Origin of the sequence: Shinella sp. BE166 (assembly GCF_051201095.1) — a bacterium.
Classification (GTDB): Bacteria; Pseudomonadota; Alphaproteobacteria; order Rhizobiales; family Rhizobiaceae; genus Shinella; species Shinella lacus.
In genome coordinates, this window is the sequence record NZ_JBPEHL010000015.1 from 1 (window position 1) to 55,331 (window position 55,331).

54 protein-coding genes, 3 pseudogenes and 1 other annotated feature (1 of these 58 running past the window's edge) are annotated in these 55,331 nt (G+C 61.7%); of the genes and pseudogenes, 23 read left to right on the forward strand and 34 right to left on the reverse strand.

Translation table 11 applies throughout. From position 1 onward, the window contains the following. Positions 1-41: 41 nt before the first annotated feature. The 6 genes and pseudogenes from istB to J2Y63_RS27240 all read right to left on the reverse strand — a co-directional run bounded on the left by istB (position 42) and on the right by J2Y63_RS27240 (position 5,281). Entirely contained in the window at positions 42-854 is an 813-nt protein-coding gene (gene istB, locus J2Y63_RS27215; protein WP_435268647.1) for an IS21-like element helper ATPase IstB, read from the reverse strand. Further along, a pseudogene (gene istA / locus J2Y63_RS27220) lies at positions 844-2,369 on the reverse strand (IS21 family transposase). The gene istB and the pseudogene istA overlap by 11 nt, the downstream one beginning before the upstream one ends. A gap of 92 nt (positions 2,370-2,461) precedes the next feature. Beyond that, positions 2,462-2,632 (reverse strand): annotated as a pseudogene (locus tag J2Y63_RS27225) (transcriptional regulator); the annotation flags it as partial. A 108-nt stretch (positions 2,633-2,740) separates the two neighbouring features. Beyond that, positions 2,741-4,228, reverse strand: a complete 1,488-nt coding sequence (locus tag J2Y63_RS27230; RefSeq protein ID WP_435268648.1) for a SulP family inorganic anion transporter — start codon at positions 4,226-4,228, stop codon at positions 2,741-2,743. A 69-nt stretch (positions 4,229-4,297) separates the two neighbouring features. Then, positions 4,298-4,353 (reverse strand) — a sequence feature (sul1 is cis-regulatory element that is thought to sense ions involved in sulfur or methionine metabolism; They are found in Alphaproteobacteria). Positions 4,354-4,441: 88 nt separating this feature from the next. Continuing rightward, positions 4,442-4,976: pseudogene (gene dnaE2, locus J2Y63_RS27235) on the reverse strand (error-prone DNA polymerase); the annotation flags it as partial. Positions 4,977-5,041: 65 nt separating this feature from the next. Further along, entirely contained in the window at positions 5,042-5,281 is a 240-nt protein-coding gene (locus J2Y63_RS27240; RefSeq protein WP_435268649.1) for a hypothetical protein, read from the reverse strand. A 263-nt stretch (positions 5,282-5,544) separates the two neighbouring features. Here J2Y63_RS27240 and J2Y63_RS27245 point away from each other — a divergent pair, with 263 nt between their 5' ends. Next, positions 5,545-5,862 (forward strand): hypothetical protein, encoded by a 318-nt coding sequence (locus J2Y63_RS27245; protein ID WP_435268650.1) that lies wholly within the window; start codon positions 5,545-5,547, stop codon positions 5,860-5,862. A gap of 23 nt (positions 5,863-5,885) precedes the next feature. Here the strand turns inward: J2Y63_RS27245 and J2Y63_RS27250 are convergent, their stop codons facing one another. Next, complete coding sequence (locus tag J2Y63_RS27250; RefSeq protein ID WP_435268651.1) at positions 5,886-6,182, reverse strand: hypothetical protein; 297 nt, start codon at positions 6,180-6,182, stop codon at positions 5,886-5,888. Positions 6,183-6,803: 621 nt separating this feature from the next. Between J2Y63_RS27250 and J2Y63_RS27255 the strand changes: the two genes are divergently transcribed. Next, positions 6,804-6,932 carry a hypothetical protein gene (locus J2Y63_RS27255; RefSeq protein ID WP_435268652.1) on the forward strand — a complete coding sequence of 43 codons (129 nt, stop codon included), beginning with the start codon at positions 6,804-6,806 and terminating at the stop codon, positions 6,930-6,932. A gap of 23 nt (positions 6,933-6,955) precedes the next feature. Then, positions 6,956-7,411 carry a DUF1810 domain-containing protein gene (locus J2Y63_RS27260; protein WP_435268653.1) on the forward strand — a complete coding sequence of 152 codons (456 nt, stop codon included), beginning with the start codon at positions 6,956-6,958 and terminating at the stop codon, positions 7,409-7,411. A gap of 9 nt (positions 7,412-7,420) precedes the next feature. On the opposite strand, the gene J2Y63_RS27265 is transcribed toward J2Y63_RS27260, so the two are convergent. Beyond that, complete coding sequence (locus tag J2Y63_RS27265; protein ID WP_112803963.1) at positions 7,421-7,624, reverse strand: cold-shock protein; 204 nt, start codon at positions 7,622-7,624, stop codon at positions 7,421-7,423. Positions 7,625-7,802: 178 nt separating this feature from the next. Between J2Y63_RS27265 and ligD (J2Y63_RS27270) the strand changes: the two genes are divergently transcribed. Then, on the forward strand, positions 7,803-10,445 hold the full coding sequence (gene ligD, locus J2Y63_RS27270; RefSeq protein WP_435268654.1) for a DNA ligase D: 2,643 nt from the start codon (positions 7,803-7,805) through the stop codon (positions 10,443-10,445). Next, entirely contained in the window at positions 10,442-10,858 is a 417-nt protein-coding gene (locus tag J2Y63_RS27275; protein WP_435268655.1) for a DUF4112 domain-containing protein, read from the forward strand. Before ligD (J2Y63_RS27270) ends, J2Y63_RS27275 begins: the two co-directional genes overlap by 4 nt. Here the strand turns inward: J2Y63_RS27275 and ligD (J2Y63_RS27280) are convergent, their stop codons facing one another. From ligD (J2Y63_RS27280) to J2Y63_RS27290, 3 genes are read right to left on the reverse strand one after another with little or no spacing between them, the layout of a single operon-like run. Continuing rightward, complete coding sequence (ligD, locus tag J2Y63_RS27280) at positions 10,859-11,917, reverse strand: non-homologous end-joining DNA ligase (protein ID WP_435268656.1); 1,059 nt, start codon at positions 11,915-11,917, stop codon at positions 10,859-10,861. It abuts the gene before it with no gap. A 52-nt stretch (positions 11,918-11,969) separates the two neighbouring features. Beyond that, positions 11,970-12,782 carry a Ku protein gene (locus J2Y63_RS27285; protein WP_435268657.1) on the reverse strand — a complete coding sequence of 271 codons (813 nt, stop codon included), beginning with the start codon at positions 12,780-12,782 and terminating at the stop codon, positions 11,970-11,972. Between the two features lie 11 nt (positions 12,783-12,793). Next, entirely contained in the window at positions 12,794-13,699 is a 906-nt protein-coding gene (locus J2Y63_RS27290; protein WP_435268658.1) for a Ku protein, read from the reverse strand. A 203-nt stretch (positions 13,700-13,902) separates the two neighbouring features. Between J2Y63_RS27290 and J2Y63_RS27295 the strand changes: the two genes are divergently transcribed. Beyond that, on the forward strand, positions 13,903-14,085 hold the full coding sequence (locus J2Y63_RS27295) for a hypothetical protein (protein WP_435268659.1): 183 nt from the start codon (positions 13,903-13,905) through the stop codon (positions 14,083-14,085). 25 nt (positions 14,086-14,110) lie between these two features. Then, complete coding sequence (locus tag J2Y63_RS27300; RefSeq protein WP_435268660.1) at positions 14,111-14,995, forward strand: hypothetical protein; 885 nt, start codon at positions 14,111-14,113, stop codon at positions 14,993-14,995. Here J2Y63_RS27300 and xth read toward each other — a convergent pair. From xth to J2Y63_RS27325, 5 genes are all read right to left on the reverse strand, one after another. Then, positions 14,992-15,780: an exodeoxyribonuclease III gene (gene xth / locus J2Y63_RS27305; protein ID WP_435268661.1), complete on the reverse strand. Its 789-nt coding sequence runs from the start codon at positions 15,778-15,780 to the stop codon at positions 14,992-14,994. The two genes, J2Y63_RS27300 and xth, sit on opposite strands and share 4 nt — an antisense overlap. Before the next feature lie 43 nt (positions 15,781-15,823). Further along, entirely contained in the window at positions 15,824-16,081 is a 258-nt protein-coding gene (locus J2Y63_RS27310; protein WP_435268662.1) for a hypothetical protein, read from the reverse strand. 167 nt (positions 16,082-16,248) lie between these two features. Beyond that, a complete protein-coding gene (locus J2Y63_RS27315; RefSeq protein ID WP_435268663.1) occupies positions 16,249-16,839 on the reverse strand; it encodes an SOS response-associated peptidase in 591 nt (196 codons plus the stop codon). 98 nt (positions 16,840-16,937) lie between these two features. After that, positions 16,938-18,026, reverse strand: coding sequence for a DNA polymerase IV (gene dinB, locus J2Y63_RS27320; RefSeq protein WP_435268664.1), 1,089 nt, complete (start codon positions 18,024-18,026; stop codon positions 16,938-16,940). A 1-nt stretch (position 18,027) separates the two neighbouring features. Then, positions 18,028-20,094 carry an ATP-dependent helicase gene (locus tag J2Y63_RS27325; protein ID WP_435268665.1) on the reverse strand — a complete coding sequence of 689 codons (2,067 nt, stop codon included), beginning with the start codon at positions 20,092-20,094 and terminating at the stop codon, positions 18,028-18,030. 207 nt (positions 20,095-20,301) lie between these two features. Between J2Y63_RS27325 and J2Y63_RS27330 the strand changes: the two genes are divergently transcribed. Genes J2Y63_RS27330 through J2Y63_RS27340 form a run of 3 tightly spaced genes read left to right on the forward strand, consistent with a single transcriptional unit; the run spans position 20,302 to position 25,752 of the window. Continuing rightward, positions 20,302-21,060 carry an ImuA family protein gene (locus J2Y63_RS27330; RefSeq protein WP_435268666.1) on the forward strand — a complete coding sequence of 253 codons (759 nt, stop codon included), beginning with the start codon at positions 20,302-20,304 and terminating at the stop codon, positions 21,058-21,060. Further along, positions 20,978-22,492: a Y-family DNA polymerase gene (locus J2Y63_RS27335; RefSeq protein WP_435268667.1), complete on the forward strand. Its 1,515-nt coding sequence runs from the start codon at positions 20,978-20,980 to the stop codon at positions 22,490-22,492. The genes J2Y63_RS27330 and J2Y63_RS27335 overlap by 83 nt, the downstream gene beginning before the upstream one ends. Further along, positions 22,489-25,752, forward strand: coding sequence for an error-prone DNA polymerase (locus tag J2Y63_RS27340; protein WP_435268668.1), 3,264 nt, complete (start codon positions 22,489-22,491; stop codon positions 25,750-25,752). Before J2Y63_RS27335 ends, J2Y63_RS27340 begins: the two co-directional genes overlap by 4 nt. A gap of 65 nt (positions 25,753-25,817) precedes the next feature. Here the strand turns inward: J2Y63_RS27340 and J2Y63_RS27345 are convergent, their stop codons facing one another. Continuing rightward, positions 25,818-26,819, reverse strand: a complete 1,002-nt coding sequence (locus J2Y63_RS27345; protein ID WP_435268669.1) for an RcgR family putative quorum lactone hydrolase — start codon at positions 26,817-26,819, stop codon at positions 25,818-25,820. Further along, positions 26,809-28,425, reverse strand: a complete 1,617-nt coding sequence (locus J2Y63_RS27350) for an RcgA family putative transporter (protein WP_435268670.1) — start codon at positions 28,423-28,425, stop codon at positions 26,809-26,811. The genes J2Y63_RS27345 and J2Y63_RS27350 overlap by 11 nt, the downstream gene beginning before the upstream one ends. A 239-nt stretch (positions 28,426-28,664) precedes the next feature. On the opposite strand from J2Y63_RS27350, the gene J2Y63_RS27355 reads away from it, so the two are divergent. Next, positions 28,665-29,438 (forward strand): SDR family NAD(P)-dependent oxidoreductase, encoded by a 774-nt coding sequence (locus tag J2Y63_RS27355; protein WP_435268671.1) that lies wholly within the window; start codon positions 28,665-28,667, stop codon positions 29,436-29,438. An 82-nt stretch (positions 29,439-29,520) separates the two neighbouring features. Here the strand turns inward: J2Y63_RS27355 and J2Y63_RS27360 are convergent, their stop codons facing one another. From J2Y63_RS27360 to J2Y63_RS27430, 15 genes are all read right to left on the reverse strand, one after another. Continuing rightward, positions 29,521-31,536, reverse strand: coding sequence for a type IV secretory system conjugative DNA transfer family protein (locus J2Y63_RS27360; protein ID WP_435268672.1), 2,016 nt, complete (start codon positions 31,534-31,536; stop codon positions 29,521-29,523). A gap of 107 nt (positions 31,537-31,643) precedes the next feature. Continuing rightward, complete coding sequence (gene virB11 / locus J2Y63_RS27365; protein WP_435268673.1) at positions 31,644-32,642, reverse strand: P-type DNA transfer ATPase VirB11; 999 nt, start codon at positions 32,640-32,642, stop codon at positions 31,644-31,646. Beyond that, positions 32,639-34,057 (reverse strand): type IV secretion system protein VirB10, encoded by a 1,419-nt coding sequence (gene virB10, locus J2Y63_RS27370; protein WP_435268674.1) that lies wholly within the window; start codon positions 34,055-34,057, stop codon positions 32,639-32,641. Before virB10 ends, virB11 begins: the two co-directional genes overlap by 4 nt. Then, positions 34,054-34,839 carry a TrbG/VirB9 family P-type conjugative transfer protein gene (locus J2Y63_RS27375; RefSeq protein WP_435268675.1) on the reverse strand — a complete coding sequence of 262 codons (786 nt, stop codon included), beginning with the start codon at positions 34,837-34,839 and terminating at the stop codon, positions 34,054-34,056. Before J2Y63_RS27375 ends, virB10 begins: the two co-directional genes overlap by 4 nt. Further along, on the reverse strand, positions 34,836-35,570 hold the full coding sequence (locus J2Y63_RS27380; RefSeq protein ID WP_435268676.1) for a virB8 family protein: 735 nt from the start codon (positions 35,568-35,570) through the stop codon (positions 34,836-34,838). Before J2Y63_RS27380 ends, J2Y63_RS27375 begins: the two co-directional genes overlap by 4 nt. Positions 35,571-35,723: 153 nt before the next feature. Continuing rightward, complete coding sequence (locus tag J2Y63_RS27385; RefSeq protein ID WP_435268677.1) at positions 35,724-36,095, reverse strand: hypothetical protein; 372 nt, start codon at positions 36,093-36,095, stop codon at positions 35,724-35,726. A gap of 16 nt (positions 36,096-36,111) precedes the next feature. Beyond that, positions 36,112-36,345: a hypothetical protein gene (locus tag J2Y63_RS27390; RefSeq protein WP_435268678.1), complete on the reverse strand. Its 234-nt coding sequence runs from the start codon at positions 36,343-36,345 to the stop codon at positions 36,112-36,114. Between the two features lie 54 nt (positions 36,346-36,399). Then, positions 36,400-37,419, reverse strand: a complete 1,020-nt coding sequence (locus J2Y63_RS27395; RefSeq protein WP_226622997.1) for a type IV secretion system protein — start codon at positions 37,417-37,419, stop codon at positions 36,400-36,402. A 4-nt stretch (positions 37,420-37,423) separates the two neighbouring features. Continuing rightward, positions 37,424-37,597, reverse strand: coding sequence for a hypothetical protein (locus J2Y63_RS27400; protein ID WP_435268679.1), 174 nt, complete (start codon positions 37,595-37,597; stop codon positions 37,424-37,426). A 6-nt stretch (positions 37,598-37,603) separates the two neighbouring features. Beyond that, positions 37,604-38,320 (reverse strand): type IV secretion system protein, encoded by a 717-nt coding sequence (locus tag J2Y63_RS27405; protein WP_435268680.1) that lies wholly within the window; start codon positions 38,318-38,320, stop codon positions 37,604-37,606. Positions 38,321-38,331: 11 nt separating this feature from the next. Further along, on the reverse strand, positions 38,332-39,495 hold the full coding sequence (locus tag J2Y63_RS27410) for a transglycosylase SLT domain-containing protein (RefSeq protein ID WP_435268681.1): 1,164 nt from the start codon (positions 39,493-39,495) through the stop codon (positions 38,332-38,334). After that, on the reverse strand, positions 39,488-41,899 hold the full coding sequence (locus tag J2Y63_RS27415; RefSeq protein WP_435268682.1) for a VirB4 family type IV secretion/conjugal transfer ATPase: 2,412 nt from the start codon (positions 41,897-41,899) through the stop codon (positions 39,488-39,490). Before J2Y63_RS27415 ends, J2Y63_RS27410 begins: the two co-directional genes overlap by 8 nt. After that, positions 41,896-42,186, reverse strand: a complete 291-nt coding sequence (locus J2Y63_RS27420; protein ID WP_435268683.1) for a type IV secretion system protein VirB3 — start codon at positions 42,184-42,186, stop codon at positions 41,896-41,898. The genes J2Y63_RS27415 and J2Y63_RS27420 overlap by 4 nt, the downstream gene beginning before the upstream one ends. 1 nt (position 42,187) lies before the next feature. Continuing rightward, entirely contained in the window at positions 42,188-42,511 is a 324-nt protein-coding gene (locus tag J2Y63_RS27425; RefSeq protein WP_203320554.1) for a TrbC/VirB2 family protein, read from the reverse strand. A 43-nt stretch (positions 42,512-42,554) separates the two neighbouring features. Further along, positions 42,555-43,115 carry a lytic transglycosylase domain-containing protein gene (locus J2Y63_RS27430; protein ID WP_435268684.1) on the reverse strand — a complete coding sequence of 187 codons (561 nt, stop codon included), beginning with the start codon at positions 43,113-43,115 and terminating at the stop codon, positions 42,555-42,557. A gap of 89 nt (positions 43,116-43,204) precedes the next feature. Between J2Y63_RS27430 and J2Y63_RS27435 the strand changes: the two genes are divergently transcribed. From J2Y63_RS27435 to J2Y63_RS27480, 10 genes are all read left to right on the forward strand, one after another. Then, the gene (locus J2Y63_RS27435) at positions 43,205-43,822 is read left to right on the forward strand and encodes a hypothetical protein (protein WP_435268685.1); all 618 of its coding nucleotides are present in this window, start codon (positions 43,205-43,207) and stop codon (positions 43,820-43,822) included. Next, on the forward strand, positions 43,812-44,318 hold the full coding sequence (locus J2Y63_RS27440) for a thermonuclease family protein (protein ID WP_435268686.1): 507 nt from the start codon (positions 43,812-43,814) through the stop codon (positions 44,316-44,318). The genes J2Y63_RS27435 and J2Y63_RS27440 overlap by 11 nt, the downstream gene beginning before the upstream one ends. Positions 44,319-44,979: 661 nt before the next feature. Further along, positions 44,980-45,759: a hypothetical protein gene (locus J2Y63_RS27445; protein ID WP_435268687.1), complete on the forward strand. Its 780-nt coding sequence runs from the start codon at positions 44,980-44,982 to the stop codon at positions 45,757-45,759. Between the two features lie 332 nt (positions 45,760-46,091). Beyond that, complete coding sequence (locus tag J2Y63_RS27450; RefSeq protein ID WP_435268688.1) at positions 46,092-46,460, forward strand: hypothetical protein; 369 nt, start codon at positions 46,092-46,094, stop codon at positions 46,458-46,460. A 107-nt stretch (positions 46,461-46,567) separates the two neighbouring features. Beyond that, positions 46,568-46,969, forward strand: coding sequence for a FixH family protein (locus J2Y63_RS27455; RefSeq protein ID WP_435268689.1), 402 nt, complete (start codon positions 46,568-46,570; stop codon positions 46,967-46,969). Between the two features lie 2 nt (positions 46,970-46,971). Beyond that, entirely contained in the window at positions 46,972-48,384 is a 1,413-nt protein-coding gene (locus J2Y63_RS27460; protein WP_435268690.1) for an efflux RND transporter periplasmic adaptor subunit, read from the forward strand. Then, a complete protein-coding gene (locus J2Y63_RS27465) occupies positions 48,381-51,554 on the forward strand; it encodes an efflux RND transporter permease subunit (RefSeq protein ID WP_435268691.1) in 3,174 nt (1,057 codons plus the stop codon). Before J2Y63_RS27460 ends, J2Y63_RS27465 begins: the two co-directional genes overlap by 4 nt. Before the next feature lie 2 nt (positions 51,555-51,556). After that, positions 51,557-52,012 carry a DUF411 domain-containing protein gene (locus J2Y63_RS27470; RefSeq protein ID WP_435268692.1) on the forward strand — a complete coding sequence of 152 codons (456 nt, stop codon included), beginning with the start codon at positions 51,557-51,559 and terminating at the stop codon, positions 52,010-52,012. A gap of 98 nt (positions 52,013-52,110) precedes the next feature. Next, on the forward strand, positions 52,111-52,752 hold the full coding sequence (locus J2Y63_RS27475; protein WP_435268693.1) for a DUF1326 domain-containing protein: 642 nt from the start codon (positions 52,111-52,113) through the stop codon (positions 52,750-52,752). A 9-nt stretch (positions 52,753-52,761) separates the two neighbouring features. Further along, entirely contained in the window at positions 52,762-53,571 is an 810-nt protein-coding gene (locus tag J2Y63_RS27480; RefSeq protein ID WP_435268694.1) for a DUF2182 domain-containing protein, read from the forward strand. A gap of 5 nt (positions 53,572-53,576) precedes the next feature. On the opposite strand, the gene J2Y63_RS27485 is transcribed toward J2Y63_RS27480, so the two are convergent. After that, a complete protein-coding gene (locus J2Y63_RS27485) occupies positions 53,577-54,095 on the reverse strand; it encodes a DUF6428 family protein (RefSeq protein ID WP_435268695.1) in 519 nt (172 codons plus the stop codon). Between the two features lie 43 nt (positions 54,096-54,138). Between J2Y63_RS27485 and J2Y63_RS27490 the strand changes: the two genes are divergently transcribed. Both J2Y63_RS27490 and arsK read left to right on the forward strand, forming a co-directional pair. After that, positions 54,139-54,507, forward strand: coding sequence for an ArsR/SmtB family transcription factor (locus J2Y63_RS27490; protein ID WP_435268696.1), 369 nt, complete (start codon positions 54,139-54,141; stop codon positions 54,505-54,507). After that, positions 54,476-55,331, forward strand: the 5' portion of a protein-coding gene (gene arsK, locus J2Y63_RS27495; RefSeq protein ID WP_435268779.1) for an arsenite efflux MFS transporter ArsK. 374 nt of this gene lie beyond the right edge of the window; the window shows 856 of its 1,230 coding nt (coding positions 1-856); its start codon is at positions 54,476-54,478; the stop codon falls past the right edge of the window. The genes J2Y63_RS27490 and arsK overlap by 32 nt, the downstream gene beginning before the upstream one ends.

The window sequence follows — 55,331 nt, forward strand, 5'->3', positions numbered from 1 at the left end:
CTGAGAGCTGACCCGGGATTTGCGCCGAGAAGTGACCCGCCTTAGGTATCGTCCGTCGTGGTTGGGGTGGTCAAGTTCCTGCGTTTCTCCTTCGTTGCTTTGGGCTCATGGGCCGAACTGTTTTTGAAGCGGAAGCTGTCGTTTCCGGTTTCGAGGATGTGGCAATGATGCGTGAGGCGATCCAGCAGCGCGGTGGTCATCTTGGCATCGCCAAAAACGCTGGCCCATTCGCTGAAGCTCAGGTTGGTGGTGATGATGACGCTGGTGTGCTCGTAGAGCTTGCTCAGCAGATGGAACAGCAGCGCACCGCCTGAAGCACTGAACGGCAGGTAGCCCAGCTCGTCGAGAATGACGAGATCGGAGTGTGCCAGGCGGTTGGCGATCTGGCCTGGGCGACCTTGGGACTTCTCCTGCTCGAGCGCGTTGACCAGTTCCACGGTCGAGAAGAACCGAACCCGCTTGTGATGATGTTCGATGGCCTGGACACCGATGGCCGTAGCGATATGCGTCTTGCCCGTGCCGGGACCGCCGACCAGGACGATGTTGTTGGCCTCGTCGAGGAAGTCGCAGCGATGAAGCTGACGGACCAGCGCCTCGTTGACCTCACTACTGGTGAAGTCGAAGCCGTTCAGATCACGATAGGCTGGAAAGCGGGCCGTCTTAAGCTGGTAGGCCGTCGATCGCACTTCACGTTCCGCGGTCTCGGCCTTGGGGAGCTGCGACAGGATCGGGATGGCGGCCTCAAACGCCGGCGATCCCTGTTCGGTGAGCTCGCCAACGGCCTGGGCCATGCCGTGCATCTTCAGTTGCCGTAACATGATGACGATAGCGCCGCTTGCCGGATTATGACGCATGGCGAACCTCCGTCTTTCTGAGCGCGTCGTAGCGTTCGACATTGGCCTTGGGCTCGTTGGTGAGCGTCAGGGCCTGCGGCGCGTCGATGGTGGGCGGTGTGAAGGATTTGCCGTCGACGAGGCGATGCAGCAGGTTCAGCACGTGGGTCTTCGTGGGGACGCCGGACTTCAGCGCCATGTCGACCGCCGATAGCACGGCCTGTTCGTCGTGCTGGAGGACCAGCGCCAGGATATCGACCATCTCGCGGTCGCCACCCGGCTTCTTCAGGAGATATTGCTGCAAGGTCCGGAATGCGTCCGGTAGCTCGACGAACGGTGCACCGTTGCGTAGAGCGCCTGGTTTGCGTTGCACGACCGCCAAATAGTGCCGCCAGTCGTAGATCGTCTGTCCCGGTCGATCATGGGAGCGATCGATGACGCGACGATGCTCGCAGACGATCTGGCCCTCCGCAGCGACCACGACACGATCCGGATAGACCCGCAGGCTCACCGGTCGATTGGCGAAGGATGCCGGGACGCTGTAGCGATTGCGCTCCAGATGGACGAGGCAGGTTGGCGTGACCCGCTTCGTATATTCGACGAAGCCGTCGAACGGTCGGGTAACCGGCATCAATGCCAAGGCCTCCTCGGCCCAGATGTCGGCGATGGTGCCGCGCATCTGTCCGTGTGGGGTCTTTGCCCAGAACTCCTTGCACCGAAGCTCCAGCCAGTCATTCAGGGCATCCAATGATGGAAAGCGCGGAACAGGTTGGAAGAAGCGGTGACGCGCATCCTGAACATTCTTCTCGACCTGCCCTTTCTCCCAACCGGACGCGGATTGCAGAACTCTGGCTCGAACACATAGTGGCTGGCCATCGCCAGGAAACGGACATTGACGTCGCGCTCCTTGCCACGGCCGACCTTGTCGATCGCGGTCCGCATGTTGTCGTAGATACCGCGGCCGGGAATGCCGCCAAACACGCGGAATGCATGATTATGGGCATCGAACAGCATCTCATGCGTCTGGAGGAGATAGGCTCGAACAATGAAAGCGCGGCTGTAGCTCAGCTTCGTATGCGCCACCTGCAGCTTGGTGCGCTCATTGCCGATGATGGCCCAGTCTTCCGACCAGTCGAACTGGAACGCTTCGCCCGGTTCGAAGGCCAGAGGCACGAACGTTCCGCGCCCTGTCGTCTGGAATTCTCTCTGCCGGTCTGCCTTCCATTCACGGGCAAAGGCTGCAACGCGGCAATAGGAACCGTCATAGCCAAGGCTAACCAGGTCGGCATGGAGTTGCTTCAGGGTGCGCTTCTGCTTGCGGCCCTTCTTGGATTCCGTCTTCAGCCAGGCCGACAGCCGATCCGCAAATGGATCAAGCTTGCTCGGCCGCTCCGGGACCTTGAACTTCGGCTCCACGCCGTTCAGGCGCAGGTATTTGCGGACAGTGTTCCGGGAAAGGCCGGTCCTGCGGCAAATCTCCCGGATCGATAGATGCTCTCGAAAATGCCAGCGCCGGATTACGCTCAGTAACGCCATGTCGATCACTCCAGAGCCCCCGCTGAAACCTCGCGAGGGATGATTGAAACATGGGTCAAATCTCAGTGATAATTTCCCGCAATCCCGGGTCAGCTCTCAGTGCAAATCAACACCGACATGGTGTTTTGCGGCACGTCGATGAGGCGGGCCAACTCGCCGGCCGGTATGCCATCAGGCTCGTACCGGACAAGGAGGCGGAAGGTCTCCAGTCGTGTGGTCTGTGCCAAGGCGCCGAGCGCCGCTATTGCTGAATCCCTATCCATATATCCAGAATAACGGATATTATCCAATTGTCAATTCGTGTAGCTCCAGAGCGCAGTTGCCGGTTTCATACCGTGTGATCCGGCCCGGTATCGCCGGGCCGTTGCTGATCAGTGCCCAGCTGAGGCCGAGAACGCAGCATGGTCCTTGTCGTGAAGGGCGAAGCGGTCGAGCATATGGGCGCTCGCCTCGTTGACGCCGATGACGGCGACCTCGACGCCCTGGCGACGATATTTGAGGACGATCTTGTCGAGTGCACCGACGGCCGTGATATCCCAGAGATGTGCCTCCGTGACGTTGATCGTCACCTTGCGGACCGTCTCGGTGAAGTCGAAGGCCGCGATAAAACTCTCCGCCGAGGCGAAGAAGATCTGGCCGTCGACATGATAGGTGCGCTCCGAACCATCCGCACTCAGCACTGACCGGACGTGGAAAAGCTTGGCGACCTTGCCGGCGAAGAACACACCGGAGAGCAGCACGCCAACGAGCACACCCTTGGCGAGGTCGTGCGTGCCGACGACGGTCGCGACCGTCGCCAGCATGACGACGGAAGAGGAGAGCGGATTGCGGCGCAGGTCGAGGATGGAGCGCCAGGAGAACGTGCCAATCGAGACCATGATCATGACGGCGACCAGGGCGGCCATCGGAATGATGCGCACGAGATCGTCCAGCACGAGAATGAGAAACAGCAGGAAGGCGCCGGCAACGAAGGTCGAGAGGCGCCCACGGCCACCGGAGGTGACGTTGATCACCGACTGGCCGATCATGGCGCAACCGCCCATGCCGCCGATGAGGCTGGAGGCGATGTTGCTCGCCCCTTGTCCGATGCATTCCTGGCTCTTGGAACTCGCCGTATCCGTCATGTCGTCGACGATCTGTGCCGTCAGCAGCGATTCCAGCAGGCCGACCGCGGCAAGCGCGATGGAATAGGGGAAGATGATCTGCAACGTTTCGAAGGTCACCGGTACCTGTGGGAGCGCGAAGATCGGCAACGCGGAGGGCAGTTCGCCGAGATCGCCGACCGTGCGCAGGTCCAGGCCGCCCCAATAGGCGACGCCGGTCAGCAAGAGGATCGCGACCAGCGGCGACGGGATTGCCTTGGTAACATAGGGGAAGAGATAGATGATCGCGAGTCCCGCCGCGATCATCGCATAGGTCAGCCCAGGCACGCCGATGAGTTCCGGCAGTTGCGCCATGAAGATCAGGATCGCCAGCGCGTTGACGAAGCCGGTGATGACGGAGCGCGAGACGAAGCGCATGACGCGGCCAAGCTTGAGGAAGCCGGCACATATCTGGATCACGCCCATCAAAAGCGTGGCGGCGAAGAGATATTGCAGCCCGTGCTCCTTCACGAGTGTCACCATCAGCACGGCGGTCGCCGCCGTTGCGGCGGAGATCATGCCCGGCCGGCCGCCGACGAAGGCGGAGACGCAGGCGATGGCGAAAGAGGCGAAGAGCCCGACTTTCGGATCGACGCCGGCAATGACGGAAAAGCCGATGGCTTCGGGAATGAGGGCAAGCGCGACAACGATGCCGGAGAGAATGTCGGCGCGAATGTTCGAGAACCACTCGCGTTTGTAGGTCGTCAGATTAAACATGGAAAAGTCCGCAAAGAAGCGCATCCAGACCGGACGGAGTCCGGCCTCGTGAACAGGTTTGATGCTTTGCGTTGTCTGGCGGATCGGCGGCCAGAAGAGCCACCCGGAGTTTCACCGGGTCCGGGGCGAATGATGCCGTTATAGAAAATGGTGCACGGCGGTCAACACCGTTCCACCTTCCTATCGTATGGATGGCGGGTAGCCAGCCATTGCTCAGTGAAAATTCCGGGCCTTAACCTTTAGCGCATCGATATGGAAATCTTTCACGAACAGGTCCCGAGGCCGCACGGCCGACGCCTAGCTGTCACGCGGGTCCGGCCCGCCGCCATGGGCGAACTCGTCGCCGCGCCCGGCTGGAAGCCGGAATTCGGTGTCGCGTTCCCACAGGCTCGACAGGTCGACGGATAGGTAGAACACCTACTGGCCAATGAGATGCACGACCTAGCCTTCGCGCTGGATCCTGCTGTGGATCGCCTTGATGGATGAACCGAGCACGACGCGCCGGCGCCGCTCGAACAGCTTTGGCCAGACGACGACATTCGCGGGCCTGTCTCATCCTCGATGGCGATGAACATCACTCCCTTGGCACTGCCCAGCTTTTGCCGGATCTGTAGACCTACGGTCGTCAGCCACCGCCCGTCGCGCGCCGATATCACCTTCCGGCGCGCCGCTCGGAAGGGTCGTGGCGAAGGAGCATCAGCGGGCGCTCGCGTAGCGTGAATCCGGTGTGGTTGTAGTCATTGTTGTGGTCGATCTCGTCGAGCGTCCCCTTGGCCGTCTACTGAGGCATCGGGATCAGCCATCGATCATCATTTATACTTTGTCCGGCTCTTCGAGCGCGTAGAACATGCGCGCGGAAGCCTCGATGACCGAGCGATGCCGTTTTGCATTGAATTCTTCGCGTGGATAAGTCGCGAAGAGATATTTTGCGAAATCTTCGCGTGTGTCAGGGCATCGGGGGAACCAGGGCTGCGACGTGATCTCGTCAAAAATTGCCTTCAACGATCTCAGCTCGTCAGGCTGGAAAGCCCCTTTCAAGGGTTGGCTGTTCATTGCCGCCCCCTTTCTACCTGGGGCGGAAGCTCAATGGCTTTCAGAGATGGAGCCCTTATCAATTGCCATCCCTACGCCGAGTATACCCCAATTCCGCGTTTTGGCCAATGAGCTGCCCCTGGCGCAAACCGGTGAGAATTTTAGGAAAGCTGATCCGATGATCTGCTGGTCGTTCGCATATCGTCGGGCTTGTTTTGCTCACGTTGAGCGTCACCTCATTGATGAAAAATTTGCGCGTTGTGCACCGCGCATCGAGGTGGCGGGTGAAAAGCATTGCGGACGTAGTTGGCGAGCTGACGAAGGCGGCCGCCGGCTTGAAGACCTTCTCCGAGGGCGAGCGGTTTCGCCTCCTCAGCCGAGCCTACATCACCATCAAGGAGGGTGGCGGCTTGCTTGGCGAGCCGACATGGCTTCGGGAATCCGCCGAGGCGATGGATATCGTTCATGCCGGCGGAATGCCGGTTCACCTCCAGGACGATGAGATGAAAGCTATCCTGCTCGAAGCGGTAAAGGTGATCAGGCAGATTGACGCGTCAACGAAGACCAGGCGCCCCGAGGAGCCCGAGATCGAGCAGCGATGACGCGCCGTGGCTGTTTTCGATCCTCACTCTGCTTCGTCTACCACAGCGTCGGTGGCCCGTGTGGCGCGTAGGTCGTCTTCGGTGAGATGAAGCAGGCCTTCGGTCGCACCGTCTCGATCGTATTTCTCGCTCGCGATGGTCTCGAGCAAGGCCCTGTGGCGTTTCAGAAGTCCGACCGGACCAACGGGGTCGGTGTCGAACGTCTGCAATGCGCTGGCGAAGACGAAGATGTCGATTGTCGTTCCGTCGAGGGTTTGCATTGACCAGAACAACCCGAGTTCCTTCGGCGCAGATGCGCCGTTTTTCCTGATGAGAGGCATTTCGTTTCCTGTGTTGATGGGAGGTCCACCGCAGCGCGGCTGTCAACACTCCCCTGGTCCGCCCGCTTGAGATGGACGGTGCTGACGTGGGGCAGGGCGGCAGGAAGTCAATGATTGGCAGCTTTGGGCCGACGAAATGACGAAGGGCGCTCGACCCTTGCGGGGAGCGCCCTTCGGACCCGGAGAGCTACGAACGCGCGACAGAGAACCATCGCTGCAGGTAGTCATCGATTACGGGTGGTGAGCGATAGGTGGGGGGAGACTCGTCGGAAAATCAAGCCCATCCGGATCGTCGATCGCCCGAGCGGGCAAACCCAGGCATGCATCGCAAATGCCGCAACCGTCATCATCCATCGGCTGGTCCGACCGATCGCAACAGAGGCAACCGGGAGAGCATCGGGAGCCAGTTGCCCTTTTTTCCGGAGCGATGATCTCGATCCCGTGGTTCGACGCGATATTCTCGAAAACCTGACGCATTGCGCTTCTCCGCTGTCCCCCACGCTAAAGATGGGAGCGGCCGGCCGCTTTGCAATGGCGAGCGTTCACAACGTGGGCTCTCCGTGCTCCACGGATGGACTCCGCGCGTCGCCCATGCTTTCTATTGGGCCGGAGGGACTTGGTATGGCCTATGAATGGGATTCCCGGCGCGCGCGGCGCGCCCGCATCATGAGGCTCGCGACGGCGTTGGCGATCAGTGCGTCGGCTATCACTGTGCCGGTCGCGGTGCTGCTGTCGGCCGCACCCATCTGAGGTCGACATCGAGGTGACGAGCGATGACAGAGAACGACCCATTTGGTCTTTCCCGTTTTGTCGCGGCCCAGGATCTCGTCTTCGATACCGTCCTCGCAGAGCTGAGGGCCGCGCGGAAGGAAACCCATTGGATGTGGTTTGTCTTTCCGCAGTTGCGTGCGCTCGGCCGATCTCGGACTGCGAACTTCTACGGGATCGGCTCCATCGACGAGGCGCGGGCCTATCTCAGCCATCCCTTGCTCGCGGAACGATTGGCGCGCGCGGTCGATGCGGTGCTGGGGGTCTCCCGGCCGGCTCAAGAGATATTCGGTTCGCCAGACGATCTCAAATTCCGCTCCTCGATGACCTTGTTCAGTGAGGTGGCAGGCGGGGAGGATGGCGAACGGTTTCGGCGCGCCCTTCAGCGCTTCTTCGCCGGCGAGCCGGATTCGCGGACTCTTGACTTGCTCAGCGGCGGCATCGATAGCCGCCGCTTTTGACCGCACCAATCAGATCGCGCGAACGTTCTCCGCCTTCGACTTGCCGGTCTTGCGGTCCTGGCCGAGGTCATAGCTCACCTTCGAGCCATCGCGCAGCGGTCCGCCGGAGATCACGCCCGAGACATGGACAAAGACATCCTGCCCGCCGTCGTCGGGTGTGATGAACCCGAAACCCTTGTCCTGATTGAAGAATTTTACAGTACCCGTCGCCATGAACATCCTCGTCAGCTGAGCGGCATTGCGCCGATGGGTGACCCTATTCGTGACGCGCGTCGGCCGCAACCGGATAACCGTGCCGAAGAGGGAACAACAATCCTTTGCGCGGGGTTTTCGTCTCGACGCTGCGGGCCTTCAACCGGCGTCGGCAATGCGGGATAGATCGAGGTCGAAGATGGCGGCTGACAAGCTCTCAACGTACAAGCAAAAGCGGGATTTCAAGAAGACGCAGGAACCGAGCGGATCGACAGAGGTCAAGGCGTCGAACCGACTGCGCTTCGTCATCCAGAAACATGATGCGACCCGGCTCCATTACGACCTCCGCCTCGAACTCGACGGCGTGTTCAAGAGCTGGGCGGTGACGAAGGGGCCGTCGCTCGATCCGGGAGACAAGCGGCTCGCGGTCGAGGTGGAAGACCACCCGCTCGACTATGGCGATTTCGAAGGCACGATCCCGAAAGGCCAATATGGCGGCGGCACGGTGATGCTGTGGGACCGCGGCTATTGGGAGCCGGAGGGCAACAAATCGCCGGAAGAGGCGCTTAAGAAGGGCGACTTCAAATTCGTGCTGCACGGCAAGCGCCTGCAGGGCAGTTATGTGCTCGTGCGCATGCGCCACGACCGCGATGGCGGCAAGCGCACAAACTGGTTGTTAATCAAGCACCATGACGACCATTCGGTGGAGGAGAACGGCGCGGCCATCCTCGACGAGAACATGACCTCCGTCGCATCCGGCCGCACGATGGACCAGATCGCCGCCGGCAAGGGTCGAAAACCGAAGCCATTCATGACGGAAAAGGCCGGGGTCGAGGCCGATGCTGTATGGGATAGCAAGTCCGGCCTTGCCGCCGACGAGCCCAAGAAAAATCGGTCCAGCAACAAGGTGGCGACGTCGACGGCTGCGGACCTTCCAGATTTCATCGCGCCGCAGCTGTGCGAGACACTCGACCGCCCGCCGGCAGGTGAACACTGGCTCCACGAGATCAAGTTCGACGGCTATCGCATCCAGTTGCGGGTGGCCGACGGGAGGGTGACGCTGAAGACCCGCAAGGGCTTGGATTGGACGGCCAAATATCCAGAGATTGCGGATGCTGCGTCGTCGCTGCCAGATTGCATCGTTGACGGCGAGATTTGCGCGCTCGACGACAACGGCGCCCCTGACTTCGCCGCGCTACAGGCGGCGCTGTCGGAGAAGAACACCGGTAACCTCGTTTATTTCGCCTTCGACTTGCTGTTCGACGGTGGCGAGGATCTGCGGGAGAAACCGCTGACCGAGCGGAAGTCGCGGCTGCAGGATCTCCTGGGCGACGCGACCGACGACCCGCATCTGCGCTTCGTCGAGCATTTCGAAACCGGCGGCGACGCGGTCCTACGCTCAGCGTGCAAGCTCTCCCTCGAGGGTATCGTATCGAAACAGGCAGATGCGCCTTATCGATCCGGCCGTACCGAGACCTGGGCGAAATCCAAATGTCGCGCCGGCCATGAGGTTGTGATCGGCGGCTACGCCAAGACGAACGGTAAGTTTCGCTCGCTGCTGGTAGGCGTCAACCGCGGTGACCACTTCGTCTATGTCGGCCGCGTCGGCACTGGCTACGGCGCCAAGAAGGTCGAGACGTTGTTGCCGAAGCTGAAAGCGGTCGAAACGGAAAAGTCTCCCTTCACCGCGATCGGCGCGCCGAAGAAGGAGAGAGAGGTCGTTTGGCTGAAGCCTGAGCTCGTCGCCGAGATCGAGTTCGCGGGCTGGACCGCGGACGGCCTTGTGCGTCAGGCCGCGTTCAAGGGGCTGCGGGAGGATAAGCCGGCGGCCGAGGTCGAGGCCGAGAAGCCGGCTTCGCCCGCCAAGACCGAGACGCCGGAGCCCGCGGCCGCCGCGGAGGCAAAACCCAGCCGCCGCAAGGGCGCGAAAGCCGAGGTCATGGGCGTGCTCATCTCCAATCCCGACAAGCCGCTCTGGCCGGACGCCGGCGATGGCGAGCCGGTCACCAAGGAGGATCTCGCCCGCTATCACGAGGCGGTCGGTTCCTGGCTCATCGACCATGTTAAGGGCCGGCCGTGTTCGATTATCCGCGCGCCCGACGGTATCGGTGGCGAACAATTCTTCCAGCGGCATGCCATGCCCGGCACGTCGAACCTGCTGGAGCTGGTCAAGGTCTTCGGAGACAAGAAGCCTTACCTGCAGGTTGATCGCGTCGAGGGATTGATCGCCATCGCTCAGATCGGCGGGATCGAGCTTCACCCTTGGAACTGCGAACCCGGCCAGCCGGAAGTGCCGGGGCGCCTCGTCTTCGACCTTGATCCTGGCCCTGATGTCGAATTCTCCACGGTGGTTGCCGCCGCGCGCGAGATGCGCGACCGGCTGGACGATCTCGGCCTGATCAGCTTCTGCAAAACGACTGGCGGCAAGGGGCTGCATGTCGTGACGCCCCTTACCGTCAACAAGCGCAAGCCACTGTCCTGGGCCGAGGCCAAGGGCTTTGCCCATGACGTCTGCCAGGAGATGGCCCGTGACAATCCGGACCTCTACCTGATCAAGATGACCAAGAGCCTGCGGGAAGGGCGGATCTTCCTCGACTACCTGCGCAACGATCGCATGGCGACCGCCGTGGCGCCGCTGTCGCCCCGCGCGCGGCCCGGCGCCACCGTGTCGATGCCGCTCACCTGGACGCAGGTCAAGTCCGACCTCGACCCGAAGCGCTTTACGATCCGCACAGTGCCGTCGCTTTTGAAGAAAACGAGCGCCTGGGAGGACTATTGTGACGGGCAGCGTCCGCTTGAGCAGGCTATCAAGCGGCTGGGCAAGCAGAAGGCTGCGGCATGAGCGCGAGACAGGGTAGGGGACCGCGAGCGGGTGCGAAGCATGACATTCCGATCGAGCACTTGATGCGTCTTCGCCGGATGCGCGGCCTGGCCAGGTTGATGGACACGGCCTTACGAATTCCGGGCGCGGGCGTCTCGCTTGGCGCCGACTCCGTTCTTGGCCTTATTCCCGGCATCGGCGACTTTGGTGCCGCAGCAGTCAGCCTCTTCATCGTCAACGAGGCGCGCCGCCTCGGTGTGCCGAAAGAACTGCTTTTCAAGATGTTGGTCAATGTCGGCTTCGATACGGTCGCGGGAAGCGTGCCGGTGCTCGGCGACGTCTTCGATGTCCATTTCAAATCCAACCGCCGCAATCTGCAGCTCGTCCTCGATCACTTCGGTCTCGACCATTCCGATCTCGATCGCAGGGCGTGATCAACGGTTGCCGGAAATCTTGGCCATATCGAACACCGCGGCATTGTCCTGGATTTCGCGAAGCCCCTTGTAGGAGGCATGGCGCAGGTTGCCGTCGTCCGTCCAGCCTCTAAACTCGATCTCGGCGATGAGCGTCGGCTGGGCGAAGACGTAGTTCTTTCCCTTCAGCGGCACGGCCGGTTTGTTCGTCTTGAGCTTGTCGAGCGTCTTGCGCAGATATTCGGCGTCGGCGGCCTTGAATCCTGTCCCGACCGAGCCGACCGACACCCAGCCGTCGCCATTGCGCGCCGCCAGCAGCAGGCTTCCGATGCCGCCGCGCGCGGATTCCGAAAACTCATAGCCGACGATCATGAAGCTCTCGCCCTGGATGCACTTGATCTTGATCCAGTCGCCGGTGCGGCCAGATCGATAGGGACGATCGCGATGCTTGGCGATGATGCCTTCGAGGCCCATGCGGCAGGCATTTGCCAGAAGCTCCGTTCCCTCGCCATGGGCTTCCTCGGACAACTGCACCGCGCCGACGGCGCCGTCGAGAAAGTCCTCGAGCAGATGCCGGCGAACGGCAAGCTCGGTCTTGGTCAGATCATGCCCGTCGAAATAGAGGAGGTCGAAGGCGAAGAACATGGCCTCCGTCGAGGCGCGCTTGCCGCCGCGTCCGCCCAGCGAGCGCTGAAGCGCCCCGAAATCCGAGTGTCCCTGATTATTGAGGACCACGGCCTCGCCATCAATAATGGCGGTCCCCACCCCGAGTTTGCTGGCGGCATCAGCAATTTTGGGAAAGCGATGGGTCCAGTCATGCCCGCCGCGGGTGATGATCCGCACGCCCTTCGGCTCGATATGGATCGCCAGGCGATAGCCGTCCCATTTGAGTTCGTAGAGCCAGTCCGGGCCTTCCGGCGGCGTCGGCCGGAGCAGGGCAAGACAGGGCTCGACGCGGTCAGGCATCGGATCGAACGGCAGGCTCGGCTGTTCGGGATCGCGTTTGCGGATCGGACGGGACTGCAAGGTCTCGCGCGACTCGTCATACAGAGGAATGGCAGATTGGCGCTTTCGTTTCATCGGTGTCCATCACACGCGGAGAGTCCGAACATAGGTGCCTTGCGCGAAGAATTCAGGATGCACGCTTGCCTTTCTCGCCGGCGGCGAGACTTTTGCGCAGCGCATCCATGATGTCGATGACATTGCCGCCAGACGGGCGGTCGTCTCCCTTGGTCTTGCCCTTTCGCGACGGTTTCAGTGCTTTCTTCTTTTTGGCGATGATATCGAGCAGGGCGTCCTGCACCGGGTCGGATACCATGTCCGCTGACCATTTCCGTGTGTGCTGCTGGATGAACTTTTGCACCAGGGGAATAAGCTCGGGGTCCGCCTTGTCGTCGATGTCTTCCAAATAAGATTCCTCTGATCGGACCTCATCGCCGAAGCGCAGCGTCCAGAGCACGATGCCCTCGCCGCGCGGTTCCAGCACGACGGCGCGCTCGCGCCGGCCGATCACCAGCCTGGAGACGCCGAGCACGTTGTCGGCCGACATTGCATCGCGAATGACCGCGAAGGCTTCATGTCCAACCGGATCATCGGGCACCAGATAGTGCGGCTTCTCCAGATAGATCCATTCAATGCTATCGCGTGGCACGAACTTTTCGATGTCGATGGTCTTGACCGTATCGAGCGCGACCGCGTCCAGGTCGTCGTCGGTGAGGAGCACATAGTCGTTCTCACCGCGGGCGTAGCCCTTCATCTCGTCCTCGTCCCTGACCGGCTTGCGGGTGACCGCATCGACATATTGCGAGACGACGCGGTTGCCGGTGATCTTGTTGAGGGTGTGGAAGCGGACCTTCTCGCTCTCGGACGTCGCCGGCGACATCGAGACGGGGCAGGTCACGAGCGAGAGCTTGAGGTATCCTTTCCAGTACGGGCGAGGCGCCATCGTGGTCCTCCTCAACCGGCTTTGCGCTGCGCGGCCGCGTTACGGCTCGACTTCGGGGCAGGCGTGCGCGCTGCCGGCTTCCGACTGGCGCTCTTGTTGGCATTGGCGGCCGAGCGCTTCGGCTTGTCGTCGTCCGCCTTCAGCATCCTGGCACTTTCGCGCAACGCCGCGAGCAGATCGTCGGGCTTGGAAACCTTGACCTCCTTGCGCTTCGGCAGGGCCTTGCCCTCGATCTTCGCCTTCACCAGTTCGGCGACGGCCGCCTCATAACGATCGTCGAATTCGGCCGGATCGAACGAGCCCTTTTTCGTGGCGATGATGTGCTTGGCGAGGTCCAGCATCTCGCCCTTGATGCGTAGTTTCGGAACCTCTTCGAACGCTTTTTCCGACGAGCGGACCTCGTAGTCATATTGCATGGTCGTCGCAATCAACCCTTTGCCGTGCGTGCGGATCAGCACCGTTCGCATCCGACGAAAGAGCACCGTGCGCGCCACCGCAGCAACCTGGGATTTCTCCATCGCATCGCGCAGCGCCGTGAAGGCGTCGGAGGAGACGCGGTCGGTCGGAACGAGATAGTAGGGCTTGTCGAAATAGACGTCATCGACATCGGAGCAGGAGATGAAGGCTTCGATCGTGAGCGTCTTGTTGCTTTCCGGGATCGTGGCGGCGACCTCCTCGGGATCGATCATGATGTATTGGCCGTTCTCGATCTCGAAACCCTTAGTCTGGTCCTCGCGCTCGACCTCCTTGCCGGTGTCGCTGTCGACGAAGACGCGATTGACGCGGTTGCCGGTCTTCTTGTTGATCGTGTGAAACGAGATGCGCTCGGAGGTGCTGGCGGCCGTGTACAGACCGACCCCGCAGCTGACCTCGCCGAACTTGATGAAACCCTTCCACTGGGCACGATGACCGGCCATCTCGAAACTCCCGAACAGACGCAACCAAAGCGAGTCAAGCGAATCACTTGCGACTTTGTTCCGATTCAAAAATGAATCGGAAATCAATGGCTTAGGCTGCGCTCCATTCGACCATTGCGAGTCTGGAATATGCTCTTGATTCACTGCATCTTTTTCGCGCTGCCGTGCGTTCTTCCAGGACCGCAACCGAAAGGAAGAATGTCATGACGAAGCGTGAGACCATCGATACCGGGACCGACAAGCGCTATGTGCGCCGGGACGAGAAAGGCCAGTTCAAGGAAAGCGTCGATGTCAGCCGCTCCCTGTCCGCCGACCGTCGGCATAAGGCCAAGACGGAAGCCAAACCCGGTGAAGGCGACCGCGGCGACAGGCATACGAAGCACTGATGCCGGTACGCCATTGGATGAAACCATGGCCGACGATACCGAACCCGAGACTATGAACAGCGATGACGGCGACGAGCGTGTCGCCGTCTCGTTTCCGTTCGACCGGATGACGGTTCAGCGGTTTCGGCAGGAGTTTCCACGCGCTCGCTGGAGCGATCGGCGCAAAGCCTGGATCGTTCCGGGAAAGACCGCCCGTCGCCGATTGGACCGCTGGAAGGCAAGGGAAGACGCCCGCATTGACCCCTTCGCACAGGAAAAGGGCAGGGACGCCTTCGCCTTCGAGCCGATCCTCAGTCCCTATCTCAGCGTCGACAAGGACGGGTTTCGCATCAGCACACCCTATTCCCGCAAGCTCGTCGAGGAAATCCGCCAGGTGCCGTTCGCGCGATGGGATGGAGACCTGAAGGTCTGGCGCGTTCCGTTTGCCTCCTATGACGAACTCTTCCATCATTGGCAAGCGATCGAAGCAGAAGCGCAGCGCTGCGAGCCGGAGGAACGGCGCAAGCGCGCCGAGGCGCGAAAGGGCACCGAAGACGAGCGGAAAGCCCGCCGCCGATCAGCCGAGCGCCGGCGTCGGCGCATTCCCCTTCCAGCCGGTGATCTTCCGCCCCTGGGCCGGCCCGTGGCCACTGCCGCTTACGGCATCATCGTCGTCAGCGACATCACCGGTGAGTTGGTTGAGGATGAGGAGGTCGCCGATCTTTATCCGGACTTTGACGGAGACCAGGTCTGGGGATTGTGGCGCATACCGTCGTTGGACGAGCTGCTGCAGACGTGGCCGGCGAAAGGTGCGCCTGAGGATGACGCGCGCCGGCGCGGCTGGTGGATTCCGACCATCGAGGAGTTGCGAGATGCGCGGCGGTCTGCGCGGTCGCGCGAGCGCCGAACGGCGCAGCAGGCCTCAGCCTAGTCGGTATTGGCCGGCGGATCGATCTCGATCATGACAGGTGCGTGGTCGCTGGTATGCGCCCAGCTTCTTGGGTGCCGACGAACGCTGGCGGATCTCAGCCAAGGGGCAAGCGTCGGGCTGAGCAGAGCATGGTCGATGCGCAGGCCGGCGTCGCGCTCGAACGAGTTCCGCCAATATTTCCAGAAGGTGTAGATGCGCTCATCGGGGTGCAGATGCCGGATGGCGTCGGTCCAGCCGTCGGCGAGGAGCTTGGCATAGGCCGCTCTCACCTCCGGCCGAAACAGCGCATCGTCGCGCCAACGCTCCGGCGCATAGACGTCGAGGTCCATCGGCATGACGTTGAAATCCCCGACCAGCGCCGCTGGTATATCGAGTGCCAGCAGTTCCCTGGCATATTCGTGGAGCCGCGCGAACCAGCGCAGCTTGTAATCGAACTTCGGACCCGGCGCTGGATTTCCGTTCGGCAGATAAAGGCAACCGATGAGAATGCCATCGACCGCGGCTTCGATATAGCGGCTGTGCGTATCGTCGGGGTCGCCTGGAAGGCCGCGTCGCGTGAGGAGCGGCACGAGACCCTTGGCAAGGATAGCGACGCCGTTCCAGCTTTTCTGGCCGTGCCAGACCGCGCCGTAACCGGCGCGCTCCAGTTCCGCGCGCGGAAACCGATCGTTCGGCGATTTCAGTTCCTGAAGGCAGACGATGTCGGGAGAGTCTTCCGCGAGCCATCGCAGAAGCACGGCGAGGCGACCGTTGACCCCATTGACGTTGTAGGTCGCGATCTTCATCGATCCTCATTCTGCATACGTGACGTCGTCGACCTCGACGGCCTTAGAAGGGTGCCAGCGAGAAGCCGGTCGGTGGGCGCGTTTCGACCGGGTCGCCTGCGGGATCGGGATCTTCGCGGTAGGCCATTGCCTGACGATCGGCGGCTCGCTTGATCGCCTCAAATGTCGCCTCGGGCGGCCAACCGGCGACGATGGCCTGATCGGCAAGCTCGCGCACAGCGCCGTCAATCGCCTGCGCGCAGTCCAGCGCGACATCAGGATCGGTTGTCGGCTGTTGCGGTGGAGATATTCTGGCAGTCATGGCGGACCTCCTGCGTGGTTCCAAAAAGGACGCCCCGCTACGGTAGTGGGGCGGCGAACCAACATCATGTTTCGGAGAAATGTCGAGACCGGCGGATTCGTTCCAGCCTCCTGGGGAGGCCGCACACGCCAAGTATGGCGGCGAGCCTCAGCGAACGGTGAAGCGCGTCAGCCGATCTGCTCCACCGAAAGAGAACCGGCCGGGAGGGGCTTGATCAGCGGCTTGGCGGACACCGAAGGATCGAGCCAATCGGCCCAGCTATCCCGCTCGAGGATAACGATCTGGCGGTCGTGATAGGGCGCGATGTCCGGCCCCGGCTCCATCGTCAACATCGTGTAAGCCTCGCCCACATCCCCGGTCTCGCGCCATATGCCGGCAATGGCAAAGATGGGTTCGCCGATCTTGCGGAACAGCCATTTATCCTTGCGTTTCTTCTTGGGGTCAGCCGGTGTGGTGAACTCGTAGAAGCCGTCGGCGACGATGAGACACCGATTTGAGGTGAACTCGCGGCCTTCGGAGCGGAAGTTATAGACCGGCTTTCTGGTCGGGCCTGGCCAGCTCCACCGGCGCTGGACCAGTTCGCCAACGTCACGCTCGCCTTCGACAGTCCGGATAATCGGCGCAGTGTCTGTGATCTTGATGTCTTCGCGCGCTTCGATGTTCGGCCGTCCCTCGGGAAACCGGACTTTGATCTTCAGGTGCTCGAACTCCTCGATGACCGAGGCCAGTTCGACCATCAAGCGGTAATCGTTGCACATGGCTCCTCCGAATGACCGGCATCGTCACCGCGTCGCGGCGCGCTGCATTGGCAATGTAAGGCGCCCCGTCCGGATTTCGACTGCGGACTGAAGCGCGGCTAGATCTGCAACTCCAACTGACCGGCGGTGGTTTCCTCATCGTCGATGAAGGATGACAGCGTGACGCCGAGCAGGCGAATGCCTTTGGGTGCAGGGAACAACGGCTCGAGGAGCGTTTGCGCGATAGCTTCGAGATCATCCAACCGGCCGATCGGTGCTGACGTCGTCCTGCTGCGGGTGATGATCTGGAAGTCCGCATATTTGACTTTCAGCGTCACCGTCCGCCCATGGAGGCCCTTGGCCTCGCAATGGCGCCAGACCTTGGCGGCGAGCGGTGTGATTTCGGCGCGGGCGGCGTCGAGATCGACGATATCGACCATGAAGGTGTCCTCGGCGCCAACGGACTTGCGCGGCCGATCCGGTTGCACGGCCCGGTTATCGATGCCGCGGGAGATGTTGTAGTACCAAGTGCCGGACTTCCCGAAGTGCTCCTGCAGCCAGGAGAGCGATTGTGCCTTGAGGTCGGCACCAGTCAGGATGCCGAGCCGTTCCATCTTGGCGGCCGTCGCCGGGCCTACACCATGGAATTTCTTGACCGCGAGCGCTTCAACAAACGGCGGACCGTTCTTGGGCGAAATTACTGCTTGGCCATTGGGTTTGTTGAGATCCGACGCCATCTTGGCCAGGAATTTACAATAGGAGATGCCGGCGGATGCGTTGAGGCCGGTGACCTCCTTGATCCGCGCCCGGATGATCGTCGCGATCTCGGTGGCGAATGAAATGCCCTGCTTGTTTTGGGTCACGTCCAGATAGGCTTCGTCCAAGGACAGCGGTTCGATCAGGTCCGTGTGTTCGGCAAAAATCTCCCGGATTTGCGCGGAGACAGCGCGATAGATATCGAAGCGCGGCGGCACGAAGACGAGATCCGGGCAGCGCCGCTTGGCGGTTACGGACGGAAGGGCGGACCGAACGCCGAAGGCGCGCGCCTCGTAGCTCGCCGCCGCGACGACGCCGCGCGCCGCTGAACCGCCGACAGCAACTGGCTTACCGCGAAGCTCGGGATTGTCGCGCTGTTCGACCGACGCATAGAAAGCATCCATGTCGACATGGATGATCTTCCTTGTCGGGGTGTCGCCGCCTGTGCTCATCTCACTTCCACATCGACCGCATGCGTTCCCGGACGTCCACGCGAATCTGGTTTGCGCTTCGTTCACTGGTCGCGGCCGAGACCTTCGGCCAGGTTGCCGTCTCGAAATACTGCAAGAGCGTGGCCGGCACGAAGCGGGTCCGCGACGCATAGACGTGTCGGTCGCCCGTGGCAGATTGGCCATGCGTGAAGAAGCGCTGGGGCGTAACCAAAGTGAGGTTGTCGCGCGCTCGGGTCATGCCGACATAGAGCAACCGGCGCTCCTCTTCGAGTTCCGCGGTCGTACCGGCGCCGAGATCGGACGGAATGCAGCCGTCGACGACGTTGAGCATGAACACCGCGCGCCACTCCTGTCCCTTGGCCGAATGGATCGTCGAGAGGATCAGATAGTCCTCGTCCAGCAGCGGCACCCCGGCCTGGTCGCTGGTGGCATCGGGCGGGTCCAAGGTCAATTCGGTCAAGAAGCGCTCGCGGCTCGCATAGCCGCTGGCGATCTGTTCGAGCTGGATGAGATCGTCCTTTCGGGTATCGGCATCCTCATGGATGCGATCGAGATGAGGCTCGTACCACATCCGCACGGTACCGATCTCCGCCGGCCAACCTGCCTCGGCTTTCCGCAGGGCGGTGACCAGCATCACGAAAGCCGGCCAATCGTCGCCCGTCTTGGCCGGTGGCGGGATTTCGGCCAGCGATTGCAGCGGCTCCGGATCGGCCGCGATCGTGTCAAGGATCTTGCCGGCGGTTTGCGGCCCGATGCCGGGCAGCAGTTTAAGCACCCGGAAGCCTGAAACCCGATCGCGCGGGTTTTGCGTAAACCGCAGGACCGCCAGCAAATCCTTGACGTGGGCCGCGTCCAAGAACTTCAAGCCGCCGAATTTCGCAAAGGGGATGTTTCGCCGGGTGAGCTCGATTTCCAGTGCGCTGCTGTGGCTGGAGGTGCGAAACAGCACGGCCTGCTGCTTCAGGCAGACGCCGACCTCGCGATTGGCGAGCACCTGCTCGACGATATAGGCGGCCTGATCGACCTCATCCTTGACGGTGACGAGCATCGGTCGCTGTTCCGACGCGCGGTCGGTCCACAGGTTTTTGGTGTACCTCTCACGGGCCAATTCGATGACGGCATTGGCCGCGGCCAGGATCGGCTGCGTCGAGCGATAGTTGCGGTCGAGCGTGATGACGTCGGCAGGCTTCGGTGAGAATTCCTGCGGGAAATCCAGGATGTTGCGGATGGTTGCCGCACGAAAGGAATAGATAGACTGTGCATCGTCGCCGACGACGGTCAGGCCACGGCCGCCGGGCGCCAGCGACATGAGGATCGACGCCTGCAGGCGATTGGTGTCTTGGTATTCGTCGACGAGGATGTGGTCGAAGCGCTTGCCGACATCCTCGGCCAGCTCCGGCTCGGAAACCATCTGTGCCCAGTAGAGCAGTAGATCGTCGTAATCCAGCACGTTCTGTGCCTGCTTGGCCTCGGTGTAGGCGGCGAAGAGCTGCTTCAGTTCCTCTTCCCATTCGAGCACCCAGGGGTAGGCGGACTTCAGAACCTCCCTGATCGAGACCTGCGAATTGACCACCCGCGAATAGATCGCGATGCACGTCCCCTTCGTGGGAAACCGGCTCTGCTTGGCGGAAAAGCCCAGTTCGTGCCGAACCAGGTTCATAAGATCCGCGGAATCCTCGCGGTCATGGATGGTAAAATCGACATTGAGGCCGATCTGCTCGGCATACATGCGCAGCAATCGCGCGCCGATCCCGTGAAACGTGCCGGCCCAAGCCAACGCGTCCGTCATGATCGCGGCGTTGTCGCCGAGGACCTGGCGGCAGATGCGCTGCACGCGGCGCGCCATCTCGGACGCGGCGCGCCGCGAAAAGGTCATCAGCAGGATGCGGCGCGGATCGGCGCCGTTGACGATCAGATGCGCGACGCGGTGGGCCAGCGTGTTGGTTTTGCCGCTGCCTGCGCCGGCAATGATCAGCAGCGGGCCGCCGATCTGTCCGTTCGAAAGGCCCACGCCGTGCTCGACCGCCGCGCGCTGGCCATCGTTCAGTTTCTCCAGGTAAGCCGCCATTTGTCCCCAGACACCCTAAGAAAATTTTCCTGCACCTCCGATCCCTGGATATCTCCTTGATGCGGCTAAGGGATTCGTTTCAACCACTTAGCCCAAGTGCGATTTCCGGATCGGAGGCCCGATTGACTCATTTCATCAAACGGAACAAATAATGAACATATCAGCTTGAAGAACGGCTGAAAACCCTGAAGGAGCAACAATTCTGCCGTGGCCACCCATGCCCTCAATCCTGTGCTTGCGGAACTGCGAGAGCGTATTGGCCGCCTCGAAGGCGGCGCGCAACGCGCAAGGCAGACGCTTCCGTTCGGTGTCCCCGACATCGACCGGGCGCTGCCGGGAGGAGGGCTGGCTTTCGGGGCGTTGCATGAGGTTGCCGGCGGCGGGGGTGGCACGGTCGACGGTGCGGCCGCGGCGCTGTTTTCTGCCGGTGTTGCCGCCCGAACGAAGGGCAAGGTGTTGTGGTGCATGACGCGCCAGGATTTGTTTTTCCCGGCGATTTCGCAGGCGGGGCTTCACCCGGATCGCGTCGTCTGGTGCGAGAGCGATCGGGAAGAGGAGGTGCTGTCGGCCATGGAGGAGGGGCTCACTTTCGGCGGCCTATCCTGCGTCGTCGGCGAACTGGTCCGCCTGCCGATGACCGCCTCGCGGCGCCTGCAGCTCGCGGCGGAGAAGACCGGCAGCATGGGGATCGTGCTCCGGCGCTGGCGGCGGCAGAACGAGGCGTCGGACTATGGACAGCCGACGGCCTCGACGACGCGCTGGCGCATCAGCACGTTGCCGTCGGAACGATTGCCGGTGGCCGGCGTCGGGAGGGCGCGCTGGCTGGCGGAACTGATGCGGGTCAAAGCGGGCGAATGCGCAGAATTTGAAATTGGAGCCCCCGATGCCACGGGTCGTATCTGTCTACTTCCCACATCTGGCGACCGAGCGGATCAGACGACGCGCTGGCGAAGCCTTGCCGGCTGAAAAGCCGCTCGTCGTGATCGCCCGGCGCGGATCGAAGCGCTGGATCTCGGCTGCCGATCCCGCAGCCTTGAAACTCGGCCTGCGCGTCGGCATGCCGGCGAGCAAGGCGCAGGCCATGGTTGCCGATCTCCTGATGGTCGACGCAGCGCCGGCCGAGGATGCAGCCGCGCTTGAGCGGCTGGCGCTCTGGGCGCTCCGGCAATATAGCCCGGTCGTCGCCGTCGACGGGACCGACGGCCTGGTGATCGATACAGAAGGCGCGGACCACCTCCAGGGCGGCGAGGATCTCCTCCTCTCCGGCCTCGTCAATCGGCTGCGTGGTCATGGCCTGACGGCAAGAGCCGCCGTCTCGGATACCTGGGGCGCTTCGCATGCCATCACCCGTTTGATCTCCGCGGAGACGACCGTCGTGCCAGTCGGAAACGTCGCGAAAGCCGTGACCGACCTGCCAATCCTCGCCTTGCGGCTTCCGGCCGAGACAATCCAGGGCCTCCGGGTTCTTGGCATCGACACGGTCGGTCAGCTCTCCGCCATGCCGCGCGCACCGCTCACCCTGCGCCTCGGCCCGGAACCTGCGCGCCGGCTCGACCAGTTGTTCGGCCGGGTGGCCGAGCCGATCGAGCCGATCCGGACGCCGGAGCTGGTCGAGGTGGCAAAGAATTTTGCGGAGCCGATCGGCGCGCCGGAGACCATCGGCAAATATGTCCGGCGGCTGGTCGGGCAGCTCGCCGCCAAGCTCGCGGAGAACGGCCTTGGCGCGCGGCGCTGCGATCTCGTCATCCACCGCGTCGACAACACCTGCCAGCACTTGCGCGCCGGCCTCGCCAAGCCGGTGCGCGATCCGGCGCGCCTGTCCAAGCTGCTGTGCGATCGCATCGAGAAAATCGATCCCGGTTTCGGCATCGAGAAGCTGGTGCTCGTCGCCATCTTCGCCGAGCCTCTGGAGGAGCGGCAGGTGGTCTCCTCGCTGATCGAGGAGGAGATTGTCGATATCACGCCCCTCGTCGATATTCTCGGCAATCGTGGTCACCGGTTATTCCGGGTCGCGCCTGTGGCCTCCGATGTGCCGGAACGCTCTGTGCGGCGCATTCCCGCGACCGCGCCCGATATCGGCCAGACCTGGGCCAACAAGTGGCCGCGGCCATCGCGGCTGCTGGCAGACCCCGAGCGGATCGACGTCATGGCGCTCCTGCCGGACCAGCCGCCGGCGGTGTTCACCTGGCGCGGCAAGCGCCGGAAAGTCGTGCGCGCCGACGGCCCGGAGCGGATTTTCGGGGAATGGTGGCGCCGGCCACGCGAGTACCAGGCGGTGAGGGACTATTTTGTGGTCGAGGATGAGCTTGGCGAGCGCTACTGGGTCTATCGTGCCGGTGACGGCATCGATCTGGAGACCGGTTCGCATCTGTGGTTCGTGCATGGGGTGTTCGGATGACGCGCTATGCCGAACTGCAGGTCACGACGCATTTCAGCTTCTTGCGCGGGGCTTCCAGCGCTGACGAGCTGTTCACGGCCGCAGCCGCGCTGGGCATCGATGCACTCGGCATTGTCGATCGTAACAGTCTCGCCGGCATTGTGCGCGCCTGGGAGGCAGCCAAGGCAACCGGCGTGCGCCTCGTCGTCGGATGCCGGCTCGATCTCACAGACGGCATGTCGATCCTCGTCTATCCTATAGACCGACCCGCCTATTCGCGGCTGACGCGGCTGCTGTCCCTCGGCAAGGCGCGCGGCGGCAAGGGCAATTGCTTGATCGATTTTGCCGATGTCGCCGAACACGCTGACGGCATGATCGGCGTGCTCGTGCCGGACGAAGCCGATGAGACCTGCGCCGTCCAGCTTCGCAAGATGGCTGAACTGTTCAGCGACCGGGCCTACGTCAGCCTATGCCTGCGCCGCCGGCCGAACGACCGTCTGCGCCTGCACGGCATCGCCGCCATGGCCACGCGCTTCAAAGTTCGTACTGTGGTCACCAACGATGTGCTGTTTCACGAACCGAGCCGGCGCCAGCTCCAGGATGTCGTGACCTGTATCCGCACCCGCACCACCATCGACGATGTCGGCTTTGACCGGGAGCGTCACGCCGACAGATATCTGAAGGCGCCGGAGGAGATGCATCGGCTCTTTGCCGAATATCCGGAAGCGCTCGCCCGCGGCCGGGAGATCGTCGAACGCTGCAGCTTCGACCTTTCCGAGCTGCAATACCAATACCCGGAAGAGGCCATCGTTCCCGGTCTCGACCCGCAACAATCGCTGGTCAAGTTTGCCTGGGAAGGGGCCGAGGGCCGATATCCGGAAGGCGTGCCGGACAAGGTCAGAAAATCCCTGCAGGACGAGCTCGAACTGATCCGGACGATGAACTATGCGCCGTATTTTCTCACGGTCTATTCGATCGTCCGTTTTGCGCGCTCGAAAGGGATCCTTTGCCAAGGCCGGGGCTCGGCCGCCAACTCCGCCGTCTGCTATTGCCTCGGTGTCACCTCTATCGACCCCGACACCAACGACTTGCTCTTCGAGCGTTTCATCAGCCAAGAGAGGGACGAACCGCCGGATATCGACGTCGATTTCGAGCATGAGCGGCGCGAGGAGGTCATCCAGTGGATCTACGAGACCTATGGTCGAAGCCGAGCCGCTCTCTGTGCCACCGTCACTCGCTACCGGGCCAAGGGGGCTTTGAGGGATGTGGGAAAGGCGCTCGGCCTGCCGGAAGACATGATCGGCCAGTTGTCATCCGGGGTCTGGGGTTGGTCCGAAGGCGTTTCGGAACGTCAGCTGCGGGAAAACAACCTCAACGCCGCCGACTATCGGCTGAAGTTGACGCTGGAGCTAGCGCACCAACTGATGGGCACGCCGCGTCATCTTGGCCAACATCCAGGCGGCTTCGTGCTGACCCGGGACCGGCTCGACAATCTCGTGCCGATCGAGCCGGCGCGCATGGATGATCGCCAGGTGATCGAATGGGACAAGGACGACATCGAGGCGCTGAAGTTCATGAAGGTGGACGTACTGGCGCTCGGCATGTTGACCTGCATGGCCAAGGCTTTTGCCCTGATGCGGGACCACAAGGGTGAGGAGCGCGACCTCGCTTCGATCCCGGCCGAAGATCCACGGACCTACGCGATGATCCGCAAGGCCGATACGCTCGGCACCTTCCAGATCGAAAGCCGGGCGCAGATGTCGATGCTGCCGCGCCTGAAGCCGCGCACATTTTACGACCTTGTCATTCAGGTGGCGATCGTGCGGCCCGGCCCGATCCAGGGCGACATGGTCCATCCCTATCTCCGCCGCCGCGAGGGTAAGGAGCCGGTCGAATACCCGACACCGGAGCTTGAGGCGGTGCTGTCAAAGACGCTCGGCATTCCGCTGTTTCAAGAATCTGCGATGAAGGTCGCGATGGTTTGCGCCGGGTTTTCCGGCGGCGAGGCGGACCAATTGAGGAAGTCGATGGCGACCTTCAAGTTCTCGGGCGGCGTCTCGAAGTTCAAGGACAAGCTGGTGGCTGGGATGGTCAAGAACGGCTACTCGGAGGATTTCGCCGAGCGTACGTTTTCGCAGCTGGAAGGCTTTGGCAGCTATGGATTTCCCGAGAGTCATGCCGCGAGTTTCGCGCTGATCGCCTACGCGTCGAGCTGGGTCAAATGCCACCACCCGGACGCCTTTTGCGCCGCGCTTCTAAACTCGCAGCCAATGGGCTTCTATGCCCCCGCCCAAATCGTGTCCGACGCGCGGGCGCACGGCGTCGAAATGCGGCCCGTTTGCGTCAACGCCTCTCGCTGGGACTGTACATTGGAGGACGCCGATGAAGACGACAGGAAGGCTGTGCGCTTGGGCATGCGTATGGTGAAGGGCCTTTCGACGGCAGATGCTGCCCGGATCGTAGCGGCGCGGGCCGACGAGCCGTTTTCCTCGGCCGACGATCTTTGGCGCCGATCCGGTGTGCCGACGGCCGCGCTGGTCAAGCTGGCCGAAGCCGATGCGTTCCGTCCATCTTTGGGCCTCCAGCGCCGGGACGCGCTTTGGGCGATCAAGGCCCTGCGCGACGAGCCGCTGGCGCTCTGGACCGCAGCCGCCGAACGAGAGACACGGCAGGTCTCCGAGGTGCAGGAACCCGAGGTTTCGCTGCCTGCCATGAGGACAGGTCACGAGGTCGTCGAGGATTACTCCCATACCGGCTTGACGCTGCGCCAGCACCCAGTTTCCTTCTTGCGCGAGGATCTCCGCCGGAAACGGATTGTGACATGCGCCGAGGCTATGGCTCAGCGGGACGGCCAATGGCTGATGAGCGGCGGGCTCGTGCTCGTGCGTCAGCGCCCGGGCTCAGCGAAGGGTGTAATGTTCATGACGCTGGAAGACGAAACGGGGATCATCAACGCCGTGATCTGGCGGAAAGTGTTCGAGCGCCAGCGGCGGCTGGTCCTTTCGTCTTCTATGTTGGCGATCAATGGGAAAGTTCAGCGAGAGGGCGACGTCGTGCATCTCGTCGCGCAGCAACTGTTCGACCTATCAGAGGATCTCGGTCAGCTTGGCGAGCGGGGAGATCCATTCCCGCTTCCGCACGGGCGTGGCGATGAATTTGCGCATGGGAGCGGGGCACCGGATCCGAGGGAGCGGCCTAGGGCAGCTGTGCCGACCAGGGATATTTTCGTACCGGATCTCCTCATCGATCGGCTGAAGGTCAAGAGCCGGAATTTTCACTAAGGCCCTGCGGTTCGCAGGTTCGAATTGGTACAACACTTTACCAACTAAACACCAGGCTGATCTTGTCAGCGCGACACGAACCGCTTCATGCTCAAACCCGCCTGTAGAATGTACGGCGGCATGGCGAGTGAATAGTGACCGCAGTTCAATGTCAAAACGGTCGGCCTCGCACCAGCGCCCGTCAGCTTGTGCATGAAGCTTGCTGATAGCTCAGGTAATACCACTTTGTCTCTCTTCACCAGCACAACATGAAGATCGAGACCCGGCCGTGCCAACCGATTCGCATGGTTTTCCATGTCCAGTGGACCCCAAGCCCTCCGGAGTTCTGTCAAGTCAATAGTTCGTTCGAAGCTGTCTCGTATTGAGCGTGTAGCGCGGCCGGTCCAAACCATATCCGCCAGGCTTCCAGCTGTCAGGAACAATGAAGCTTTCGAAACAGTCGACTCATGCGCAGCGATGAGCCCTGCGACCCACGAGCCCAGGCTCATGCCGAGAACAGATATCTGTTTGTAGCCTTCCGTCCCCAGCCAACGGATAAGTTTTCGCCCATCCAAAACGGCCTGTCTGATCGATTGGATTGTTCGGCCGAGACTTGCGCTGAGCATATAATCAGCGTGCGTGGAGCCAGGGCGGCTACGCTCGAAGTGATACGGCATGGCAATCTCGACAACGGTAATGCCACGCCGCGAAAGGAATCTGGCAAGCTGGCCGTTTCGCGCCCTCGCATTCCAATGATGAAAGACCACAAGCGCATGACTAAGCGATCCACTGTCGGTTATCTTCGCCCAAACAGTATTGTTTTCCTCAACATCGGTCGTAATTTCAGAGGGAAATTTGAGCCATTCATCTTGCCGATGAAAGCCGTGGTCAACTGCAGCGGGTCGTTCGAAAAAAGACTGGTCAGCCAGCGCCTTGTCCGCAAGGGCACAGTATTTCTCGATGCACCGAACATTGCCGGCTCCGGGAAAGGCGAGTTCCGCGTCGAACGCGAAGGCAGTTGCGTGCTTCCCTTCCTCGCCACGCCGCGCCCGCCGTTCATCCCATCGATCCAGCCATTTATGATACATTTATCTTGGCTCCAAAACCGCGTGCTCGCCATGTTCCGTACCCTGGATTGAACAAGCCATAGAGTGCAGAAAGCACTGATAGCGCCAGAAGTATCGAGAAGCCAGGGAACGCATCGATCAACAGATACGATGCAATAAGTAGGGCTACGACCGTCGACATTATCCATAGAGTCTTTCGAATCCGGGTGTCCAATCCTAAGCGAACACAAGCGAACAAGAATACAATGCTCGTCGAAACAACGATGAGGAGGCTACTATAGTGCGTCGGCATTCTATATCCGGTTCCGACGTTCGGACTAATCCGTCCATGCAGGGCTGAGGACATGTCGCTGATCAACCACAGCGCGATGTTCCGGCCAGCCGATGTGAGATAAGAGCTTTGGCCCTTCATGCATATAGCGACCATGATACCCAATGCAGTGCATCGGAAAATCCCACACATGGTCTTGAAGGCGATCTCGTTGATCTCGCAAGGATGATCACCCTCCGGTCGCAGTTTCAACTTCTTTGTGATTGTCGAGAAATCATGGGCGATGGTGTAGAGCAGAATTAGGCCAACGAAAAAAACATAAAAGCAAATCGCCATATACGAGTAGGCAAGGCCTGTAAAAATGATCGCCTCAGAGACAGATATGACGTCCGGGCGCACGATCGCTATTTTACCCCAATCTATCGCATAGTCGCCTCCACCTTTCATCAATGGAAGAAAACACACTTCGACCCACTGGATCACTCCCGCGAATACGATACAAACCAGAAAAACAGCCCAGTAGGTGAAGGAAGAACTTACGACAATGCGCGCCCACCCGTTCAGGCTTTCGACCTGATCGTGTGGCGCTCCGACCGTAACGCGCCCCTCAGATTTCCAAAAGACGAGAAGGTCTATCGTAAAAGCCAGAAACAGCGGCAGCAACACCAGGAAAACGAAAGTCCAGTTCGGCGCCCAAAGAAATCCGACTTGCTTGACGACCCCGTCCACCCGCTCGACATTGATGCTGTAGATGCCGGTGACATAGGATAGAAAGCCTAGTGCGGTGGCGCCCGCAAACACTGCCGCGGGCAAGTTCAAGGGGGATCCGCTGCTAAAGAGCGCCTCAGATCTCATCGCTAAACCTGTAGGACGGATTGTCCCAGGAGTGGCACGGGCGAAATGCACCGGACCCGGCGCGGACCCTAGGTCGTCGATCTCTGTTGCAATGGGCGGTAAATCTCGGCCTTCGAATGGCGCACTTCCCGCTTCCCTCCTCCCTTCGCGCCTCTTGGCCGTCAGTCGAGATTGCGCTGCGCTCAGTTCCATCTGCCATTCGCTGGTTGCGGCCGGATCATCGCATCCGAAAATCCTCGCCAGCCACCGAATGTTGGCGGTGCTGATTCCCTTGTCATTTTCCTGAAACCAGAGCTGCACCGTGCGCAGGTCGACCCCAGCGCGGTTCGAATCAACCTCCGAAATCGCCGCTGCAAGAAGCTCCGGCGTCCACGGTCCCGCCGGGAACCCATCGCTTCCTAAAGGCCGTCCCGCTCCCGCTGCGGCCAATCGTTTAAAGAGTTCTTTGAAATCGCTCCCGTCCCTCGGCGGTGGGAGAAAAAACTTTCCATTTTTTAACAAGGACTTATCGCCTCGCGTTTCGTTTCGTTTCGCTCGATTTCGTGCCGTCTCGTGGCTTCGCCTCCAAAAAGAGGCGTAGTCCCACGGGCTGGATACCCACGATGACGCGGGCCGATATTGGTCGATCGCGGTCTGTCTCGACGAGTGCCTTGGACCGATCGCGCCGCGCCGGCGGTACGTGGCAGATGATTGTGTTTTCTCGTGGTCCTAAACTCTGAATATTCAAGGAGGCGAAGTGAATGATGGAACGGCATATGGATAAACCTCTGCTTGGACAGACAATCCTGGTCACCGGAGCGTCGGGAGGCATTGGGGCAGCGATCGTCGAGCGCGTCGCCCTGGAGGGCGGACGGCCGATCATTCACTATTGCCAGGACGAGCATGCAGCGGAGACACTGTTAGACCGGATCGACGGCAACGGCCTTGTTCTTCAGGCCGACCTGTCTGACGTCGACGGCCCGTTCGAACTATGGCGGAAAGCAGTCGACTATGCTGGCCGTGTTCACGGCCTCGTCAACAATGCCGGCATCCGTACCGAAATATCCATTGAAAGTTCGCCTGGAGAATGGAGAGCGGCGTGGCAGAACGAGTTCCAGGTTAATTTCTTCGCCGCCGCCGACCTTTGCAAGGAAGCCCTTCAGCATTTCAGAACCGAAGGGGGAGGGCGCATCGTGAACATAGCCAGCCGGGCCGGACAGCGCGGGAGCGCGTCGGATTCGATCCCCTATGGTGCTGCGAACGCGGCAATGATCAATCTCACCAAATCAATTGCCCGCAGTTTCGGTCGCGAGGGCGCATCTGCGGTGTGTATCGCACCGGGGCTGGTGCGCACCGGCATGGCTGAACACTACATCGCGGCGCAAGGGGGGGAGGCGGCGATGGACGAGATACCGGTGGGCGATATGGCCGAGCCCAAAGAAGTCGCGGAGCTTGTCGCCTTCGTGCTGCGCTACGGCCAGGATTCGTTGAACGGCGCGACGCTGGACGTCAATGGCGGCAGTCATATCCGTTGATCCATAGGCTTTGCCGCCGCCATCAAGCAGCGGTGTTGGGGCGGTCCGTCTCTATCGGTGGCTATATGCGGCACGGGTGGGGCTATGTATCGGAAAAGGCCGACGCTATCTCTTTCTGGATCTTCTTGGCCGCCCGCTTCTTCGCGGGTGCGTTTTCGAGGACGGCCAGGATTTTCTCGAGCGACTTTTCCGCGTCGGCCCTTCGCTCGGCGCTTTTTTTCATGGCGGATTTGAAGTCCGGCCCGCCGGCGGCCACATCCCTGATAGCCGGTCCCTCGTGATGTTCTGATTGATGCGGAGCCGGTGAAGTTTCCAGGTGAGCTTCAGGATTCCTCATCGACGACGACGACGGCGTCGCGGCGTCCGAACACCTTGCGGCAAACTTCGCTCCTGCTGCCGCAGGTACAGGTATGGGGCTGTCCGCGGATGCGTCGCTCTCGAGATCCAAATCAGGGAAAGGCGTTACGGCGCCGACGATCGGTTGCGCCTTTTGCGCCGGGACGCGCAACCACGCCCGCTTCATCAACTCACCATCGGCATAGTAGAAATTCCGCACGCCGAAGATCGGCTGCTGGTTCCGCAGCTTGATGATGCACCGGGTCTCGTTCATTGCGCCGAGTTCGTCAGGCCGCATAAGCGGCCGCATCGTGGTCTTGTGAGACATGGTTGCGCCCTTTCGATCGAACAGGGTCACACCTGTCGACACCGCCTTGTCGACTGTCACTTCCTTCCGCTCGCCGAGGAGCTGCGAGACATAGCGCTGATCCTCCGGATCCTGCGCGCCGAGGAAAATCTGCGCGCGTGCCGAGTTCACCAGCGTCTGCCGACCCTCACGGGTGTAGACGTTGTCGATCGAGCGCAGGGACTGGACGAAGAACCAGCAGGGAATGCCGTAGCCGCCGAGGACGGTGGCGACGGTGAGAGCGTTTCCCAGCTTGCCGAGGTTCTGGAATTCGTCGAGCAGCACGAGCACGCGGCGCTCGCCGCGCTGCATCATGGCGCGCGACATGTAATCCATGAACTGCACCATCAACACATTGAAGATCGGCCCGATCGAGGCGATCTGCTGGATACGAAAATCCATAAAAAGGCTCATGTTTTCGCGCCGCATCGCCCGGATGTCGAAGGTCGACCGCGCCGTCGCACGCAGGATGCGGTTGTTCTTAAACGGCCGGACCGCGGCGGCGAGGGAGCCATAGACCCCATCGAATTGCTTGCTGGCCATGACGGCGAAGCGGGCAAGGGTGGTATAGGTGAACGAGCTTATCCACTCGGCGCGAAGCTCGGGATTGGCAACTTCCTCCAGCCACTTGCGGAGTGGCTGATCACCACCCTCGACGACGTTGAGGACCGTCCCAAGGTTCTTGTCCTTGTCGAGAATATCCGGGTTTTCCAGCACCCAGGATGTGACGCCGGCGAACAGAGCCCTGGCGTCGGAGATCCAGTAGGCATCGCCCTTGGGCGTCGGCAGCAAAGCGGTCGCGATCGAGTTGATGTCGATATCGCGCTGGTCCGGATCGATGGCCACGAAATCCAGCGGGTTGTAGCATTCGGTATCGCCATTCTCGTCCGCCGGCGAGAACCGCAACACGCGCGAGAATTTCGAGCGATAGCCCGCCGTCGCCTCATAGGTTTCGCCGCGCGTGTCGAGCACGACAATGCTGTCGGGCCAGAGCAGGCAGTTCGGGACGATCAGCGAGGCGCCCTTGCCGGAACGCGGCGGTCCTATCACGAAGCCGCCGACGTCGTCGCCATCGATCCAGAGCTTCTTGCCGCCGAACAGCATCGGCTTCAAGAACCGCCGCCGGCCGGACCCGCGCTGCGTGAAGCCGCCCGGAACCTTGATCAGGCTGCCGCCGATCCGGCCAACGAACACGCCACCCGTGCGGGTAAGCCCGAGGGTCCGCGCTTCCAGCGGGCTCAGAAACCGCGCGTCCGTCGATTTCTTCCTGCCGGTCATCGCGGTGATGAGCATTGCGAGACCAGCAAGCGCGCCAGCGCCCGCCGCGATCACAGGCCGATGCCAGGCGCCGGCGGAGAGGTCGAGACGCGCCGCTCGATAAGATGCGAGCATATCGCCCTGCAGCGCCTGGAACATCCAGGTCGAGTTATCGAAGGCGTAATAGAGGCCGGCATAGGCAAGCGAGGCGACGAAGGCCGCAATCGCGGCGGCGATGACAAATCCGAACAGCAGGATCGCCGGGTTCACAGTACGTCTCCCTTGGTGAAGACGATTTCCGACACGACCCGCCGACCGTCCGGGAAACGATAAAGCTGAACAACCACCGGGATCACCTCCTTCAGATAGTCGATGATCTCGTGCTTCTGCAGCCGAACACCACTCTGCATGACCATCAAGGCAAGACGATCATAGGCGTCGCGGGCGGAATTAGCATGGACCGTGGTCAGCGAGCCGGGATGGCCGGTGTTGATCGCCTGGAGGAAGGAGAAAGCCTCCTCGCCGCGAAGCTCGCCCAGCATCACGCGATCCGGCCGCATACGCAGCGACGCTTCCAGCAGTTGCTGTGGCGTGACCTTTGCCCGGCCCTGATCGCCTTTCGACGCGAGCAGGGCGACGGTGTTCGGAGTGGGCGGTCTCAGCTCGCGCGTGTCCTCTATCGTCACGATGCGTTCCTCGTCTGGAACTTCCTTCAGAAGCGCGTTGAGGAAGGTGGACTTGCCGGTCGAGGTGCCCCCGGAGACCGCAATCGATACCCGCGAACGCACTGCGGTCCGGAGAAACTCCATGACGTCGACATCGCCCTGCAGCATGGCGGCAAGGGTCTCTTCGGCCGGCGAAAGCCGGAGTTGGCGGCCAACCCGCGTATCGTCGAAGGCGCCACGGCTTTTGTAGACGTCCAGGCCGATGTCATGGATGACCTGCTTGCGGATGGAGATCGCGCCGCCGGCGGGTGCGGCCGGCGGCAGCACGCATTGGAAGCGCTCGCCGGTCGGAAGCGAGGCGGACAGGATGGGATGTTCCTCGTTGACGACCTGGTTGGTGGAGCCCGCCACCCGCTCACTCAGTGTCCTGATCCAGTCGGCGGTAAACTGCGCGTCGACAACGCGTTCCATGCCGGCAATGCCAAGTCGCTCGATGAACACCTCGCCGGGGCGGTTGACCGAGATTTCGGAGACGCGATCATCCGAGAGGAACGGCTTCAGCCGTTCAAGAGCTTTATCGAGAAACGGAAACTGCTTCATTTGTAGACCGGCGCGATCGGATAGTAGGGCGTCGGGTCGACATTGCGTCGGATCTGACCGCCGCGCTTCAGGCGCATCATCTCCTGCCGGACGGGGTCGGCATAGAAGGCGGAGAAGTCGAGATCGCGCCTGAGATAGACGATGATCGACTCGCCTTGGGCAACATAGATCGTCGGCGGGATCTTCGAGCTTTCCTTGAAGGCTTCGTTGGCGATATCCTGGAGGACGGCCGACGATTTCTCGGCGGCGATCGAACGGGCTTCAGCAGCCGTGCGGCTCGGCTCCGTGGTGATCGTCGTCACCGCGCCGGTGATCGGATCGACCGTCGAGATCGACCGGGCGCTTTCCGTGGCGGTATCGCCCAGCGCCGAGACATATTCCGCCGCCCCGCCGATCACCGACAGCATGATTGCCGACCCGAACCGCTCCCAGAAATGCGTGTCTATCTCGCCGGTGAGCCCGGCGCGGCCGAGGCGATCGGCGCCAGGGGAGGCGATCTCGACGGAAACGCCGTCCGAGCGGATGACGCGGGACCAGACGATGAAGATGCGCTTCTGGCCGCGGGCCAGGCCGGACTTATATTCCCCGACCAACCGAGAGCCCTTCGGAATGAGGATGCGCCCGCCATCGAGAGAGCGGACATCCTCGCGCACGACGGCGCGCACCATACCGGGCAGGTCGGTATTGATCGCCGTCTCGAGGAAGCCACGGATCATGGTTCCTTGGGCGACCAGCGCATCCGTCCGGTCGAAGCGGGTCGCCTTGACGATGCCGGCAGTCTGCTTTTCCGACTGGGCGAGGAAGGCCTTGTTGGCATCGCTTTCCGCGCCGGGGACCGCGACGAGCTGGCCATCGTCGGCGATGGTCACAACTTGGTCGCCGGCGAGCGTCTCCCGGTTCGAGCCATCGAGGACGATCTGCTCGGAACGCAGCCGTTCCCAACGTGCCTTTTCCTCATCCGCCAACCGCTTGGCTTCTAGTTCGGCGAGACGGGCATTTTCTTCCGCCCGCCGGCGCGCCTCTTCCATCCGTAGCCGCTCTTCCTCGGCCTTGCGACGTGCTTCCTCAATCTGCCGCAGCTTTTCGAGATCGTCCCCCTGGTTGATGGTGACGTCGACATCGGCGGAATCCACCGGCTTCTTCTCCGCGACGGGAATCTGCACGAGGTTGGGATCGGCCGCCTGCTTCACCGGCTCGTCGGGAAAATCGCGAATGCTGGAATTCGAGGTCTCGAAGCTCTCGCCGCTGCCTTCGGAGAGGCTGGGATTCTGTGGTCCCGTCGGCCAGTTGACATAGGCGAGAACGCCGACGCCGACAACGAGCAGGACGGGAAGGGCCAGCTTGCCGAGGCGACCATTGCGGTCGCTCGCGACGCTGCTTTGTCCATCGAGATGGTCGAAGTCGATTTTGCTCACCGCTGGCGCTCCTCTTTTTGGCCGAGGCGCTTCGGCCCGTAGGCGTCCTCGATGAGGTCGAAGGATTGGCGATTGGCCTGCCGGTTATAGAGGCACAGCCACTTGTCACCCGCGCGCAGGGTGAACTGCGCCGCGATCTTGTCGACGACGACATATTTGCCTTGGGTGCGCAGATTGACGAGCGACTCCTGTCGCTTGCCTTCGACCACGAGGATCGCGGGGATTTCGTCGGGGAACTCCAGATACATATGGGTGCCGTCATCGAAGGCGACGCGCGGCTTCAGGCTCGTGTCGCCCTTGAACACATAGTCGTAGTTCAGGCGGTTCGGATCGAGATCCTTCAGCAACGGATCCTTGGCGCTCTCCTGCGCTGCGGCCAGCAGCCGGGCATTGACGTCCTCATCGGGATATTTGAACCGTACCTGAAAGGCGGCGCGCAGGTCGGCCGCCGCAGAGCCTTTCAGGAGCAGGGCATAGACGCGCTGGTTGGTGACGATATTGACGTTGGTCTCGGCGTTTTCGCGCAGGGGCTTGACGAACAGGATGCCGGATCCCTTCTTCGGCACAATCGACCAGCTGGCGGTATCGCCGGCCGAAATGGTCTCGATCACCTCGGAGCTGCCAAGCTGGATCATGGTGGAGACACCGAGGCCGGCCGGCACGGTGACGACGGCATTATTGTTGAAGGTGATATAACGAATGCGAGGATCGGCCGCTGGTGAGGCGGTTGCGGTGGCGAACAGCGCGAGCGCTGCGAGGGCGAGGCAAGATTTCCGCATCATCGCGCCGCCCTATCCGCCGGCAGAACTTCGGGCAGCGATTCCTGGTCGCGCCTATATTCGGTAGCCTGGAAGCCGAGCGGATTGTCAAAGCGATATTCGTTCTTCAGCGGTGCGGTCGTGTAGCGGAAGCGAACCACCGAGACCCAATGCTCGCGGCGCAGGGTGTTGTCGCGGCGTGTTTCGGTCGAGAAGCGGACCGTCGCCGTGGAGGCGTTGAGGAACGAGACCGACTTGATGGTGACGGCAATACGGGTGTCGCGGCCAAGCAGCTTGTCCTTCGACTGCGGGTTCGACGGCTCGAATTCGTGGCGGAGGTCGGCTGCGGCCTGCCCGGTCGAGTAGAGCTGGGCGAGATCGTAATTGTCCTTCAGCGCCCGCGGGTCGTAGGTCTCGCGCGCCCGGATGTAACGGACGATGTTGGCGGTCTTGATGGCGTCGTTCTCGGAAAGCTTGCTCTCGTTCAAGGAACGGGCGACCTCGACGAAGCCGGTGGTCTTGTCCGCAATCACCACCACGGCCTCGAACTGCTTCAGGGGAACGAGGAGATTGAGGGCCGACAGGCTGAGAAGCGTGGAAATGCCGGCGACGGTCGCGACCGTCCAGGCGATTTTCCGGGAGCGGCGCTCCTTGCGATAAAGTTCGGCCTCCCAGGATGCGCCGGCTTTCCAATAGGCGGTGAGATCGATCGGCAGGGTTTCTATCGTATTTCCTGCGGCGTCTTCGTTGGTCATTTGGGTATCCGGTGATCGCCGACGGCGAAAAAGAAACTATAGTTTATTCTCTTGGCCGAGCGATCTCCTCTGCCGGGTGGACCGGCGTCAGGATCAATCCGCAAAGCCTGGGATTAGGGAGCGCTCAGCTCCTCGGTGCAGCCGAACGAAGTCCTACCTGCACAAGCGCATCAGCGTTTTCTTGGACGCCGTATTGGAGAAGAAGAAGGAGCGATCGTCCTTCACCTCGATCGTCACGCTATCGCGGTCGCCGTCCGCTTCATCAGAGCCGGCCTCGATCCACAGGACATCCAGCGTATAGGCGCTGCCGTCCTGTTTGACGGACAGCACCTTGCCGGCGGTTTTGTTGGCGCCGATAGCCTTGTCCTCGACATAGATAAACGCGGCGGCCGCCGCTTCGCAGCCGCCTTCAGCGGGTGCATAGGTCCCGGTGAGCACCGGCAGGATCGAGCTTGGCGATTGCGCGCATGCCGCAGCGGGAAACAGCAGGCCGAGCGAGAACATCATCGACGCGAGTTTCTTCATTCTCAAGCCTCCTTGTTCAGAGGCCGAACAATGCGCCGAGGCTTTGAGCATAGCCGGCGAGCGTGTTGTAGAGATCGATGCAATATTCCGCGATCGGTTTGAAGAAGATAACCGCAAGGATGAACACCAGATAGCCGAAGCCGCCGCCCTTTTTGGATTCGGCGCGAGCGTGTTCCGCGGCTTCGTCGTTGATCTGAGCCTGCTGATGTAGAGCCGCCTGATAGCGACGGGGATCATTCCAAGGGTGCATTCGAGCCTCCTTCATATAAACTATATTTAACGAGCAAAGATCCGTCTGGCCAGCCTAAAATTGCCCGTTCCTTTCGGTCTCACGCTGTATCGCACGCGCCCGTGCTGCCTGAACGTCGGCGGATGTTCGGCGACGCCCGAGGCCAGTTCGGAGAATCTGCGCTCGGTTGGTGAATTGGTATCCGGTGCGTCGCAACGACTCCCTTCCTCCCTGGAAGGGGACATCGCCTTGGCCAGGCGCCGTGCCCCCGGTAATCGCGGCAGCAAAGGCCGGGATAAACCGGAACACCACAATCCCGAGCAGGCAGACGATCACGAACGGCGCGACATAGGAGAGCTTGCTTTCCGTCGCCGTGTTGTTGGCGGTGTTGATGGCGAGCTCGATCAGCTGGTAGAGGAAGGCGAGGAACGCCATCATCAAAGTCTGCGTCACCATCAGGTTGACCATCAGCAGCAGCCAGCCGTCGGTGAAGCGGAAGGTCCAGCGATAAAGCGCCAGGATGATGAACACCGGCGCCAGTGCAAGCGTGATGAACAGCATCAGCTTGGCGGCAAGGATCGCGGCGGCCGCGACGGCGATGAAGATCATGGCGACGACAAAGACGATCGCACCGATCAGCGCGCCGACATATTCGAAGGTGCCGGTCGCAACCTGCTCATAGATCTTGCCTGCGGTCTCGAACACGGCGTCGAGAATCTTCACGACGCCAGTCGTGTCGCCTGTGCCGCCATCGAGCGCACCACCGGAACCCGCGATCGACTCGATGATCGTATCGGAGATCAAGTTGGGCACGGACTGCACCAGCTGGTAGAGGGTGGCGGAGAACGCCCCCCAGTTCGTGGCCATATAATAGATGGCGAAGGCACGCCCAAGCCGCCACGCGGCTTCCGGCACGGAGAAACCGTCGCGGCCGGCAAGGATCATGTATCCCCACCAGATGACATAGAGGGTGAGCATCGACCCGAACAGGACATTCACCTGAAGCGCGAGGCCGTCATAGGCGTTCTTGATGAACGTCTCGCCGATGCCGTCGAGCTTGGCAAAAATGTCCGAGATGATCGTGGTCGCTGCCATTGGCCTATTCCTTCAGCACGGGCGCGAACACGTCGTTGACCGGCCAAGCCGGTCCGCACAGGTCATCGGCCTCCGAATATCCCGAGATCGGCGGGCAGGGAGCCTTTTTCTCCCCCTTCGTCTGGCAACCGGCGAGCAGGACCAGCCCCGCCAGCATTGTGGCAACGAGCGAACGCATGCGGCCTCACTTGAACGGGTTGATGTCTTTGTATTGCAGCATCTTGGCGGTCTCTGATTGCTGGGTAAGCCGCATCTGCATTTCGGTGTTGAGGGCCGAGACCGCGCCGTTCGAGACGCCGATCAGCTCGTTGATGGTCCGCGCCGTCTCCAGCTGCATGCGGGTGTTGGCGTCGACCGAGCCTTTGACGTCCTCGGCCGAGCCGATCTGGCCGGTGGCCGACTGCAGCGATTGCTCACGCTGCGTCACGCCTTTCGTCGCCTGCTGCGTCAGCGCCGAAAGCAGCGCCACCGTGTTGACGGCGCCCGAGAAGGCATTGTTCATCGCGCCGGCGTTCTCGCCCTCGACAATCGCCTTGACCTGCTTGACGAGCTGCAGCCCGTTGATCAGCGTGGCGGCGATATTCTGGGCGTCGGAGCCGAGACCGCCGAAGGACAGCGTGCCGCCATTCATGATCGACGAGAAGGATGGCGCGGCCGAGACCGACATATTGCCGCCGAGGCCGGTCGAGGAAATGCCCATCGAGCCGTCGCGGCTGCCCGACAGCGCGCCGAGGATCTCCTTGGTCTTTTCCAGGATGTTGGTATTGGTCTTCATGATCTCGCCGGTGTTCTCGGCGTTCTTCTTGGCGATGGCGAGATTGGTGTTGTCGATCACCGGAATGTCGGCGAGCGCCGGCGTCGAGAAGGCGAGGGCGGCGGTGACGAGGAGAAGCTTGTTCATGGAGAACCCCCTTAATCGGCCGCGTTGGCGGCGTTCTGAATGGATGTAAGATTGTCACTGACCGAGCGATCCGAGGCTCCGGACGACAGGATTTCGCTGTCGGCGTCGGCGGCCGCGACCACCGCGCAGCGCGGCCAGTCCTCGCGCGGCACCTTCATCGCCTCCAGGATGACCGGATCGCAGCTATAAGGGTTGACCTTGCTGTCGGATTTCAGGGTCTTGGCGGTCTCGGATGTTTTCGAAAGCCGCATCTGCATGCGCGCCTGCAGCAGTTCGTTGAACAGATTGCGAGCGGTGATCAGGTTGTTCAAAAGCTCGGCATTGACAGTGCGCGCCTGCGTGTTGTCGTCCCAGGCATCCTGATAGATCTCGGAGGCGCCAACGGACGCCGACAGCGCATCGATGCGCCGGCCCGCCTCCTGGACGCGCGCCGAACTCGCGTCGATGCCCGAAACGGCCCGGTCGACCGCGCCGGACGCGGCGCTGTTCGAGCTGCGCGTGGAACCAGAACCATAGTCGACATAGGATTTATACGAGGGCGAAGAAATATCCTCGATGTTCGAGCCGCCGGTATAGGCGTTGAACCAGGTGTGGTTCCGGCCAACTTTTCCCGCCCAGTTCTTTTGCTCCGCCGCGGTCGATCCGTTGTACCAGGAGGCGAGGCAGGCATAGTCGGTGCTGCCGCATTTGTTGACGCCCATGCCGAGATATTTGACGCCGCCCTCGATGTTCTCCTCGTTGATGTCGCGGTCGAAGCCCATGCCCTTGCCGGTCCGCTTTGTCAGCTGCATCACGCCCTTGACGCCGGTCGGCGAGCCCGAGCACGTCGAAATCCCGGACTCCGCATGCGCCACGGACAGGGCGAGGCCGACGGGCACATTGTACTTTTCGGCATAGTGCTTGATCAGTTCGACGTTCTTGGCATCCTCTTTCACCGCCTGCGCCGGCGAGCGGTAAAGCCGCCGGTTCTTCTCCTTCTGGGAGATGTTGCAGTTGGTGACCTCCTGCTCATCGAGCTGCTGACCTTGAGTTTCCGTATCCTTCTTCGAGTGCTCCTCGTCCTCGGCACGCTTCTCCTGCACATCGTCGTCGATGACAGGAATGTCGGCCCAGGCCGACGGCGCCGGCGCTCCGGCCATTGTCGCGGACAGCAGAAGAATGATCGCTCTACGCATCGGTCGCCTCCGGAATGGTCCAGCCGCAGAAATGGGGAAGCCACGCTGCCGGCGCCTCGCCATACGTCTCGCGCAACGCCTGGCATTCGCGCACGGTCTCCGGCCGCCCGGACAGCACCTTCACCAGATCGGGCATCGCCGAGAGGTCAAGCCGGGCGATGATCGAGTCCTGTGCGTGTTTGATGAGGAAGGTGCGGCTGGCCTTGTCCGCCTGTTTCACGAAGCGGAATTCCTTTTCCGACAAGCCGAACGCCTTGCGGTAGCTTTCCTCGTCGGCGGACGCGTTCGGGAAGAAGATGTTGGTCATCGTCTGTTCGATGATCGTATTGCGCAGGTCGGAGCGCACGACATCGGCCGCCGACTGCGTGCCGAACCCAACGATACCGTTCATCTTGCGTATGGTTTTGAGCCAGTCCTTGATGAAGCCCGAGAACACCTCGTCATCAAGCAGCCGCCAGCCTTCGTCGAGAAAGATCATCGATGGGCGCCCGTCGAGGATTTCCCCAATTCGATGAAACATATAGAGGAGCGCCGCCGAGCGCGTACGCTTGTCGGAGAGAATCTCCGTCATGTCGAAGCCGATGACCGAGCCTTCGAAGTCGAGCTTGTCCGTTGGGTTGTTGAACAGCCAGCCCTTGTCGCCCGTGGTCCATTCCTTCAGCCGGTCGGCCAGGTCGCCAATGCCAGAGCGCATCCGCCCGCGCATCGCCTCGGCAAGCATGTCAAGCCGGCGCTGCTGCCGCTCGAAATCGGTATAGATGCTGTCGACCGCGTCGGAGATCACAGCCATTTCCTCGGCATTCAGCACTCGGTCCGAGGGCGTGACGAGGTACGAGACCAGCGTCTTGCCGAAGCTTCGGTTGGCGGGCGTGTCGTCGAGCTGCAACGGCGCGAAGCCGGTCGGTTCTCCCGGCGATAGCCGCTCGTAGCGTCCGCCCATGGCGCGGACAAAAATCTCGCCGCCGCGATCCTTGTCGAAAAAGACGCAGCGCGGGCGCGGCTGGATGCGCATGCCCTGGGCGAGCAGGAAGGAGAGGGCGACGGTCTTGCCCGAGCCGGTGGGGCCGATGACGGTGAAGTTGCCGACATCCGCCTCGTGGAAATTGAAGAAATAGGCCGTCTGGCTGGTGGTCTCCAGCAGCGAGACCGGCATTCCCCAATGGACCTTGTGCGTCTGCCCGGACGGAAAATTGTGCGCGGAGAATAGGCCCGCGAAGTTCACCGACGAGATCAGGCCCTGCCGCGCGATATAGGCGAAATTCGTCGGCAGTTGCGCCCACCAGGCCGCCTCCTGATTGAGGTCTTCGCGCACGGCGACGACGCCCATGCGCGCCAGCTCGGCGGTGACGTCGGCCACGGCCCGGTTCAGCCGCGGCAGGTCGCGCTCGAGCACTGCGACGGTCATATGGTGCTTGCCGAACACGACTTCGCCCGACGCCAGCCGATCACGCGCCGTCTCGATATCGTCCTCGACGGCCGTGCCGCCGTCGTCGGAGTTGGAGATCTGCCGGCTGATCGTGGCGATCGCTTCGGTGACCGTGGTGCGGTCTTCCGGCGCGAAGGAATGGGTGAGAATGAACTCGTAGGGGAGACGCAATAAGCCGTCGAGCTGGCCGGGTGTCGTCATCGGCGGGTATTCCTTGATCGACACCATCGCCGCGACCTTGGACGTCGCGCCGTCGGCCGACCAGATCTCCGTCGCCTTGCGGCCGAACATGATCCGCCCGGTCCCGACATAGTCGGCGAGCGACATGCGGGGCAGGGGCATGCTGCGCTCATCGCCGGCGGCGAGGATTTTTGCGAAGAATTCGGCCGGTTCGGAAAAGAGTCCGCCATCGCGGGTGACGCAGGAGAGGATCTCCGGGCGATAGGTGCGGAAATCGCCGACGATGCCCGAAACCATGTCTTTGAGGTCGCGCAGCGCCTCACCCCGCGCTTCGACCTCATTGTCGGCCATGCGGAAGATGTCGAACATGCGGTCGACCTTGCCGGCGCGCCCGGTCATCGGGCGACGGATGACCGTTAGATAAAGCTCGTTGACGAACATCGTCCGGTGCTGCAGGCCGTCCATGTAGCGGGCGTTCAGCTCATCCGCGAAGGGATTGTCGAAATCGCCATCAATGGCAGGTGCGATCTTGCGCCGGATAATTGTGGCATAGAGCGCGAAACGTGACGAGCCGAGCGAACGCACCGTCATGTTGCGGTTGGCAAGACGCGCGTTGATCTCGGCCTGGTCCATGGTCTGGTAGGGCAGACCGGAAAGCCGGATCACCTGCAGCAGCAACCCGGACTTTGTGACGATGGTCTCCTCATCGACATGGCGAAGGTAGGGAACATGCGTGCCGATCCCCAGATCGCGGGCGCGCTCGCGCCCGAACTTCAGGTCGTGATTGACGATGTTCATGGGGCGTAGCTCCCCGCTTTCCAGAAGCGCCTGTTGCGGATCGCCCGGCGCATCGAAAGAAACACCTGCGCTACGCGGACGATGTGGATGTCGCGCTGGCACAGGTAGAGCCCGATGAAATGGACCGGGACCACGACCAGCGGCGCGAGAAAGCTAGACGATGCGATGAAGATGACGATCCCGAAGATGCCGTTCACCACGAACACGATGATGTCGACCCCGAAATATGTCGGCGGCCGGGTCAGTGGCTGGATGAGCGGTTCGACATCAGGCGCATCGTCACGCATGTCAGACACCCCCTGCCGCCTTCATGGCGTCGACCAGCTCTGCAGCGCCGAAGATGATCGCGATGCCGATGACGATGGAGATCGCGCCCTGCCAGGCCATGCGGCCGGTCAGGAACAGGAAGCCGAGGAAGCAGACGGCGATGATGGCGAGCGACCTTGCGACACTGCCCTGCAGGACGCCGACGAACCATTCGAGGATGCCTTCGACGGGCGCCGCCGACTGCGCATAGGCAAGTTCAGGCACCAGGGCGATCGTGGTCGCGAGCAGCGCCAGCGACAGGACGGCCTTGCCGCGCGGGCGCGGCGTGATCGGGGTATTGCTCATGCGAAGTCCTTCATGTCTTGGGAGGATGATCGGGGGACCGGCGCTATTCGGCGGTCCAGACGTGCTGGTCGCGCCAGGGCGAGGGCGCCAGGGCAACGGTGTCTTTTCGGGGGAGGTGATTTCCGCTGCGCTTTTCCTGCGCCGCGGATGCCTTGGCGTTCAGTGTCCAGCGGTTCATCACCTTGACGATGTACTGGGCAGTCTCGTTGAATTCGGGAATGCCGCCCTTTTGGTAGACCCGCTCAGGGCCGGCATTGTAGGCGGCGAGCATCAGCAGCGGATCGTCGAATTCTCCGTAGAGCTTCTTGAGGTAGCGGACACCTGCGCGGATGTTTTCTTCCGGGTCGCACCGGTCGGTCACGCCATAGTCGGAGGCGGTCTCCGGCATCAGCTGCATGATGCCGACGGCACCCGCATCCGAGACCTGGTGCTGGCCGCCGGCGCTCTCGACGTCGACCACAGCGAGCGCCAGATCGGGGTCGAGGTCTTTTTCGGTGGCGATGGTCCGTACCATATCCAGAACGCGGTCCGCATCGACCGGATCGCAGGCTTGCGCCGCGATCGGCGAGGTCGTGATGAGGAGGAAAAGCAGGGTGGTTTTCAATTCGAATGTCCGGGTTGCCGCATTTGCGAATAAACTATAGTTAATTCGCGAAGGATTCTTCTGTCAATTCAGAAATGGCTTTTTCTGCAATGCGCAAACAACTCAAGGTTCTCAGGATGGCCGTTTCCCTCATCGTCGGAGGCGCGGGATTCGCCGTTGCAGAGGGTGAAGATCCCTATGGGGAGCCGTCGCCAGACTACCTTCGTCAGTTCCGGGAGGAGGGGGCGAAGACGTTCGTGCTGGAGCGCTTCGACGCCGAAGGAAGGCTTGCGGCGCGGTCTGTGGAAAAGCTCGATGGGGAGGTCGAAATCGGCGGCCCGGTCGAGCGGATGATCGCCGGCCGGCGGTTGACGCTGCGCGGCCTGAACGCCTGCCCGACGGAGAAGGTCGTTTATAACCGGATGCAGTCCTGGGACTGCGCCGACGCGGCACGCGACTATGCCGAGGCGGTCTATAACAGGCGTGGCAGCGTCATCCTTTGCAAGACCCTGGTTCTGACACCGGCCGCTGACGAGACCACTCCGGCGTCATGCTTTGTCCTCGTCGGCGGCAAGGGCGAACCGTTCAAGACCGTCAACGATGACGACAGCATGGTCTTTCTCGGTCTCGCGGCAATCGGGCGAACACAGGACGGCCGATCCCGCCGACCGGACCTCGAGGCATCGCAATCGCTTTCACGATCGATGGGGTTCCAAGATGCGGATTGAGCTTTCCCTCGCCCTGGCTCTGCTGCTGGCGACGACGGCGCGCGCGCAGGAGCAGACCATCTCGTTTCCTGCGGCGGTTAGCTTTGAGACAGGTGATAGCTGGCAGTACGAAGGCCGGAAATTCAGGCTGTTCGGCGTGCAAGCCTGCATACGCGGAACGGTGTATCGCGCTCCTGACGGGACGGAAAGCGATTGCGGCATGCAGTCGATTGCGTCTCTCGCAGCGCTGTTTTCGACGGGTTCGATCGGGTGCCAGCCCGTCGGCCGGGCAAAGGACGATGCAACCTTCGTCGTCTGCGCCGCCCAGCTCGACAACACCACTATCGATGTCGGGACCGCGCTGATTTCCTTCGGCGCGGCGTTCGCCGCCGTGTTTCCGTCCGGCGCTCCGGTGTCCGCCGCCTATGCGGTTGCCGAATCGTCGGCCAGGGACAGCGCCAGCGGTCTATGGTCGGGGGCGTTCACCCATCCTGTTTCCGTGCTTCTGGACAAGTGACCAGATCGCCGTGAAATCGACATGCAGGCACTCAGCGATGGCGCCGATCTCCTTGACCGTCAGGCGATGCCAGGCGCCGGCCTGAAGGTATTCCAGCCGCTCTTCCGAAATACCCGTCATCTCCGAAAATTCATGGAGCTTCGTCCCTCGCTGTCGAAGCTCCTCCGCGAGGAATTGCACAAGTTCGGCGGCACTCTCAATGGCCATTTGCGGTCATCCTTTCCTAGTCCCGTCGCACGGCGTCGAAGGGGCCGGAACCGCTGGCCCTGATCGCGGAGTATGGCGGAGGATCGTTCGATAAGCTGATGGAGGAGCGGGCGGATACGACACCGCCAGCCTCCAGTTTTGACGCGCAACCTCTACACGAGTGAAAAGCGGCGTTTTCGCGGCGGCTCTGCTTTTTGGTTGGTCTGCGAGTAAAATATAATTACTGTCGCGACTCGCTTCGTCAGCAATCGAGCGGTGGAGGATGCCATGCCGTAGACAAAATAAAACCCGCCTCGGAGAGACGGGTCGAGTGACACACGAAGATGTGCGCAAAAGTCTTATAGCCACCGATTTTTTCGCACATTGACCCCGCCGCTGCAAGCTAATTCTTGCCACGGATATGTGTGTCCTGCGCGCCGGTCCCTCCGCGATTATTTTCGAATATGGAGAGATCATGCTTGCCACGATCCGAACGGCCTATGGGCCGAACCTATTGGTGCGCCTGCTTGCAGCCGGTACGCACCAAGAAGTCGATGAGTGCGCGAAAGCGGCCTGGGTGCTGAACGGCGAAGGACTGATCGCCGACGAGGAGATGGAATATCTCGCTCCTGTCATCGAGCACCGGCGGATGTCGATCGGCACGGGAGCGCGAGCATCTCGGACGAACGGATACGCCCGTCATTGCCGGCCGGCGATTCCCCTGCAAAAGCGGGCCGCCTGCTGGCTTCGCCGGCGAGGGCTCGCCAAGGACTGCATCATTCCGACATGCCTGGCCCAGGCCTTCACCGTCAGTAAGCTCGCGGTGCTCTCCGTCATCGCTCGTGCGGTAATGGATCACGGCCAATCGACGATGTCACTGCCTGAAATCGCCGCGCGCGCGGGCGTCGGATGCACCACCGCCCGCTATGCCATCCGTGACGCCGCCAGGATGGGCCTCATCAGCGTTTTCGAAAACCGCAGCAATGGGTTCTGGAACCGCCCTAACACGATCAGGATCGTCTGCGGGCGTTGGCTACGATGGCTGAAAGGACGCGCGGCATCCCGCGCCCAAAAATTGACGCGCCCGGCTGGTCGCGACTATCTCGGCACCCCCCTCAGAAATCTGATCCCCACGATTGAAATTATAGGATTCAATCCACGATGCACGATCCTACAGGCTTCAATTGGTGGCGTTTCTTCGCCATGCTGGAGCGGCTGGGTCAAGTCGCGCAGCGGTGAAGTGTTTCTGGAATAGAATTCAGAGCGCCGGCATCGGCTGTTTTGCCGCGTTCAGGGTAAAATCTGGTGAAAATTCCGGGCCTTCACCTTCAGCGTACCGATATGCAAATCTCTCACTTATCTCAAGCCTGAGGCTATGCCGAACCCGTTCCCTAAAGCCCGGAATTTCCAGTAGAATAGGATCGTAAGTTCGGCATGGTTCTAGACCTGCAACGCAGCAAGACTTTGCCGATTGTATGCAAAATGCGAATACCCTTCTTCGCTGCTGAATTGGGGAGGGCCACTCGCTATCGCAAATTTCCGTGATCCTCTTTCAAAGTTATGCGCCCTGTGCCAATCAAGGAGTTGATGAATCTTGTCTCTGCTCTTTTGCGGCTCCTGACGCTTTTTGCCCTTGTCGGGATGCTGACCGCTCCTGTGAGCACGAGTGCAGCCGAGATTGCGATGGTCGACATGACCGCCGCCGCCGCGGTCGACGCTATGGCTGGAATGCCGGACGACATGTCCTGTTGCCCGGATGAGCAGCCGGTCAAATCGGGCTGCGACCAGAGCTGCCCGTTCGTCATCATCTGCTCGACGCCGGCACCTCTCGCGGTGTTCAAGGCTTCCTGGACCTCTGCCGCGCTGGCATGGGCGCCGCTCGAGTACGATAGCCAGCGGTTCGACCGCTTAAATTCGCTGGAGGAAAAACCTCCGGCGCGACCCCCCAGAGCCTGATTTCACATCCTCTTCGATGATGACGCTGAACGCGGTGATGCTGCGGGCATGCGTGACCGGTATCAACAAGGTCGGACCTACGTCCGCCAGTATGAAGATGTGAAACCATGAACACCATTCGCACGAGCGCGAGGATCGCCCTCGCAACCCTTCTCCTTTCCACCTCCGCTCTCCCTGCCTTCGCCGGCGCCGCCGACTACGAGTTCCAGCCCGTTAAGACGGAACTGCCGCCCGGACCGGAGTCTGAATTCGCGGTGAAGATCGTCGACAAACGCACCGGCCAGCCCGTGGCTGATGCGGTGATTTTCGAAACCCGCCTCGATATGGCGCCCGACGGCATGGAGGCGATGACCTCCAAAGTCGACGCGCTGCCGACCGAGGAACCCGGCGTCTACCGCTTCAAGCTGAACCTGAGCATGGCCGGTGGCTGGCGCTTCAAGATGGCGGCAAAAATCCAGGGTGAGGAAGAGACGGCGCAGGGCGAAGTCATCCTCAAGGTCGGCGACTGACCATGCTCCGCGCCGCACTGATTACTGTTTCCCTCGCCGTGGCCGGCGGGGGAGGATACCTCGTGGGATCGGGCAAATCGCCGTTCGATCCCGCCACGGTCGCTGCATGGCTGCCGCCAGAATGGTCGGAGGCCACCGAGAAGCCGGAAGGCTCTGGGATGGTCATCTATTACCGGCATCCGGACGGAAGTCCCGACTATTCGGCCACGCCCAGGAAAACGTCGGACGGGCGTGACTTCGTGCCCGTCCGCGCGAGCGAGGACGTGAGCTTCGATGACACCGCAAAAACCACCGACAAGGCTGCGGACGCAGTCGCCTCGCAAGCCCGCAAAATCCTCTATTATCGCAACCCGATGGGCCTGCCGGACACCTCGAACGTGCCCAAGAGGGATTCCATGGGGATGGACTACATCCCGGTGTTCGAAGGCGTAGCCGATGATGACGGCACAACCGTCAAGGTCTCACTAGGCAAACTGCAGCGAACGGGCGTGAGGTCTGTGGAGGCGAAGCTCGCACCGATCTCGCGCACGATTCGGGTGCCGGGCACAATCCTGCTCGACGAGCGCCGCGTCAGCGTGGTGACCATGCGAACCGACGCCTTCATCGAGGCGGTGTCCGACGTCACCACGGGCGACAAGGTGCAAATGGGCGAACCGCTGTTTCAGTTCTATTCGAAGGATATCGCCGCCGCTGGCGCCGAGCTTGTGATCGGCCAGGATGCTGCAAACAAAGGCGGCGCACTCAAGCTTAGAAACTACGGCCTCTCATCCAAAGCAATCGACGCCATGCGCCAAAACCGGAAAGTGCCTGACAGGATCGCGTTCGAAACCCCGGTATCGGGCGTGATCCTCGAACGGCTGGCCACGCCGGGCATGATGGCAAGCGTCGGGCAGCCGTTGTTCCGCATCGCCGACACGTCCGAACTCTGGGTCGTCGCCGACGTACCCGAAAGCCAGTTCGATGCCGTGCGTGAGGGAGCGAGAGCGACCGTTTCGGTTCGCAGCCTGCCCGGCAAGCAGTTCGTGGGCAAGGTCGCGCTTGTCTATCCTGAACTCCGCACAGAGACCCGCACAGCCAAGGTTCGAATCGAAATCGCCAACCCGGACGGCGCGCTGCTGGCGAACATGCTGGCCGAGGTCGAAATTGAGAGCGGATCGCCGGCCCCGGTCGTAAGCGTACCGGAAACCGCGGTCATCGACAGTGGCGATCGGCAGATCGTGTTCATCGATCTGGGCGAGGGCCGTTTCGAGCCGCGCGACGTCAAGCAGGGCCTGCGCGGGAACAGGGAAATCGCGATCACGGAGGGGATCAAGCCCGGCGAGCGTGTCGTCGTTGCGGCCAACTTTCTGCTCGACGCCGAAAGCAACCTGACCTCCGCCCTCAATGCCATGACAGCTGAGGAGGCCAAGCCATGATCTCGAACCTCATCGCGTGGTCGGCGCGCAACCTGCTGCTTGTCATCGTCGGCGCGGCACTTGCCGTCGCCGGCGGCCTCTATTCGCTGCGCTCCTTGCCGCTCGACGCAATCCCCGATCTCTCGGATGTCCAGGTGATCGTCTTCACGGATTATCCGGGCCAGGCTCCGCAGGTGGTCGAGGATCAGGTCACCTATCCCCTGACGACGTCGATGCTGACGGTCCCGAAATCCAAGGTCGTACGTGGCTTCTCGTTCTTCGGTGTTTCGTTCGTTTACGTGATCTTCGAAGACGGGACCGATCCCTATTGGGCGCGCAGCCGGGTGCTCGAATATCTGAACGCGGCGGCAAGCCGGCTGCCGCGGGGCGTGACGCCCACGCTCGGACCGGACGCGACGGGCGTCGGCTGGGTTTACCAGTATGCGGTCGTCGCGAAGGAACTGTCGCTTGCGGAGCTACGGTCGCTTCAGGACTGGGTAGTGCGCTTCGCCGTCTCGAAGACCGAGGGTGTTGCCGAAGTGGCAAGTGTCGGCGGCTTCGTGAAGCAATACTCCATCGTCGTCGACCCCATCAGGCTCAAGGCGCAGGGTGTGTCACTCGAAGACATCGCCAATGCCGTGCGTTCGAGCAACCGCGACGTCGGCGGGCGAACGGTCGAGCTGTCGGAGTTCGAGTTCATGGTCCGCGGCCGTGGCTATCTCAAAGGCGTCGAAGACATCGAGAGCATCGGTCTCAGGAGCCAGGATGGTGTTCCGTTGCGCCTCTCTGACGTCGCCAGGGTTGAGGTTGCCGGCGACGAACGCCGCGGCATAGCCGAGCTGAATGGCGAGGGAGAGGTGGCAAGCGGCATCGTGCTCCAGCGTTTTGGTGAGAACGCCCTGACCGTTATCGACAATGCCAAGATGAATCTGGAAATCGCCGAAATGAGCCTGCCCGGCGGCGCGGAGATTGTGCCAGTTTATGATCGTTCGCGGCTGATCGAAGCGGCGATCGAGACCTTGAAGTCGACGCTGGTCGAAGAATCGATCGTCGTCGCGCTCGTGACTGTCGTCTTCCTGCTGCATGTCCGCAGTGCGCTGGTCGCGATCATCATGCTGCCTGTCGGCATCCTGATGGCCTTCATGGCAATGCGCGTGCTCGGGCTCGGCTCCAACATCATGAGCCTTGGCGGCATCGCGATTGCCATCGGCGCGATGATCGACGCTGCAATCGTCATGATTGAAAACGCCCACAAGCATCTCGAACGCGCGCCGCCCGACAAGCCACGAACCGAGGTGCTGGTTGACGCAGCGTCCGAAGTCGGCCCGGCGCTGTTCTTCAGCCTGCTGATCATCACCGTGTCATTCCTGCCGATCTTTACGCTGGAATCGCAGGAGGGGCGACTGTTCGGGCCTCTCGCCTTCACCAAGACCTTTGCGATGGCTGCTGCTGCGCTTCTCTCGGTTACATTGGTCCCCGCGCTGATGGTGATTTTTGTGCGCGGCCGGATCGTACCGGAACACCGCAACCCGGTGAACCGCGTGCTCATCTGGCTGTATCGTCCGATCATCTCCGGCGTGCTCAAGGCCAAGGTGCTGACGATCCTGCTGGCGCTGGGTATCCTCGCCGCCACGGCCTGGCCCACCCGGCAGATCGGCAGCGAGTTCATGCCCTCGCTGAACGAAGGCACGCTCATGTACATGCCGACGACCTTGCCGGGTCTCTCCGTCACCAAGGCGGCGGAGCTTCTGCAGACGCAGAACCGCATCATCAAGTCGTTCCCGGAGGTCGAGACCGTGTTCGGCAAAGCCGGGCGCGCCTTGACCGCGACCGATCCCGCACCGACAGAAATGTTCGAGACGATCATCACGCTGAAACCCCAGGATCAATGGCGGCCCGGCGTGACCGTCGACAGCCTCAAGCAGGAGATGGATGCGGCGCTGCAATTCCCCGGCGTGTCCAATGCCTGGACCATGCCGATCCGGGCGCGCATCGACATGCTCTCGACGGGCATCCGCACGCCTGTCGGGGTAAAAGTGTTCGGAACCGATCTCAAGGAAATGGAGCGCATCGCGCGCGACATCGAAACCACTCTCAAAACCGTGCCCGGTACGTCGTCGGCCTATGCCGAGCGCGTCATCGGCGGCTACTACCTCGACATCTTACCGAACCGCGACGCCTTGGCGCGTTACGGCCTGAGTGTCGGCGCCGTTCAGGACGTCATCGCCATGGCGCTCGGCTCGGAGAGTATCACCTCTACCATCGAGGGCCGGGAGCGATATAGCGTGGCGGTGCGCTATCCCCGCGCCTATCGCAGCGATCCGAAATCGATCGCCGAAGATGTGCAGGTCTCGCTGCCGGGTGGAGGTACAGTCCCGCTCGGCGAGGTCGCCAAGATTGAGCTTACCCGCGGCGCGACATCGATCCGCACCGAGAACGGACAGCTTGCCGTCTACGTATTCGTCGATATAGCCGGGCGTGATCTTGGCAGCTACGTTGCCGGTGCGCAAAAGGCCGTCGCCGAGCTCGTATCGATGCCGCCGGGTTATTCCGTCGCCTGGAGCGGCCAGTTCGAATATCTCGAACGGGCCAAAGCGCGGCTTTCCATCGTCGTACCGCTGACCCTCGCACTGATCTTCCTCTTGCTCTACCTCAACTTCGGCCGGCTGACGGAGACGCTGATCGTCATGCTGTCCTTGCCCTTCGCGCTGGTCGGCGGCATCTGGCTGATGTGGTGGCTCGGCTTCAACGCTTCCGTTGCCGTTGCCGTTGGCTTCATTGCGCTCGCCGGCGTCGCCGCCGAGACCGGCGTGATCATGCTGATTTATCTCGACCAGGCGCTCCAGGAGCAGAAGGAGACCTGCGAACGCGCAGGCCGCCGTTTCGGTCCCGCCGACTTGAACCATGCGATCATGGTCGGCGCGGTGGAGCGCCTGCGGCCGAAAATGATGACGGTCGTCGCCATCATGGCGGGCCTTGTTCCGATCCTCTGGAGCACGGGCACCGGATCGGAGATCATGCAGAGGATCGCCGTACCGATGATCGGCGGCATGGTCTCGTCGACCCTGCTCACCCTGATCGTCATTCCCGCCGTCTACGGCCTCGTAAAGGGGTTTGGGCTCGAGAAGACCGAGAAGCATCAACCTGCCGCGTCGGAGACCGTTCCCGCGCCGGCTCTTGAAGGAGCATGACCATGAAAAGAAGAGAGTTCATCGTGGCCCTGGCCGCCACCGCCGCGTTCCCCGTCACCACTGCATTCGCAGCGACGAATGCCGATATCTTGACGGTTCACAAAGACCCCAATTGCGGCTGCTGCTCTCTATGGGCGGACGCCTACGGGAAGGCGGGATATCGGGTGGAGATCGTCGAAGAGCGTGACCTGGTCTCCCTTAAACAGAAGCTCGGTGTGCCGCTGGATATCCAGGGCTGCCACACGGCGGTCTACCGCGGTCAGTTCCTCGAGGGTCATGTTCCCCTCGAAGCGACGCGGATGCTTGAAAGCAGAGCGGACCTTGCCGGGCTGGTCGTGCCGGGCATGCCGGCCGGATCGCTCGGCATGGGCGACGATCCCTCTGCCTCCTACGATGTGATCGGCGTCGGCAAGGACGGCAACACGTCGGTCTTCCTGGAGGTTCGGCCCAAGATCTGAGGTTGCTCCAGCTCGGCGCCGTCGCTCCGCCCTATCTAGCACCGTACTTTAGTGGTATCTGTAATGACGGTCATCGGGACCAGTTTCAGGAGGCTGACATGACGCCTTGGGAAATCGACGCGACGGAGGTCGCGAACTGCAATTGCAATTTTGGATGCCCGTGCCAGTTCAATTCGCTTCCGACCCACGGCAGTTGCGAAGCCGCCGTGGGCTTCATCGTGAGGAAGGGGCATTTTGGCGATGTCCGGCTGGACGGCGTGAAGTTTGCGCTGACAGCCAAATGGCCCGGTCCGATCCATCTTGGCAACGGAACGATACAGTTGGTCGTCGACACCACGCTCACGCCGGAGCAGCGGGAGGCCGTGGAGAAGATCGTCACGGGCAGCGACACCGAGGACATGGCGACCATGTTCTGGGTGTTCAGCAAGATGTCGCCGAACAAGCTCGAAACGCTGACGAAGCGGATTGACGCGCAAGTCGATGCGGAAGCGCGAACGGGATATGTGCGGGTGGCGGACGTATTCGATCTTGGCGTCGAGCCGATCCGCAATCCGGTAACGGGTGCGGAGCATCGGGCACGCATCAACCTGCCACACGGCTTCGAGTATCGCGTGGCGGAAATGGCCAGCGGCACCACGCGGACATCCGGGGCGATCTCGCTTGAACGGAACAAAGGAACGCATGCCCATATCTGCCGGGTTTACATGAACGGGCAGGGCGTCATCGATCACGCCGCATAGGGGTTCGCCATGGGCCTGTCGACACTTGAAGGTCTGCTTGCCCGCGATCGCCTGATCGTCACGATCTCGTTGATGAGCGTCGTGGCACTTTCCGCCGCCTATATTCTGGCGGGCGGCGGAACGGGCATGTCGTCGCTCGATATGTCGAGAGAGACAGGTCCGGCCGGTGCGCTTATCGCCGGAACGCCGGATATGGTCGGTCCGATGATCTGGACGCCCGGCTATGCCCTCGTTATCTTCGTCATGTGGTGGCTGATGATGGTGGCCATGATGGTTCCCAGCGCCGCGCCGGTCGTTCTGCTCTACGGGGCGCTTAACCGGGACCGCGGCGTTCGGCGCGCGCTTGAATTCCTCCTCGGCTATCTCGCGGTATGGGCGGGATTCAGCGCGGCTGCGACCCTCGTGCAAGGGGCTTTGTCGGCAGGTGGGCTTGTTTCCGCCATGTACATGAACCTGGCAACGACCTATCTCGCCGCAGCGGTGTTCATCGGCGCCGGACTTTATCAGCTGTCGCCGTTGAAAGCCGCTTGTCTGGATTTCTGTCGCAGTCCGGTCGAGGCGCTCACCCGCCATCGACGCAGCGGGCACGCGGCGGCGTTCCGGATGGGGCTCATCCATGGCGGCTATTGTCTCGGCTGCTGCTGGGCATTGATGGCGCTGCTGTTTGTCGGCGGCGTCATGAACATCTGGTGGATAACCGGTATCGCTCTCTATGTCGCGACCGAGAAACTTGCTCCCGGCGGAAAACGTGTCGCGCAGGTGATGGCGATCGTTCTGATCGCCGGCGGCCTGACGCTGCTTATCGGATCGACAGTCTGAATGTCTCAGGCGCAGCACTTTGAACTGGTAGGCGCCATGAGCCCACAGCAGGCAGCCTTCGCCTTCTCTTCGGTCAGCCAACGATCGCGCGGCTTGCAGCTCGACGGACGGGCGGTCAGAGCCACCTCGAACCGGTCTCCAGCGAGGCGTGGGGAGGATGCGCAATAGAGCGCCATCGGCCGGTCTCCATCGCTAACCTCGAAGGTGAGCTTGGCCGTCGGGTCAAGCTGAACGTGATCCGAAACTTTCCGGATGATCGCCGAAAACTTGCCGGCGGGCATATGGCTCCTGCCGTCTTCGGCGATATCCCAGAGTTGGACGAACATCTCCGACCAGGCTTCTGGATTGGCGCCACAGTCGAGTGCCGAAAACGCGCCTGCTTTGACCTCGGTGACATGATAGCCAGCCTGCACCGGCCGACCTTCGTAGAGAAACACCAGCGACGCCTCCGGTGCAGCGGCGAGGTCATCAAGAAGCTGGCCAAGCGTGATGTCGGAAGAAAGGGCCTTGTCGATCGCGTTCATGTACGTTACTCCTTCGGTTCAATGATTCAAGGATTATTGAAGCATGGACGAACGTCAAGCCCTCTCATCCTTTGCGGCCCTGTCGCAAGAAACGCGCCTCGCCATCGTTCGCATTCTGGTGGTTGCGGGTCCCCAGGGTCTTGCCGCGGGGCTGATCGCTGAACGCATGGGCGTCTCGCCATCGAATGTGTCGTTCCACCTGAAGGAACTGGAGCGCTCGGGCCTGATCACGCAGCGACGTAAATCTCGATCGATTGTCTACAGTGCCAGCTACGATGCCTTGGCCGATCTCGTTAAGTTCCTGATGAATGACTGTTGTGCAGGTCATCCCGTCATCCGCGAGAGCGTCGAGCGTTCCGATAATTGCTGCAAGCCGAATGATGCCCGGAGCGAGGGCGACGTCCTTGCGTGATCGGAATGTACCTGTCGGCATCGTCGCCGCACTCGGCCTGACCCAAATCATCGGTTATGGCAGCCTCTACTACAGCTTCAGCATCCTCGCGCCCGGTATGGCGAAGGATCTTGGCCTTACCGTTTCGCAGGTCTTCGCCGTCTTCTCCGCATCACTGTTCGTTGGCGGCTTGTCAGCGCCGTATATTGGTCGGCAGATGGATCGCATCGGCGCGGCCATGGTAATGGCGATCGGCTCTGCTGTTTCCGCGCTGACCTTGATCTTCTGTGCGTGGTCGCCGTCGGTAGCAGTCTTCGCGTTGGCCATCGTCCTACTCGAGATATCCTCGGGAATGGTCCAGTATCAGGCCGCGTTCGCAGCGCTGGTGGAGGCTGATGCACGATCCGCATCGCGAAGCATCACTTATCTCACGCTTATCGCCGGTTTTGCCTCCACGATCTTCTGGCCGATCGCCACTGCGCTGCTCGGCTATCTTTCCTGGCGTGAGATCTACCTCGTCTATGCCGGGCTCAATCTTCTCGTCTGCATGCCACTCCACTTCTGGATCATGCGGAAGGGGAGGGTTGCCGCGGCAGGTGGACAGAGGTCCATACGTGAGCCTGTCATTGGCGCAATCCCGCGCGAACGGCGCCGCGGCGCTGTGCTGATCGTCTCGGCCGCATTCGCGCTTCTGGGCTTCACCCTGGGGGCGATTTTGGCGCATATGGTGCCAATGCTCGGTGCGCTCGGTCTTGGAAGTGCGGCTGTCGTCATCGGCGCTCTGTTTGGCCCAGCGCAGGTCCTCAGCCGGCTGATCAACATGGTTTTCGGCACGCGCCTCGCGC

Bases quoted from the DNA above. Each gene is read 5' to 3' on its own strand.
- istB (WP_435268647.1), bottom strand. From the start codon at position 854: ATGCGTCATAATCCGGCAAGCGGCGCTATCGTCATCATGTTACGGCAA.
- J2Y63_RS27230 (WP_435268648.1), bottom strand. From the start codon at position 4,228: ATGTTTAATCTGACGACCTACAAACGCGAGTGGTTCTCGAACATTCGC.
- J2Y63_RS27240 (WP_435268649.1), bottom strand. From the start codon at position 5,281: ATGAACAGCCAACCCTTGAAAGGGGCTTTCCAGCCTGACGAGCTGAGA.
- J2Y63_RS27250 (WP_435268651.1), bottom strand. From the start codon at position 6,182: ATGCCTCTCATCAGGAAAAACGGCGCATCTGCGCCGAAGGAACTCGGG.
- J2Y63_RS27255 (WP_435268652.1), top strand. From the start codon at position 6,804: ATGGCCTATGAATGGGATTCCCGGCGCGCGCGGCGCGCCCGCATCATG.
- J2Y63_RS27260 (WP_435268653.1), top strand. From the start codon at position 6,956: ATGACAGAGAACGACCCATTTGGTCTTTCCCGTTTTGTCGCGGCCCAG.
- J2Y63_RS27265 (WP_112803963.1), bottom strand. From the start codon at position 7,624: ATGGCGACGGGTACTGTAAAATTCTTCAATCAGGACAAGGGTTTCGGG.
- ligD (WP_435268654.1), top strand. From the start codon at position 7,803: ATGGCGGCTGACAAGCTCTCAACGTACAAGCAAAAGCGGGATTTCAAG.
- J2Y63_RS27275 (WP_435268655.1), top strand. From the start codon at position 10,442: ATGAGCGCGAGACAGGGTAGGGGACCGCGAGCGGGTGCGAAGCATGAC.
- ligD (WP_435268656.1), bottom strand. From the start codon at position 11,917: ATGAAACGAAAGCGCCAATCTGCCATTCCTCTGTATGACGAGTCGCGC.
- J2Y63_RS27285 (WP_435268657.1), bottom strand. From the start codon at position 12,782: ATGGCGCCTCGCCCGTACTGGAAAGGATACCTCAAGCTCTCGCTCGTG.
- J2Y63_RS27290 (WP_435268658.1), bottom strand. From the start codon at position 13,699: ATGGCCGGTCATCGTGCCCAGTGGAAGGGTTTCATCAAGTTCGGCGAG.
- J2Y63_RS27295 (WP_435268659.1), top strand. From the start codon at position 13,903: ATGACGAAGCGTGAGACCATCGATACCGGGACCGACAAGCGCTATGTG.
- J2Y63_RS27300 (WP_435268660.1), top strand. From the start codon at position 14,111: ATGGCCGACGATACCGAACCCGAGACTATGAACAGCGATGACGGCGAC.
- xth (WP_435268661.1), bottom strand. From the start codon at position 15,780: ATGAAGATCGCGACCTACAACGTCAATGGGGTCAACGGTCGCCTCGCC.
- J2Y63_RS27310 (WP_435268662.1), bottom strand. From the start codon at position 16,081: ATGACTGCCAGAATATCTCCACCGCAACAGCCGACAACCGATCCTGAT.
- J2Y63_RS27315 (WP_435268663.1), bottom strand. From the start codon at position 16,839: ATGTGCAACGATTACCGCTTGATGGTCGAACTGGCCTCGGTCATCGAG.
- dinB (WP_435268664.1), bottom strand. From the start codon at position 18,026: ATGAGCACAGGCGGCGACACCCCGACAAGGAAGATCATCCATGTCGAC.
- J2Y63_RS27325 (WP_435268665.1), bottom strand. From the start codon at position 20,094: ATGGCGGCTTACCTGGAGAAACTGAACGATGGCCAGCGCGCGGCGGTC.
- J2Y63_RS27335 (WP_435268667.1), top strand. From the start codon at position 20,978: ATGCCACGGGTCGTATCTGTCTACTTCCCACATCTGGCGACCGAGCGG.
- J2Y63_RS27340 (WP_435268668.1), top strand. From the start codon at position 22,489: ATGACGCGCTATGCCGAACTGCAGGTCACGACGCATTTCAGCTTCTTG.
- J2Y63_RS27345 (WP_435268669.1), bottom strand. From the start codon at position 26,819: ATGTATCATAAATGGCTGGATCGATGGGATGAACGGCGGGCGCGGCGT.
- J2Y63_RS27355 (WP_435268671.1), top strand. From the start codon at position 28,665: ATGATGGAACGGCATATGGATAAACCTCTGCTTGGACAGACAATCCTG.
- J2Y63_RS27360 (WP_435268672.1), bottom strand. From the start codon at position 31,536: ATGTTCCAGGCGCTGCAGGGCGATATGCTCGCATCTTATCGAGCGGCG.
- virB11 (WP_435268673.1), bottom strand. From the start codon at position 32,642: ATGAAGCAGTTTCCGTTTCTCGATAAAGCTCTTGAACGGCTGAAGCCG.
- J2Y63_RS27375 (WP_435268675.1), bottom strand. From the start codon at position 34,839: ATGATGCGGAAATCTTGCCTCGCCCTCGCAGCGCTCGCGCTGTTCGCC.
- J2Y63_RS27380 (WP_435268676.1), bottom strand. From the start codon at position 35,570: ATGACCAACGAAGACGCCGCAGGAAATACGATAGAAACCCTGCCGATC.
- J2Y63_RS27385 (WP_435268677.1), bottom strand. From the start codon at position 36,095: ATGAAGAAACTCGCGTCGATGATGTTCTCGCTCGGCCTGCTGTTTCCC.
- J2Y63_RS27390 (WP_435268678.1), bottom strand. From the start codon at position 36,345: ATGCACCCTTGGAATGATCCCCGTCGCTATCAGGCGGCTCTACATCAG.
- J2Y63_RS27395 (WP_226622997.1), bottom strand. From the start codon at position 37,419: ATGGCAGCGACCACGATCATCTCGGACATTTTTGCCAAGCTCGACGGC.
- J2Y63_RS27400 (WP_435268679.1), bottom strand. From the start codon at position 37,597: ATGCGTTCGCTCGTTGCCACAATGCTGGCGGGGCTGGTCCTGCTCGCC.
- J2Y63_RS27405 (WP_435268680.1), bottom strand. From the start codon at position 38,320: ATGAACAAGCTTCTCCTCGTCACCGCCGCCCTCGCCTTCTCGACGCCG.
- J2Y63_RS27410 (WP_435268681.1), bottom strand. From the start codon at position 39,495: ATGCGTAGAGCGATCATTCTTCTGCTGTCCGCGACAATGGCCGGAGCG.
- J2Y63_RS27415 (WP_435268682.1), bottom strand. From the start codon at position 41,899: ATGAACATCGTCAATCACGACCTGAAGTTCGGGCGCGAGCGCGCCCGC.
- J2Y63_RS27420 (WP_435268683.1), bottom strand. From the start codon at position 42,186: ATGCGTGACGATGCGCCTGATGTCGAACCGCTCATCCAGCCACTGACC.
- J2Y63_RS27425 (WP_203320554.1), bottom strand. From the start codon at position 42,511: ATGAGCAATACCCCGATCACGCCGCGCCCGCGCGGCAAGGCCGTCCTG.
- J2Y63_RS27435 (WP_435268685.1), top strand. From the start codon at position 43,205: ATGCGCAAACAACTCAAGGTTCTCAGGATGGCCGTTTCCCTCATCGTC.
- J2Y63_RS27440 (WP_435268686.1), top strand. From the start codon at position 43,812: ATGCGGATTGAGCTTTCCCTCGCCCTGGCTCTGCTGCTGGCGACGACG.
- J2Y63_RS27445 (WP_435268687.1), top strand. From the start codon at position 44,980: ATGCTTGCCACGATCCGAACGGCCTATGGGCCGAACCTATTGGTGCGC.
- J2Y63_RS27450 (WP_435268688.1), top strand. From the start codon at position 46,092: ATGAATCTTGTCTCTGCTCTTTTGCGGCTCCTGACGCTTTTTGCCCTT.
- J2Y63_RS27455 (WP_435268689.1), top strand. From the start codon at position 46,568: ATGAACACCATTCGCACGAGCGCGAGGATCGCCCTCGCAACCCTTCTC.
- J2Y63_RS27460 (WP_435268690.1), top strand. From the start codon at position 46,972: ATGCTCCGCGCCGCACTGATTACTGTTTCCCTCGCCGTGGCCGGCGGG.
- J2Y63_RS27465 (WP_435268691.1), top strand. From the start codon at position 48,381: ATGATCTCGAACCTCATCGCGTGGTCGGCGCGCAACCTGCTGCTTGTC.
- J2Y63_RS27470 (WP_435268692.1), top strand. From the start codon at position 51,557: ATGAAAAGAAGAGAGTTCATCGTGGCCCTGGCCGCCACCGCCGCGTTC.
- J2Y63_RS27475 (WP_435268693.1), top strand. From the start codon at position 52,111: ATGACGCCTTGGGAAATCGACGCGACGGAGGTCGCGAACTGCAATTGC.
- J2Y63_RS27480 (WP_435268694.1), top strand. From the start codon at position 52,762: ATGGGCCTGTCGACACTTGAAGGTCTGCTTGCCCGCGATCGCCTGATC.
- J2Y63_RS27485 (WP_435268695.1), bottom strand. From the start codon at position 54,095: ATGAACGCGATCGACAAGGCCCTTTCTTCCGACATCACGCTTGGCCAG.
- J2Y63_RS27490 (WP_435268696.1), top strand. From the start codon at position 54,139: ATGGACGAACGTCAAGCCCTCTCATCCTTTGCGGCCCTGTCGCAAGAA.